General features: G+C 62.6%; 56 protein-coding genes and 1 pseudogene (2 of these 57 only partly in view). 36 read left to right on the top strand and 21 right to left on the bottom strand.

All coding sequences use genetic code 11. From position 1 onward, the window contains the following. Positions 1 to 347, top strand: the end of a protein-coding gene (locus NFJ07_RS05055; protein ID WP_269992944.1) for a polyphosphate kinase 2 family protein. It extends 508 nt beyond the left edge of the window; 347 of the gene's 855 nt are visible here — the last part of the coding sequence; its start codon lies off the left edge, out of view; it ends in the stop codon at positions 345 to 347. Between the two features lie 25 nt (positions 348 to 372). Here NFJ07_RS05055 and NFJ07_RS05050 read toward each other — a convergent pair whose 3' ends face one another. Together NFJ07_RS05050 and xseA are read right to left on the bottom strand one after the other, a co-directional pair. Further along, complete coding sequence (locus NFJ07_RS05050; protein WP_269992943.1) at positions 373 to 630, bottom strand: exodeoxyribonuclease VII small subunit; 258 nt, start codon at positions 628 to 630, stop codon at positions 373 to 375. A 10-nt stretch (positions 631 to 640) separates the two neighbouring features. Further along, positions 641 to 1,954 carry an exodeoxyribonuclease VII large subunit gene (gene xseA / locus NFJ07_RS05045; RefSeq protein WP_269993093.1) on the bottom strand — a complete coding sequence of 438 codons (1,314 nt, stop codon included), beginning with the start codon at positions 1,952 to 1,954 and terminating at the stop codon, positions 641 to 643. A gap of 199 nt (positions 1,955 to 2,153) precedes the next feature. Between xseA and NFJ07_RS05040 the strand changes: the two genes are divergently transcribed. Together NFJ07_RS05040 and NFJ07_RS05035 are read left to right on the top strand one after the other, a co-directional pair. Then, positions 2,154 to 3,032 carry a hypothetical protein gene (locus NFJ07_RS05040; protein ID WP_269992942.1) on the top strand — a complete coding sequence of 293 codons (879 nt, stop codon included), beginning with the start codon at positions 2,154 to 2,156 and terminating at the stop codon, positions 3,030 to 3,032. Beyond that, on the top strand, positions 3,029 to 4,114 hold the full coding sequence (locus tag NFJ07_RS05035; protein ID WP_269992941.1) for a 4-hydroxy-3-methylbut-2-enyl diphosphate reductase: 1,086 nt from the start codon (positions 3,029 to 3,031) through the stop codon (positions 4,112 to 4,114). The genes NFJ07_RS05040 and NFJ07_RS05035 overlap by 4 nt, the downstream gene beginning before the upstream one ends. Before the next feature lie 80 nt (positions 4,115 to 4,194). On the opposite strand, the gene NFJ07_RS05030 is transcribed toward NFJ07_RS05035, so the two are convergent. Further along, complete coding sequence (locus tag NFJ07_RS05030; protein WP_269992940.1) at positions 4,195 to 5,409, bottom strand: DNA recombination protein RmuC; 1,215 nt, start codon at positions 5,407 to 5,409, stop codon at positions 4,195 to 4,197. A 123-nt stretch (positions 5,410 to 5,532) separates the two neighbouring features. Between NFJ07_RS05030 and ychF the strand changes: the two genes are divergently transcribed. Continuing rightward, a complete protein-coding gene (gene ychF / locus NFJ07_RS05025) occupies positions 5,533 to 6,618 on the top strand; it encodes a redox-regulated ATPase YchF (RefSeq protein WP_269992939.1) in 1,086 nt (361 codons plus the stop codon). Between the two features lie 196 nt (positions 6,619 to 6,814). Here the strand turns inward: ychF and NFJ07_RS05020 are convergent, their stop codons facing one another. The 3 genes from NFJ07_RS05020 to NFJ07_RS05010 are packed head-to-tail and all read right to left on the bottom strand — an operon-like array spanning position 6,815 to position 8,850. After that, positions 6,815 to 7,582, bottom strand: a complete 768-nt coding sequence (locus NFJ07_RS05020) for an SCO1664 family protein (protein ID WP_269992937.1) — start codon at positions 7,580 to 7,582, stop codon at positions 6,815 to 6,817. Next, complete coding sequence (locus NFJ07_RS05015) at positions 7,582 to 8,133, bottom strand: DUF3090 domain-containing protein (protein WP_269992935.1); 552 nt, start codon at positions 8,131 to 8,133, stop codon at positions 7,582 to 7,584. Before NFJ07_RS05015 ends, NFJ07_RS05020 begins: the two co-directional genes overlap by 1 nt. A gap of 24 nt (positions 8,134 to 8,157) precedes the next feature. Then, positions 8,158 to 8,850: a histidine phosphatase family protein gene (locus NFJ07_RS05010; protein WP_269992934.1), complete on the bottom strand. Its 693-nt coding sequence runs from the start codon at positions 8,848 to 8,850 to the stop codon at positions 8,158 to 8,160. A 181-nt stretch (positions 8,851 to 9,031) separates the two neighbouring features. Here NFJ07_RS05010 and NFJ07_RS05005 point away from each other — a divergent pair, with 181 nt between their 5' ends. The 5 genes from NFJ07_RS05005 (at position 9,032) to NFJ07_RS04985 (ending at position 11,397) form a co-directional block, all read left to right on the top strand. Then, positions 9,032 to 9,754 (top strand): AAA family ATPase, encoded by a 723-nt coding sequence (locus tag NFJ07_RS05005; protein ID WP_269992933.1) that lies wholly within the window; start codon positions 9,032 to 9,034, stop codon positions 9,752 to 9,754. Positions 9,755 to 9,834: 80 nt separating this feature from the next. Beyond that, positions 9,835 to 10,137, top strand: a complete 303-nt coding sequence (locus NFJ07_RS05000) for a GNAT family N-acetyltransferase (protein ID WP_269992932.1) — start codon at positions 9,835 to 9,837, stop codon at positions 10,135 to 10,137. 66 nt (positions 10,138 to 10,203) lie between these two features. Continuing rightward, positions 10,204 to 10,485, top strand: a complete 282-nt coding sequence (locus tag NFJ07_RS04995; RefSeq protein WP_333482036.1) for a type II toxin-antitoxin system RelE/ParE family toxin — start codon at positions 10,204 to 10,206, stop codon at positions 10,483 to 10,485. Continuing rightward, entirely contained in the window at positions 10,472 to 10,774 is a 303-nt protein-coding gene (locus NFJ07_RS04990) for a HigA family addiction module antitoxin (RefSeq protein WP_269992929.1), read from the top strand. Before NFJ07_RS04995 ends, NFJ07_RS04990 begins: the two co-directional genes overlap by 14 nt. A 110-nt stretch (positions 10,775 to 10,884) precedes the next feature. Beyond that, complete coding sequence (locus NFJ07_RS04985) at positions 10,885 to 11,397, top strand: DUF1877 family protein (RefSeq protein ID WP_269992927.1); 513 nt, start codon at positions 10,885 to 10,887, stop codon at positions 11,395 to 11,397. 6 nt (positions 11,398 to 11,403) lie between these two features. Here NFJ07_RS04985 and NFJ07_RS04980 read toward each other — a convergent pair whose 3' ends face one another. After that, positions 11,404 to 12,183, bottom strand: a complete 780-nt coding sequence (locus NFJ07_RS04980; protein ID WP_269992926.1) for an alpha/beta fold hydrolase — start codon at positions 12,181 to 12,183, stop codon at positions 11,404 to 11,406. Between the two features lie 84 nt (positions 12,184 to 12,267). Here NFJ07_RS04980 and NFJ07_RS04975 point away from each other — a divergent pair, with 84 nt between their 5' ends. From NFJ07_RS04975 to NFJ07_RS04960, 4 genes are all read left to right on the top strand, one after another. Further along, positions 12,268 to 14,034 (top strand): GNAT family N-acetyltransferase, encoded by a 1,767-nt coding sequence (locus NFJ07_RS04975; RefSeq protein WP_269992925.1) that lies wholly within the window; start codon positions 12,268 to 12,270, stop codon positions 14,032 to 14,034. Positions 14,035 to 14,336: 302 nt separating this feature from the next. Further along, positions 14,337 to 16,112, top strand: coding sequence for an ABC transporter family substrate-binding protein (locus NFJ07_RS04970; protein ID WP_269992923.1), 1,776 nt, complete (start codon positions 14,337 to 14,339; stop codon positions 16,110 to 16,112). Between the two features lie 176 nt (positions 16,113 to 16,288). Beyond that, positions 16,289 to 17,830: an ABC transporter permease gene (locus NFJ07_RS04965; RefSeq protein ID WP_269992921.1), complete on the top strand. Its 1,542-nt coding sequence runs from the start codon at positions 16,289 to 16,291 to the stop codon at positions 17,828 to 17,830. Further along, on the top strand, positions 17,827 to 18,921 hold the full coding sequence (locus NFJ07_RS04960; protein WP_269992920.1) for an ABC transporter permease: 1,095 nt from the start codon (positions 17,827 to 17,829) through the stop codon (positions 18,919 to 18,921). The genes NFJ07_RS04965 and NFJ07_RS04960 overlap by 4 nt, the downstream gene beginning before the upstream one ends. Positions 18,922 to 18,945: 24 nt before the next feature. Here the strand turns inward: NFJ07_RS04960 and NFJ07_RS04955 are convergent, their stop codons facing one another. Next, positions 18,946 to 19,572 carry a PH domain-containing protein gene (locus NFJ07_RS04955; protein ID WP_269992919.1) on the bottom strand — a complete coding sequence of 209 codons (627 nt, stop codon included), beginning with the start codon at positions 19,570 to 19,572 and terminating at the stop codon, positions 18,946 to 18,948. Positions 19,573 to 19,651: 79 nt separating this feature from the next. On the opposite strand from NFJ07_RS04955, the gene NFJ07_RS04950 reads away from it, so the two are divergent. The 7 genes from NFJ07_RS04950 to NFJ07_RS04920 all read left to right on the top strand — a co-directional run bounded on the left by NFJ07_RS04950 (position 19,652) and on the right by NFJ07_RS04920 (position 30,003). Then, positions 19,652 to 21,499 (top strand): ABC transporter ATP-binding protein, encoded by a 1,848-nt coding sequence (locus NFJ07_RS04950; protein ID WP_269992918.1) that lies wholly within the window; start codon positions 19,652 to 19,654, stop codon positions 21,497 to 21,499. Positions 21,500 to 21,924: 425 nt separating this feature from the next. Further along, positions 21,925 to 23,607 carry a peptide ABC transporter substrate-binding protein gene (locus NFJ07_RS04945; RefSeq protein ID WP_269992917.1) on the top strand — a complete coding sequence of 561 codons (1,683 nt, stop codon included), beginning with the start codon at positions 21,925 to 21,927 and terminating at the stop codon, positions 23,605 to 23,607. A 133-nt stretch (positions 23,608 to 23,740) separates the two neighbouring features. Next, the gene (locus NFJ07_RS04940) at positions 23,741 to 24,670 is read left to right on the top strand and encodes an ABC transporter permease (protein ID WP_269992915.1); all 930 of its coding nucleotides are present in this window, start codon (positions 23,741 to 23,743) and stop codon (positions 24,668 to 24,670) included. A 7-nt stretch (positions 24,671 to 24,677) separates the two neighbouring features. Continuing rightward, complete coding sequence (locus NFJ07_RS04935) at positions 24,678 to 25,628, top strand: ABC transporter permease (protein WP_269992914.1); 951 nt, start codon at positions 24,678 to 24,680, stop codon at positions 25,626 to 25,628. A gap of 11 nt (positions 25,629 to 25,639) precedes the next feature. Continuing rightward, positions 25,640 to 27,352: a dipeptide ABC transporter ATP-binding protein gene (locus NFJ07_RS04930; protein ID WP_269992913.1), complete on the top strand. Its 1,713-nt coding sequence runs from the start codon at positions 25,640 to 25,642 to the stop codon at positions 27,350 to 27,352. Between the two features lie 298 nt (positions 27,353 to 27,650). After that, positions 27,651 to 29,579, top strand: coding sequence for a translational GTPase TypA (typA, locus tag NFJ07_RS04925; protein ID WP_269992912.1), 1,929 nt, complete (start codon positions 27,651 to 27,653; stop codon positions 29,577 to 29,579). Between the two features lie 43 nt (positions 29,580 to 29,622). After that, positions 29,623 to 30,003, top strand: coding sequence for a hypothetical protein (locus NFJ07_RS04920; RefSeq protein ID WP_269992911.1), 381 nt, complete (start codon positions 29,623 to 29,625; stop codon positions 30,001 to 30,003). Here NFJ07_RS04920 and NFJ07_RS04915 read toward each other — a convergent pair whose 3' ends face one another. After that, positions 30,004 to 30,510: a helix-turn-helix domain-containing protein gene (locus NFJ07_RS04915; protein ID WP_269992910.1), complete on the bottom strand. Its 507-nt coding sequence runs from the start codon at positions 30,508 to 30,510 to the stop codon at positions 30,004 to 30,006. 24 nt (positions 30,511 to 30,534) lie between these two features. On the opposite strand from NFJ07_RS04915, the gene NFJ07_RS04910 reads away from it, so the two are divergent. Next, a complete protein-coding gene (locus tag NFJ07_RS04910) occupies positions 30,535 to 31,890 on the top strand; it encodes an MFS transporter (RefSeq protein WP_269992909.1) in 1,356 nt (451 codons plus the stop codon). A gap of 104 nt (positions 31,891 to 31,994) precedes the next feature. Next, positions 31,995 to 32,228: pseudogene (locus tag NFJ07_RS26020) on the top strand (type IV toxin-antitoxin system AbiEi family antitoxin domain-containing protein); the annotation flags it as partial. 70 nt (positions 32,229 to 32,298) lie between these two features. On the opposite strand, the gene NFJ07_RS04905 reads toward NFJ07_RS26020, so the two are convergent. Next, positions 32,299 to 32,541, bottom strand: coding sequence for a putative acetyltransferase (locus NFJ07_RS04905; RefSeq protein WP_269992908.1), 243 nt, complete (start codon positions 32,539 to 32,541; stop codon positions 32,299 to 32,301). Positions 32,542 to 32,678: 137 nt separating this feature from the next. Here NFJ07_RS04905 and fdxA point away from each other — a divergent pair, with 137 nt between their 5' ends. The 3 genes from fdxA (at position 32,679) to NFJ07_RS04890 (ending at position 35,683) form a co-directional block, all read left to right on the top strand. Continuing rightward, positions 32,679 to 33,005: a ferredoxin gene (gene fdxA, locus NFJ07_RS04900; RefSeq protein ID WP_018776555.1), complete on the top strand. Its 327-nt coding sequence runs from the start codon at positions 32,679 to 32,681 to the stop codon at positions 33,003 to 33,005. 15 nt (positions 33,006 to 33,020) lie between these two features. Then, positions 33,021 to 34,169 carry a succinyldiaminopimelate transaminase gene (gene dapC, locus NFJ07_RS04895; protein WP_269992901.1) on the top strand — a complete coding sequence of 383 codons (1,149 nt, stop codon included), beginning with the start codon at positions 33,021 to 33,023 and terminating at the stop codon, positions 34,167 to 34,169. A 230-nt stretch (positions 34,170 to 34,399) separates the two neighbouring features. Beyond that, positions 34,400 to 35,683, top strand: coding sequence for a citrate synthase (locus NFJ07_RS04890; protein WP_028264945.1), 1,284 nt, complete (start codon positions 34,400 to 34,402; stop codon positions 35,681 to 35,683). Between the two features lie 78 nt (positions 35,684 to 35,761). Here the strand turns inward: NFJ07_RS04890 and galE are convergent, their stop codons facing one another. After that, positions 35,762 to 36,775 (bottom strand): UDP-glucose 4-epimerase GalE, encoded by a 1,014-nt coding sequence (galE, locus tag NFJ07_RS04885; RefSeq protein WP_269992900.1) that lies wholly within the window; start codon positions 36,773 to 36,775, stop codon positions 35,762 to 35,764. A gap of 115 nt (positions 36,776 to 36,890) precedes the next feature. Here galE and NFJ07_RS04880 point away from each other — a divergent pair, with 115 nt between their 5' ends. Both NFJ07_RS04880 and NFJ07_RS04875 read left to right on the top strand, forming a co-directional pair. Further along, positions 36,891 to 37,517 carry a TetR/AcrR family transcriptional regulator gene (locus NFJ07_RS04880; RefSeq protein ID WP_269992898.1) on the top strand — a complete coding sequence of 209 codons (627 nt, stop codon included), beginning with the start codon at positions 36,891 to 36,893 and terminating at the stop codon, positions 37,515 to 37,517. Between the two features lie 63 nt (positions 37,518 to 37,580). Continuing rightward, the gene (locus tag NFJ07_RS04875) at positions 37,581 to 38,192 is read left to right on the top strand and encodes a hypothetical protein (protein WP_234748340.1); all 612 of its coding nucleotides are present in this window, start codon (positions 37,581 to 37,583) and stop codon (positions 38,190 to 38,192) included. 54 nt (positions 38,193 to 38,246) lie between these two features. On the opposite strand, the gene NFJ07_RS04870 is transcribed toward NFJ07_RS04875, so the two are convergent. Both NFJ07_RS04870 and dapD read right to left on the bottom strand, forming a co-directional pair. Continuing rightward, a complete protein-coding gene (locus NFJ07_RS04870) occupies positions 38,247 to 39,089 on the bottom strand; it encodes a hypothetical protein (RefSeq protein ID WP_269992896.1) in 843 nt (280 codons plus the stop codon). An 11-nt stretch (positions 39,090 to 39,100) separates the two neighbouring features. Next, on the bottom strand, positions 39,101 to 40,126 hold the full coding sequence (gene dapD, locus NFJ07_RS04865; protein WP_269992894.1) for a 2,3,4,5-tetrahydropyridine-2,6-dicarboxylate N-succinyltransferase: 1,026 nt from the start codon (positions 40,124 to 40,126) through the stop codon (positions 39,101 to 39,103). Positions 40,127 to 40,212: 86 nt separating this feature from the next. On the opposite strand from dapD, the gene dapE reads away from it, so the two are divergent. The 5 genes from dapE (at position 40,213) to NFJ07_RS04840 (ending at position 44,323) form a co-directional block, all read left to right on the top strand. Next, complete coding sequence (gene dapE / locus NFJ07_RS04860) at positions 40,213 to 41,337, top strand: succinyl-diaminopimelate desuccinylase (RefSeq protein WP_269992893.1); 1,125 nt, start codon at positions 40,213 to 40,215, stop codon at positions 41,335 to 41,337. A gap of 164 nt (positions 41,338 to 41,501) precedes the next feature. Continuing rightward, positions 41,502 to 42,302 (top strand): TIGR00730 family Rossman fold protein, encoded by an 801-nt coding sequence (locus tag NFJ07_RS04855; protein WP_269993092.1) that lies wholly within the window; start codon positions 41,502 to 41,504, stop codon positions 42,300 to 42,302. Between the two features lie 37 nt (positions 42,303 to 42,339). Continuing rightward, positions 42,340 to 42,675, top strand: coding sequence for a DivIVA domain-containing protein (locus NFJ07_RS04850; RefSeq protein WP_269992891.1), 336 nt, complete (start codon positions 42,340 to 42,342; stop codon positions 42,673 to 42,675). Beyond that, complete coding sequence (locus NFJ07_RS04845; RefSeq protein ID WP_442865287.1) at positions 42,672 to 43,925, top strand: hypothetical protein; 1,254 nt, start codon at positions 42,672 to 42,674, stop codon at positions 43,923 to 43,925. Before NFJ07_RS04850 ends, NFJ07_RS04845 begins: the two co-directional genes overlap by 4 nt. 230 nt (positions 43,926 to 44,155) lie before the next feature. Beyond that, complete coding sequence (locus NFJ07_RS04840) at positions 44,156 to 44,323, top strand: DUF3117 domain-containing protein (RefSeq protein ID WP_009357720.1); 168 nt, start codon at positions 44,156 to 44,158, stop codon at positions 44,321 to 44,323. Positions 44,324 to 44,398: 75 nt separating this feature from the next. On the opposite strand, the gene NFJ07_RS04835 is transcribed toward NFJ07_RS04840, so the two are convergent. After that, entirely contained in the window at positions 44,399 to 45,031 is a 633-nt protein-coding gene (locus tag NFJ07_RS04835) for an O-methyltransferase (RefSeq protein ID WP_028264931.1), read from the bottom strand. 259 nt (positions 45,032 to 45,290) lie between these two features. On the opposite strand from NFJ07_RS04835, the gene sigE reads away from it, so the two are divergent. Genes sigE through NFJ07_RS04820 form a run of 3 tightly spaced genes read left to right on the top strand, consistent with a single transcriptional unit; the run spans position 45,291 to position 47,268 of the window. Continuing rightward, the gene (gene sigE / locus NFJ07_RS04830; RefSeq protein ID WP_269992884.1) at positions 45,291 to 45,935 is read left to right on the top strand and encodes an RNA polymerase sigma factor SigE; all 645 of its coding nucleotides are present in this window, start codon (positions 45,291 to 45,293) and stop codon (positions 45,933 to 45,935) included. A gap of 36 nt (positions 45,936 to 45,971) precedes the next feature. After that, the gene (locus NFJ07_RS04825; RefSeq protein WP_269992883.1) at positions 45,972 to 46,853 is read left to right on the top strand and encodes a hypothetical protein; all 882 of its coding nucleotides are present in this window, start codon (positions 45,972 to 45,974) and stop codon (positions 46,851 to 46,853) included. 31 nt (positions 46,854 to 46,884) lie between these two features. Continuing rightward, entirely contained in the window at positions 46,885 to 47,268 is a 384-nt protein-coding gene (locus NFJ07_RS04820) for a twin-arginine translocase TatA/TatE family subunit (RefSeq protein WP_269992882.1), read from the top strand. A 3-nt stretch (positions 47,269 to 47,271) separates the two neighbouring features. On the opposite strand, the gene NFJ07_RS04815 is transcribed toward NFJ07_RS04820, so the two are convergent. Genes NFJ07_RS04815 through NFJ07_RS04805 form a run of 3 tightly spaced genes read right to left on the bottom strand, consistent with a single transcriptional unit; the run spans position 47,272 to position 50,388 of the window. Further along, the gene (locus NFJ07_RS04815) at positions 47,272 to 48,399 is read right to left on the bottom strand and encodes an Mrp/NBP35 family ATP-binding protein (protein WP_269992880.1); all 1,128 of its coding nucleotides are present in this window, start codon (positions 48,397 to 48,399) and stop codon (positions 47,272 to 47,274) included. Between the two features lie 11 nt (positions 48,400 to 48,410). Further along, positions 48,411 to 49,055, bottom strand: coding sequence for a DUF1003 domain-containing protein (locus NFJ07_RS04810; protein ID WP_269992879.1), 645 nt, complete (start codon positions 49,053 to 49,055; stop codon positions 48,411 to 48,413). Between the two features lie 49 nt (positions 49,056 to 49,104). Then, a complete protein-coding gene (locus NFJ07_RS04805; protein ID WP_269992878.1) occupies positions 49,105 to 50,388 on the bottom strand; it encodes a magnesium transporter MgtE N-terminal domain-containing protein in 1,284 nt (427 codons plus the stop codon). 76 nt (positions 50,389 to 50,464) lie between these two features. Between NFJ07_RS04805 and NFJ07_RS04800 the strand changes: the two genes are divergently transcribed. Then, positions 50,465 to 51,286, top strand: coding sequence for a general stress protein (locus tag NFJ07_RS04800; RefSeq protein ID WP_269992877.1), 822 nt, complete (start codon positions 50,465 to 50,467; stop codon positions 51,284 to 51,286). 3 nt (positions 51,287 to 51,289) lie between these two features. Here NFJ07_RS04800 and NFJ07_RS04795 read toward each other — a convergent pair whose 3' ends face one another. From NFJ07_RS04795 to NFJ07_RS04780, 4 genes are all read right to left on the bottom strand, one after another. Beyond that, complete coding sequence (locus NFJ07_RS04795; protein WP_269992876.1) at positions 51,290 to 53,773, bottom strand: FtsX-like permease family protein; 2,484 nt, start codon at positions 53,771 to 53,773, stop codon at positions 51,290 to 51,292. Next, positions 53,730 to 54,509 carry an ABC transporter ATP-binding protein gene (locus tag NFJ07_RS04790; RefSeq protein WP_269992875.1) on the bottom strand — a complete coding sequence of 260 codons (780 nt, stop codon included), beginning with the start codon at positions 54,507 to 54,509 and terminating at the stop codon, positions 53,730 to 53,732. Before NFJ07_RS04790 ends, NFJ07_RS04795 begins: the two co-directional genes overlap by 44 nt. Further along, positions 54,506 to 54,634 (bottom strand): hypothetical protein, encoded by a 129-nt coding sequence (locus tag NFJ07_RS04785; RefSeq protein WP_269992874.1) that lies wholly within the window; start codon positions 54,632 to 54,634, stop codon positions 54,506 to 54,508. The genes NFJ07_RS04790 and NFJ07_RS04785 overlap by 4 nt, the downstream gene beginning before the upstream one ends. Before the next feature lie 302 nt (positions 54,635 to 54,936). Next, on the bottom strand, positions 54,937 to 55,605 hold the final stretch of the coding sequence (locus NFJ07_RS04780) for an aminopeptidase P family protein (RefSeq protein WP_269992873.1). 915 nt of this gene lie beyond the right edge of the window; 669 of the gene's 1,584 nt are visible here — the last part of the coding sequence; its start codon lies beyond the right edge, outside the window; it ends in the stop codon at positions 54,937 to 54,939.

Here is a 55,605-nt window from a genome sequence, read left to right as displayed (position 1 = left end):
CCGAACAAGGCACGGCGATCGTCAAGGTCATGCTCAACATCAGCCGCGATGAACAGAAGGAACGCCTGCTGGCACGTTTGGACGACCCGTCCAAACACTGGAAGTACAGCACGGGCGATCTCAAGGAACGCGCGTTTTGGGATTCCTATATGGAGGCCTATGAGCTCGTCTTCGAGAAAACGTCAACCGAGGTGGCGCCTTGGTATGTGGTTCCGGCGAACAAGAAGTGGTTCGCGAGGATCGCTGTCCAGGAGCTTCTCCTGGAGGCGCTCGAGAAGCTGGATCTGGGCTGGCCTAAAGCCGACTTTGACGTATCTGCACAACGGGCATTGGCCGTCGAGTCCTAAATTCGTCCGTCACGGCCGGGTTTATTCAGCGGGCGGCGGTCGCGTCACCCTCGCCACTGTTCCGGGCTGCGGCCAACCTTCTGCGGGCACCCTCCAGCCACTCTTCGCAGCGCTTGGCCAAAGCCTCGCCGCGTTCCCAGAGGGCGAGCGATTCCTCAAGGCTTGCTCCGCCGGCTTCTAGGCGGCTGACCACGGCCATGAGCTGCTCGCGGGCTTCCTCATAGCTGAGGGCGTCCAGGTTTTCCGCCGCGGCCTTGGCTTCAGGGGAAGTGTTCTCTGTCATCTGTTGGTCCTCATTCTGCAGTGGCTGGTGCTTGCTTGCTTTGCTGGCCGGCAGCTCCGGAAGACACGGCGCCTAGGCGGCCTTCCGCGACCCGCAGAGTCAGCTCGGTGCCGTCCGGGGCCTGGTCCGGGCTCGTGACTACCTCGTGACCGACGCCGTCCGCTCCCACCACTTGGACCACCGCGTAGCCGCGGTCCAGCGTTTTTTGTGGGGATAGTGCCCTTACCTGGGCGCGGAGGTGGTGTACCTGGTCAAGTGCGCGGACGACGGCGGAGCTCACCGCGGTGTGTGCGTGTTTCCGGAGTCGCTCGACGTCCTCTTCCCTCGCTGTGACCATTCCCTCGGGGGACGCCAGGACGGGGCGTGACCTCAACGCGTGGAGTCGATCCGTTTCACGGTCCACCAGGCGGCCCACGCTACGGTGTAGTTGTTCTCGGGCCTGCCGGACCCTCGCCAATTCCTCGGCGACGTCCGGCACGATCCTCTTCGCGGCGTCGGTGGGCGTGGACGCACGAAGGTCGGCGACGTCGTCCAGGATGGGGTGGTCGGCTTCATGGCCAATTGCGCTGACCACGGGAGTGGCCGCTGCGGAAACTGCGCGGACCAGTTCTTCGTTGCTGAACGGAAGCAGATCTTCCAAGGCTCCGCCACCACGGGCAATCACGATCACATCCACGTGCGGATCGGCGTCGAGCTCTTTAAGTGCAGCCAGGATCTGACTCACTGCGGTGACACCCTGGACTGCGACCTCGCGGATGGCGAATTCGACGGCGGGCCAGCGAAGGGCTGCGTTGCGCAGGACGTCTTTCTTGGCGTCGGAATCGCGGCCTGTGATGAGCCCGATTCGGTGGGGGAGCAGGGGTAGCCGTTTCTTCCTCGAGTCTGAAAACAACCCTTCAGCGCCAAGGGCCTGGCGCAAGCGCTCGATTCTCGCGAGGAGATCGCCGAGGCCGACCGGACGGATGTCCTTGATCGACATGTTGAGCCGACCGGTCTTGAGCCAGAATTCAGGTTTCACCAAGGCTACGACGCGTGAGCCACGCTCCAACGGCACCTTCTGGCGGTCCAGGACGTTGGACCACAGTGACGCAGGCAAGGAGATTTCAGCGTCGGTGTCCCGCAGCGTCACGAAAGCGCTGCCGCCGCGACGGTTGAGTTCGATGACTTGGCCTTCGATCCATGCGGCCGGGGCCCGTTCTATGTGGGTCTTGAGCTTGCGGGATAGCAGTTGCAGCGGCCAGGGATTGTCCGGGCTTGTCTCCGACGCCGTAGCGGGCAGGGTTGACTCTGTAGCCGGGGACGCAGCATCGGGAGATTCTGCAATTGGCAACGCCGGGGTGCCGCCGGGTGCGGCATCATAGGACACGCGGGTAGCCTCCTGCTGGTGGCTTGTGCATGGTTCCGTCCTCGCTGGTACTTTGCTAGGGGCTTCCAACTCTATCCATACCTTGTAGCACGCATGACCGACATTTACTTGTCGTCGCCCCGCCTGGAACTGCTGCACTCCAAACTTGAGGAATCCATTGCGCACGTTCGTCTCTGCAATCGCAGTGATCTTTGCCCTTCTGCTCACAGGAATCGCCGTCCCTATGGCATGGACGGACGCCAACATCGTTCGGGAAGACGGGTTTGTGGCCCTCACCTCTTCGATCGGGAAGGACCAGGCGTTCCAGGCCCGCCTGGCGGCCACCGCCGTCGCAAGCCTTGAATCCAAAATCAATCTACCTGCGCCGGTGGAGCAACTTGGTGCCTCTTTCCTCAAGGACGCGGCCACCGCAATGTCCACGTGGCCCGAATACCCGCAAGCGTGGAATGAAACCGTACGCCGGAGCCACCAACTGAATTTTGCAGGCAACGCCGGCTCCGGGAACTCGACCTCGGGGACGTCCTTGGTGCTCGACGTCGGGCCCTTGGCCAAACTCGCCGGAGACCGGCTGCACGCGGCAACCGGCCTCCCCATTGCGACGCCGGACTCTACATTGATCAACATCGGCGGCCCTGCCCAGCGCCAGCAGGTAGATGCCATCGCCGCGTATGCGCCGATGTGGTGGATCCCCGGCCTCGGCGCCGTCCTGCTGTTTGCCCTGGGGCTGCTCGCCGCCAAGCGCAGGGGCGTGGTTCTCTTGTGCACCGGGCTGGGCTTGGCCGCAGTCGCGGCGCTGTGGCAAGTGGCTACAACGGTGCTGAAGGGCGCAGGCGATGCGGGCCTGGGCGGAACCGCCACAGGCGGCCTGTTCGCGCGGGAGTTGTTGGCAGCGTCGGTCGACAACTTCACCGGCTGGATCACCATCGCCTGGATTGCCGCGGGAGTTCTTGCGCTTCTCGGCCTGCTCGGTGTGATCTTCTCACGCAAATCCAGGCCGAGCGTGCGGGCGAATGCTGCCGGTAGCATGGAGGGATGACCAGCTCAGCAGTTTCCATTCCGATGCCCTCTGTCCCGCGTAGGCGTCGGACGCCGGAAGAGGTGCTGGCCGCCGCTCCGGTTTCCGGCCCCAAGCGAGTCTTGCTCGCGGCTCCCCGCGGATATTGCGCAGGTGTCGACCGCGCAGTCATCGCGGTGGAGAAGGCACTGGAACACTATGGGCCGCCGGTATACGTGCGTAAGCAGATCGTGCACAACGTGCACGTGGTCACCTCGCTGGAGGACAAGGGCGCCATCTTCGTCGACGAGACGGACGAGGTACCCGAAGGCGCCCTGGTGATCTTCTCCGCTCATGGAGTGTCCCCGGCCGTCGTGCAGTCGGCAGAAGACCGCGGCCTGCGCACCATCGATGCCACTTGCCCCCTCGTCACGAAGGTGCACCGCGAAGCCGTCCGTTTCGCCAAGGAAGACTACGACATTCTCCTCATCGGCCATGATGGCCACGAGGAAGTGGAAGGAACGGCGGGCGAAGCCCCGGACCACATCCAGATCATCAATGGTCCGCACGAAGTGGACAAGGTCACTGTGCGCAATCCGGAGAAGACCATCTGGCTTTCCCAGACCACGCTGAGCGTTGACGAGACCATGGAGACCGTCCGGATGCTCAAGGAGCGGTTCCCCACCTTGCAGGATCCGCCCAGCGATGACATTTGCTACGCCACCACAAACCGCCAAGTGGCCATCAAAAAGATTGCACCGCAGGCGGACCTGGTGATCGTGGTGGGATCGGCGAATTCGTCCAACTCCGTACGGCTCGTCGAAGTGGCGCTTGAGTATGGCGCCAAGGCCTCCTACCGGGTCGATTTCGCGAACGAGGTCGACGAGAGCTGGTTCGAAGGCGTCGCCACAGTGGGTGTCACCTCCGGCGCTTCCGTTCCCGAGGTCCTGGTCCAGGATGTTCTCCGTTTGCTTGCCGACTACGGCTACGGCGCGGTTGAAGAGGTGGTGACGGCGGAGGAAGACCTGCTGTTCTCGCTGCCGAAGGAACTGCGCGCCACCCTCAAAGAGGCCGGAGACGTCACCCGTGCCTTGGGCGGACGCGGGAACCGGCCAACCTCGTAGTTTTGGGGATCCGAGTTGACGCACCCGGTAAGGACCTGCGCCCCCGTTGTTCCAGGTGCATAGGTCCTTACCGGATGCGATCAGGCCGCCGGGTCTTGCTCAAGCAGTTCGGGTGCGGCGAGTGCGCGCGGCATGGCTTCCACTGCGGATGGTGACACCAGTCCGTCGGTGTCCATGGAGTTGAGTTTCCGTGCCGTCGGCAACACGCGTGCTTCGAGCGTTCCGACGAGTGCGTTGTAGCGATCCACCGAGGTCTTCAACGACGAACCCAACTTGCCCACGTTGTCGCCGAGAGTGCCCATACGTTCGTACAGCTGCCGGGCGAGCTCGAAGAGCTCCCGGGCGTTGTCCGTCAAGACGTCCTGGCGCCAAGTGAAGGCAACGGACTTAAGAACTGCCAACAAGGTGCCGGGGGACGCGAGCACCACGTTCCGGGACAGGGCGTGATCCAAGAGGGCGGGATCCGCTTCGAGTGCGGCGGCCAGGATGGATTCCGCGGGCAAGAAGCAGATCACAAGCTCGGGCGAGTTGCCGGGGATGTCCCAGTACTTCTTGGACCCCAGGGCATCCACGTGGGACTTGAGGGCCTTCGCATGTGCGAGCAGCAAGGCATCCGTGCTGTTGCCCGCCGACACGCCGTTTCCTGCCGGGTGCCTGGTGTTGCCTTGTTCCTGGGCAGCGAGGTAGGACGCCAACGGAACCTTTGCGTCCACCACCAACTGCTTTCCACCCGGCAACTGGACCACCAGGTCCGGCCGGATCGCGTTGTCGGCGGAAGCGGAATGCACCTGCTCGTGAAAATCGACGTGACGCAGCATGCCGGCGGCTTCCACCACCCGGCGCAGCTGGACTTCACCCCACTGGCCCCTGGCGCTGTTGGACCGAAGGGCCGAGGCCAGGGCGTGGGTGGAGCGCAGGAGTTGTTCATCGGACAGCCGGGCTTCCTGGAGTTGCTGGGCAAGCTGGCCGTACTGCTCCAAACGATCCCGTTCCAGAAGCGAGACCTGTTGCTGGACGGCAGTCAGTTTCTCGGCAACGGGGGCAAGAGCGCGCAACACGCTGCCATCCTGGTTCCTGGATTCGTTCAGTTCACGGTTCTGTGACAACAGAAGGCGCCGTTCGGCGTCGGCGGCGGCAAACTGGGCGTTCACCGCGGCAAGCCGGGCCGAGACGCCGTCGAAATCTTCTTCAAGGGCGGCATTGCGGCGCCGAAACAGGAGGAAGCCAGCCACCACCCCGGCGGCCACTCCGAGAAGAAGCATGAACAAAGCGAGTATTACTGCGAAACCATCCATGTCTCCAACCTTGGCATAGGGGCACGACAATATAGCGAAGCCGGGTCACAGCGCCCGGCCGTGCGGGTCCTGGGTTCTCCACGCAAAGCGGACAAGGCCACTCAACGGGTAGAATCAATGCTCGTGGCTCTTACTATTGGCATCGTCGGACTGCCCAACGTCGGCAAATCAACTCTTTTCAACGCACTGACCCGCAACCAGGTGCTGGCCGCGAACTACCCGTTCGCCACCATCGAGCCAAACGTCGGCGTCGTCAACCTGCCAGACCCGCGCCTGCAGAAGTTGGCCGAGGTCTTCGGATCGCAGCGCCTCCTGCCCGCAGTCGTCTCGTTTGTTGACATCGCCGGGATCGTCAAGGGCGCCTCCGAAGGTGAAGGCCTGGGCAACAAGTTCCTTGCGAACATCCGCGAAGCAGAAGCCATCGCCCAAGTCATCCGCGTCTTCGATGACCCGGATGTTGTCCACGTCGACGGCAAAGTCGATCCGCGCTCGGACATTGAGACGATCAACACCGAACTGATCCTGGCCGATCTCCAGACGATCGAGAAGGCCGTTCCCAGGATCGAAAAAGAAGTCAAGATCAAGAAGCGGGAAGCCGCGGAATTGGCAGCAATCCTGGCTGCCCAGGCCGTGTTGGAACGTGGCGACACCATCTTCTCCTCGGTCAAGAGCGACAAGCTTGAGATGGAGCACCTCAAGGAGCTCAGCCTCCTCACCGCCAAGCCCTTCATCTACGTCTTCAACTCGGACGAAGGAATCCTGGGCAGCCCGGAAAAGCAAGAGGAGCTGCGCGCCATGGTGGCGCCGGCAGACTGCATTTTCCTTGACGCCAAGCTGGAATCCGATCTCGTCGAACTCGACGAAGAAGAAGCCCGCGAGATGCTCGAGATGAATGGTCAAGACGAATCCGGCCTCGATCAGCTGGCACGCGTCGGTTTCCACACGCTGGGACTGCAGACCTACCTCACGGCCGGTCCCAAGGAAGCCCGCGCCTGGACCATCCACCAGGGCGACACCGCCCCGCAGGCCGCAGGAGTCATCCACACGGATTTCCAGCGCGGATTCATCAAGGCCGAAGTTGTCTCCTTCGATGACCTTATCGACGCCGGATCCATGGCCGAGGCCAAGTCCCGCGGCAAGGTTCGTATTGAAGGCAAGGAATACGTCATGGCCGACGGCGATGTGGTGGAGTTCCGCTTCAACGTATAGCCCCTGCGGGCCAGGGCAAGAAGTAGACGTAAGTAAGATCGGGACAGTCAGCGACTGGTAGGCCGCTGACTGTCCCGAGGAGTGCAGTCGTGAGTGAACCGTGGCTTTCTGCCGATGCGATCGCTGCACATCTCGGCGTGACCAAGGAGACCGTCTACATCTGGATCGCCGAACGCTCCATGCCGCCCCAATTCCCTTAGAACAGCGGCCACGGCACCGCCGGCATCTCACCGCTCGGAGCCGGAAACCGCCCTGCCAAGCGCAACCGGGCGCAGCGCGCGGCGAGCGATGCGATCTCTTCGGCGCTGAGCAAGTCCGCCAGGTTTCGGCCCAGCCCACCGTGCAGTCCTTCGCTGACACGATCGATGCCCTCGCGTTCCTCGGCGGTCAGAGGGTCTCCCAACCATCCCCACAGCACCGTGCGCAGCTTGTGGTCACGGTGAAAGGTGAGCCCATGGTCCACGCCGTGCCGGTGTCCGTCCGTCATGGCAAGAATGTGGTCGCCTTTGCGGTCGGCGTTGTTGACGACCGTGTCGAACACCGCCATGCGTCTGAGCGCTGGCGAGTCCTCGTGAACGAGGGTGACCATCCGTCCGGTCTCATCTCGTCCCTCGAGAACGTGTTTCCAGCCCGTCTCCGGCACGTGGTCTGTCGCGACCAGGTTCACGGCGTTTTGGGCGGGGTCTTGCTCCTGCCAGAGCTGCACCATTCCTTCGCCCATCGGCCCATCGCGCAGCCAGGTGTACGGCACGATGTCCCAGCCGAAGGCCTGCGAGACCAGGTAGGCGGCCACCTCCCGCTGAGCCAGGGTGCCATGGGGAAAGTCCCACAGCGGAGTTTCGCCTGCTATCGGCTTATAGACGACCACCACGTCGCCGATGCTGCCCAGAAATGTAGCGTTTGAAGCCGTCGTGATGCGGCCGGTGAGCGTCAGCTCGGCGGTCACCAGGTCCGGCGTCGGCATCAGACCTCGGGAAGGGTGCAGATGTGCCCGTCGGCGTCTATGGGGTAACCGCAGAGCGGGCACGTCGGACGGCCGGCGCCCACGATCTCACGAGTGCGCTTGGCGAATGCGCGGGCTGTGCCGACCGGCATTCGCACCAGCAGCATTTCGGGCTCGTTAGCGCCGTCCTCATCAGGTGATGCGTCGTCATCAGCATCGACGTCGGTGATGGGGTAGGCCTCTAGTACGACTTGGGCCGTGGTTGGGTCCCAGCCTAAGCTCATCGCGCCGGAGCGAAACTGCTCCTGAACGGCCTCGAGCTGGTCATTGTCGACAAGTTCAATGGGAGTACTCGTGGGAACGCTGAAGGGGTTGCCCTCGACGGTGATGAGCTGGTCGAGAATTTCGTCGATCTTCTCCGCGAGCAGAGCCGACTGCTCTTTCTCCAGGGCAACACTCACGATCTGCGTCCCTGCGCGCACCTGTAGGTAGAACGTGCGCGCCCCCGGAAGGCCGATGGTGCCGACGACGACCCGATCAGGCCAGGCAAACTCGTGAACACGTGTAGGCATGTCAGTATTCTAGGCACGTGAGGTTCATGGCGCCTCTTGCCCTGCACCGCCGCCCACCGGCGCATCGCCAGAGTGGATGCCGTTCGACAGCCACGACAGGTCACCCGCGTCGGTGTTGGTCGCGCAGACGCTCGGCCGACTACCGCCGTAGCGCACGATCGATACGGAGCCCGGGCCCACGGTAATACGCTGGAACAGGTCAAGGTGCATGCCGAGCGCGTCGGCGAGGATTGACTTGATGATGTCACCGTGACTCACCGCCACCCACACTGCTCCTGGCCCGTACTCGGCTTCGAAGGCTGCATCGTGGCGTCGAATCGCTGCCACCGACCGAGCCTGCATCGCGGCCATGGATTCACCGCCGGGAAAGACGACGGCGGACGGTTGGGACTGCACAACCGGCCACAGATCCTCGGTCGCGAGATCACTGAGCATGCGGCCCTGCCACTGGCCGTAATCGCACTCGGTGAGATCGAGATCGACCGGCGCGTAGGGCGTGCCAGCCTGGCGATCGAGGATGAGCTGGGCGGTCTGCTGACAACGCTCAAGCGGGCTCGACACCACCGCGACCAAGGGCACGGCCGCGAGCCGGTCTCCGGTCAGAGCCGCCTGGTCGCGCCCGATCTGGTCCAGGCTGACGCCGACGGCCCGACCGGCCAGCAGCCCAGTGGCATTGGCTGTGGTGCGGCCGTGCCGCACGAGAATAACTGTCGCCATCCACCCAGCCTAACCACCCGCTCGCTGCGGTGGCGCCGATATTTGCACCGTGATTCGCTGTGCTTCGAGCGGTGGTGGGTGTCCGGAAGGGCACCTTCGATGGCTCGGGCCACTTCTTGGTCCCCGTTCAGACCCCCATGCGTTGGAGCAAGACAGCGAGCGTTGCCTGTAAGAATGGGGCATGCCCCCGCATACCTTTCCCATCAGACGGTTAGCCGAAGACCCGGCCCACGTTCTGGACCGCCGCCGGTGGCCAGGTATCCTGCCCCCTGTCGCCCAGGTTCTAGACCAAGGTCTCGATCTGAGCCCGGCCACTATATTCGTAGGCGAAAATGGGTCGGGAAAATCCACTCTCGTGGAAGCCATCGCAATGGCCTATGGCTTGTCTCCTGAAGGTGGATCTACAGGGGCCTGCCACAGCACCAGATCCACGGAGTCCGTACTTGCCGAGCACCTGCAGGTTGTCCGCAACGCCGGTGCCACAAGACGCGGCTACTTCCTGCGCGCGGAAACCATGCACGGCTTCTTCACCTACCTCGAGAAGAACCCGAGCACCTCGGGTATGGACATCCCGTTCCACGACATGTCACACGGCGAATCGTTCTTGGAACTGGCGGTAGATCGTTTTCGCGGACGCGGATTGTGGGTGCTCGATGAACCAGAATCGGCGCTGTCCTTCGCGGGATGTCTCAGCCTCCTTACGGTCTTGAAAGATCTCCTCGCCGAAGGCTCCTCGCAAGTCATCATGTCCACACACTCCCCGGTTCTTGCTGCACTTCCCGGAGCGCAGATTCTCGAAGTCGGCCCCTGGGGACTTCGGCAGCAGAAATGGTCCGACCTCGATCTGGTTTCCAATTGGCGGTCGTTCCTGGATTCGCCTGAAAGATACCTGCGACACCTTTAGGCGAAGCCCGGTCAGGGATCGATTTACGGGCACGCATCTCGTAGCCACCCCAATGACTATGCTGCGTGTTTGGATGAAGCATGACCACCATCAAAGTCGTGAAGGCCAAAGACCTGCAACTCAGCGAAGTCCTTGAGCTATACCGTGCTGGACATCCTCGTTCGGCCGTCGCATCCAGAAGAGGCATAGGACGAGCCCTCGCTGAACGAGCGCTCGAACAGTACCGGCATGTGCGTCAGAAGGTCCTAATCACCGACGACGAGCCGAGGCAGAAAGCGTTCTATGAAGCGCTCGGCTACACCCAGACCGAGGAGTTCCAAGGAGGATTGGTCAGGGCTTTCATCGCGGGGTCTGTCGTGGGGGAGGCATCGGTTATTCCGTGACGGAACGTGGTGGAGTTCCGGTTTAACGTCTAGCGTTATTAACGCTGTGCGTTATATCCAGATGCCATGATCAGGTCGTTCGGGAGCAAAGACACCGAACGACTGTGGCGTTGTGAGCATGTGGCTTCAATGGATTCACGGATCCTTCGGTCCGCCCTCCGCAAGCTTCGCCAGGTGGGATCCGCGGAGTCGATCGAGGATCTCCGCGTTCCGCCGGGGAACCGGCTCGACGCGCTGAAAGTTGACCGGGCTGGTCAATCCAGCATCAGGATCGACGGCCAGTGGCGGATCTGCTTCAGGTGGACAGACGCTGGACCAGAGGAGGTGGAGATTGTTGACTACCATTGACTACCTTGTGCCGATTCACCCAGGTGAAGTTCTCATGGGGGATTTCATTGAGGGTTTTGGCATCACGCAGAACAAACTGGCCGTGGCCATCCATGTGCCGCCGCGCCGAATCAATGAAATAGTGCACGGCAAGCGTGCGATCACAGCAGACACCGCACTACGTCTCGGCAAGTATTTTGGAACGTCGGCTCAGTTCTGGCTCAACCTGCAGACGCATTATGATCTCGACCTTGCCGAAGATCGTGTGGCCGAGCAGATCGCGGCGATCACGCCTCTCAAGGTCGCGTGAACAAATCGGTGCGGCTGGTCATCGACATGCAGGTCGCTTCATCTCGCGAGTTATCCACATAACGCAACTCGGCCGTCCTGCGCAGCTTGCGCCTTGGCAATACTTGGTGAATGGGAATCAGATATTACGCATATGCATTCGACGGCCACGCCACTGAACAAGTGCTTTCCGACCCGATGAGCGTCGTGTCGGCCGATCCGCTTGCAGATGCTTGGGGCCTTGAACCTGGTGTCGGGACCCGTGTTACCACCTTCGGGCAATTGATATCTGAGCGCGACATGCTCTATCTAGACAAGGCGTGGCGGCATCTGCAGGTTCTCACTGCCCCGTTGCGGGCGGGGATGGCGGCGCGACCCGCTTTTCGTATGTTTGAAGGCAACGTGACCATGCATGACGAAGGTTGGGAGCCGTGGGTACGGGCCCTGACTCCGTCCGAGGTTTTGGCGATTGCTCAGGACTTGGACGATGTCTCTGACGCGGAGGTGAGGCTGCGATTGCCGGATTCGCCATATGTCAACCGGGACCTTGACGTCGAGTATGCCGTTGGCTATCTTCGACGGGCCCGGGTCTTCGCCACCAATCTCGCCGACGAGGGGCGCGGCATGGTCTACCTGATCGGGTAGCGATGATTAGCCCCAACGGGCGATATCTTGGCTCAGAATATTAGGCCAGGTTTCGACATCTCCTGGGGTGCGGGCCACTGTCAGCGTTGCTTGCGGGAGAAGTGCGGCAAGGGATTCCGCGGTTGAGAGCGGGTGGCCCGGATCATCGATCCACGCCAAGATTGTCGTCGGTACGTCGATTCGCGCGACGGCCTCAGGAGCAGGCAGATCGCTGAGTGCCGCGCCTCGAAACAACGACGGCAAGAGGGCATCGGCGACGTCGGGCACCGTCTCCGGCGCACCAATTGTGGCCGGTGGCAGCGTTGCTCCGCGCGTGGTGGCGAGGAATGCCTCGACACCAACAGATTCGATAAGCTCCGCGGCAGCCCGGTAGCTTACAGCCTGTGCAGCGCGGGTTTCCCACGCGGTGGGTGGCACCATAAGCGTTAGCCCAGTAAAGCGGTCTGGCTCGCGGGAAGCGGCGTGCAAGAGTGTGCCGGTACCCATGGAGGGACCAACTCCGTGGACACGTTCGCCCGGGAACCAGTGATCGAGCAGTCGCAGGAGGTCGTCGGCGAGGTTTTGCCATTGATATTCCTCGGGGACCTTCCGCCCCGTCGACCGGCCATGGCCGCGTGCGTCGTACCGCAGCAGTCGAGTTCCACTAAGCCCTCGACCGAGGTCGAGGTTGAGCACCCGATCGCGCGCGCGGCTTGAGGTAAGGCCATGCAGTTGGACAATTGGGTGTCCACCTTCGTCGCTCAAAGCAACCGCAAGCTCGGCTCCGGGAACCTCGAAAGTGGGCATCAGGCTCCTCGTTTCGTGACTGACCGCGTCACGTCGAGCGGCCGCGTTGAACATTCAGGCTATCTGTGGCGATAGGATACTGCCATGCGGCTGACCAACGTCACGCACCTGCGCCTACCGTTCGGACGACTTTGGGGCTATGACGTCAGTGCGTCTGCGCTCCGCCGACGTCTTCCAGTGTCCTTTGACCAGCGCCTCCATGTGGGGGCAGGCCACCGCCCCGGCTCCTGGATGGCACTGTCTTTCCGGCTGCCTACACCAACTCGTCGCGAGTCAATTGCCGATGCCTGGCTGGCTGTCGTCGCCCGTCATGGCACACTGCGAACGGCATTCGTGCCCGGTGCGGATGGTGATCCGGAGCTCCACGAAATTGATATTGGTCCGGGAACCTGGGTGGAGCATCAGGTAGCTCCTGGCCAGGCCGTCAATGACGCGGTGCGGGACATTCTCGATGCCGCATGTTCGCCATACCAACACCCCTCACACCGGCTGTGCGTATTGGAGACTGCTGCTGGACTCACGGTGGTGATTGCGGCCGACCACGCCCACGTCGATATGTGGTCGATGCTGGTGATCGCGCGGGACCTGCTGTCGGCGCTCGATGCTGGGAAGGCGGGCCGTGAACCGTTGCCCGGGCCAGTGCCGGCTTTTGTCGAACACACGCAAGCACTGCTAGATCGGAATACCGCGCCGGACCACGTGCGTCACCGATGGGAAGACATCATCGGGGACAGCGGGGGCGTAATGCCGCAATTCCCACTGCCCTTGGGTGCGCCCGATCCGCAGCGCGAGCGTGTAGAAGTCCGCGATGTGTTCGATCTCGACGACGGTGCCGCCTTTGCTGCACAGGCCCGCAACGACGGTGTCTCGACGCTCGCGCTCGCTGTCGTTGCGATGACAGCGGTGACCCGCGAGCTGGCGGGAACCCCGCTGCGAGCCGTTTTTCCCGTGCATAGCCGCTTCGACGACCGCTGGCATGACTCAGTGGGCTGGTTCATTACTAATTCGGTACTTGAGTCGGCGGTCGCCGAGCCGCGGGCTGCGGCGGCCGCGGTAAAAGAGGCCGTGCAGCTTGGCTCGTGGCCGCTCGCGGACGTGCTGGCTCCATGGGGCGGCATGCCCGTGGCTCCTGGTATGTTCGCGATCTCCTGGCTGGACCTGCGCAGACTGCCGGTGCGAATCGACTCCGTCGGACTCGACGCCCAATATGTGAGCGCGACAATCGACACCGACGGCGTCATGCTTTGGTTCATCCTGGATGAGTCCGGTCTGCACTTGAGATGCCGTTATCCCGACACCGTTGAGGCTCGAGCCAACGTCGGAGGATGGCTTGATCTGCTGGTCGCTCGTTTGCAGGCCTATGCACGATCCTCGGTTCAAGGGCTGCTGCGGGTGGCGGGCCGGACCTTCAGGCTGGAACGGGCGAGCCGCGATGACGTTGCGGCCATCGCCGCGCTGCTGTCTGAGGATCAGTTCGGTCCCGATCGTGAGTGCGTCGAGCTTGAACGATACGAGGCGGCCTACAACCTGGTTGTTCGCGACAGTTCCAACTATCTGGGGGTCGTCCGCAATGATTCCAATTGCATCGTTGCCACGATGCAATTGACCGTCATTCCAGGACTTTCCCGGGGTGGTTCTTCCCGGCTGCAGATCGAGGGACTGCGAGTTGCGGCCGCGGAACGTTCACATGGCTTGGGCACCGCGATGCTTGAGTGGGCACACAATTTTGGGCGTGCGCGTGGGGCGCAACTGGCACAGGTGACCACCGACGAAGCACGGGAACGGGCTCGAGCCTTCTACACCCGACTCGGATATCGGACGGCCCACGTAGGGTTGAAACGGCGCATATAGGCACTTTCTCCGGGTTCCCGCCGGGAAGCTTAGTGATGGAGGATTAACTGATATAAGCCCCGGTTCGCCTTTGAATCGGGGCTTATGTCATGTTGGCGTGGATTATGGAACCACTTGGACGTCCTTCAATGATTGCATCTCGATAACAAACTTTACTGGCGGGAAACTTTGGACCCAAACATCCGTTCCGGACGCTAGGCTACTGCTCATGTGAGACGAGCCACAAGCCTGCTGAGGGGGTTGTGGCAGTCTGCCGGAGTCAACAGCGCCGGCTTTTTCCACTCAAAAAAATAGGAGGCGGAATGCGTTTCGGACGTACTTCCAAAGCAGTGGGTTTTGCGGCAATCGCCGCGATCGCACTGAGCGCCTGTGCCGGCAATTCCGGTGGCAATACCCCATCCACCGGAGCAGCCAAGACGGGTGGCACGGCCACCGTGGTCGAGGTCAACGCTTTCAACACGTTCAACCCCAACACAGCTGACGGCAACACTGACATCAACTCCAAGGTCAGCTACGCCACGCACTCGGGCTTCTACTACATCGACAACAAGCTGAACGTCGTCCACAACGACAAGTTCGGCAAGATGGAAAAGGTCTCGGACAATCCGCTGACCGTCAAGTACACCATCAACAGTGGCGTGAAATGGTCTGACGGCACGCCCGTTACGGCCGCGGACCTCCTCCTGCAGTGGGCGGCCTTCTCCGGGTACTACGACGACGCGGACTCCAAGGCCAAGACGGGTACGTCCTACTTCTCCTACGCTGGTGACAACACGGGCCTCAGCCTGACGGACTTCCCGGAGATCGGCGACAACAACCAGTCCCTGACGCTCAAGTACTCCAAGCCGTTCGCTGACTGGGAGATCGTGCTTGGTGGTCCGGGCATTGACGTTCCTGCCCACGTCCTTGCGCAGAAGGCCGGCCTGAAGGACACCCAGGCCTTGATTGACTTCTTCAAGAGCAAGCCTCGCGGAAATACCAAGGCACCGCTGCCTACGGACCCGAAGCTGAAGGCAATGTCGGACATGTGGAACACCGGCTTCGACACGAAGACGCTTCCCGCAGACCCAACCCTGTTCCTCTCAAACGGTCCTTACATCGTCAAGAGCATGAACCAGGACCAATCCCTCACCATGGTCCGCAACAAGGACTACAACTGGGGACCGACTCCAAACCTTGACGAAATCACCGTCCGGTACATCGGTTCGGCGCCGGCTCAGGTCCAGGCCCTCAAGAACGGCGAGGCGGACATCATTGCCCCGCAGGCTTCCGCGGACACTCTCGACCAGTTGAAGGCACTCTCCAGCCAGGGCGTTACCGTCGATCAGGGCAACCAGCTGGCCTTCGACCACTTGGACCTGAACTTCTCGGGCCCGCTGGCCGACCAGAACGTGCGTACCGCCTTCATGAAGACGGTCCCCCGCAAGGACATCGTCAACAAGATCATCGGCAAGCTTGATCCGAATGCGAAGCCGCTGGACTCCCAGATCTTCGTTCCCCAGCAGGCTGCCTATGCTGATTCCGCCAAGAACAATGGCTCCTCGGCCTACCAGGACGTGGACATCGATGGTGCCAAGAAGCTCCTGAACGGTGCTACTCCGGAAATCCGCATCATGTACAACAAGGACAACCCGAACCGTGTTGACGCTTTCTCGCTGATCCGCGAATCCGCCACCAAGGCGGGCTTCAAGATCGTCGACGGCGGCTTGGGCGCCTCTGACTGGGGCAAGGCCTTGGGCAAGGGCGGCTACGATGCCACCATCTTTGGTTGGATCAACCCGGGCGTCGGAGTCTCAGGCGTTCCGCAGATCTTCAAGACCGCCGGTGGCAACAACTTCAACCAGTTCAGCAACACCGATGCTGACGCGTTGATGGAGCAGCTCGTGGTCACTACCGACCGCAGCAAGCAGGACGATCTCCAGAAGCAGATCGACAAGAAGATCTGGGACAGCTCTTATGGTGTTCCGCTCTTCCAGTCAGTGAACGTGGACGCTTACAGCGACCGCATCACCGGTGTGAAGCTCATGCCGAACCAGACTGGTGTTTGGTGGAACTTCTGGGAGTGGGCTCAGAAGTAAACCTTGCTCGCTGAGCTAAATTACCTGCCAAGGCGCCGGGACCGACGTACCATGGTCCCGGCGCTTTGGTTGGTGCACCGGCATATTGTCCGCTTCCCACAACCTCATCAAGGGAACGGGCACGATTCTGCGATGGGCGCCGGCGAACCCGGGCCTGGATTTCGAGGTTCCTCACCATGTTGACCTATATAGTCCGGCGGTTGGTTACCGCCGCATTCATTCTTCTCGGAGCATCGTTCCTGGTGTATCTCCTGACAGCGTCGTCCGGAGATCCCCTGGCAGAATTCCGAGCCAGCAGCGCGCCGAACCGGCAAGCGCTGATGGATGCCCGCATCGATCTGCTTGACCTGAACACACCGCCCCCATTGCGCTACTTCAAGTGGCTTGGCGGCGCGGCCCAATGTATTGTGCCTTTTGGAAACGCCTGCAACCTTGGCAAGAACATCGCTGGGCAGCCAATTACGGAGGCTCTTGGCTTTGCCCTGGTTCAAACGCTCACGCTCGTCACGGGCGCTACAGTCCTGGCCATCCTGATCGGCATTTCCCTCGGCATTGTCACAGCCCTCCGCCAGTACAGCGCGTTGGACTACGGCGTGACGTTCATGGCGTTCCTCTTCTTCTCCCTGCCGATCTTCTGGGTTGCCGTCCTCCTCAAGGAATTCGGCGCCATCGGCTTCAACGACTTCCTCCGAAATCCGGAAATACCGCCGACCGTGGCTTTGGGGATCGGTGCCGTTCTTGGCGTCATCGCCGCCGTGGTTGTCGGCGGAGCGGCCAAACGCAGGCTGATCGTCGGCGGTTCAGTCTTTGCGGCTGTCTCCCTGATCCTTTTCTACTTCTCCCTGACGCAATGGTTCCGCAATCCCGGTTTGGGCCCCGTCGTCATCGCCATTATTGGAGTGGGAATTGGCGTCGGAGTCACGGTATTGGTTTCAGGACTCAAGAACCGCAAGGCCCTCCAATCGAGCCTGATCGTGGTGGGCATCGGCGTGATCGCCTATTTCGCGGTCCAACCGTTGCTCAACGACGCGACCGGGCTCATGATTTTCCTGCTTGCCATCGCCACCATCCTTGTTGGCCTGGCGGTCGGGTACTTCATGGGCGGCTACGACCGCGGGCAGTCAATGCGTGCCGCCGCCATCACCGCCTTCCTGGTCGGAGCGCTCGTGGTCATGGACCGCTTCATGCAAGCGTGGCCGTCGTACTTCAATAACAGCAGGGTTCGTGGACGTCCCATCGCCACCATCGGAGCGGGAACGCCGAACATTCAGGGTGACTTCTGGATCATGTCCACCGACACGCTGACCCACCTCGTATTGCCCACGATCGCCCTCATCTTGGTCTCTTTGGCCAGCTATACGCGATTCACGCGCTCGTCGATGCTGGAAATCATGAACATGGACTACATCCGGACGGCGCGGGCAAAGGGCCTGAGCGAACGGTCCGTGATCATGGGGCACGCGTTCAGGAACGCGCTGATACCCATCGCGACGATCGTAGCGTTTGACATCGGCGCATTGATCGGTGGCGCAGTCATCACGGAATCGGTGTTTTCCGTCCGTGGCATGGGCTTCCTGTTCATCGACGGACTGCAACGCTCGGACGTGAACCCCGTTATGGGCGTCTTCCTGTGCGTCGCCATCACCGCAATGGTCTTCAACCTCGTAGCGGACCTCGCGTACTCCGCTCTCGACCCACGCGTAAGGATCAAAGCATGAGCCAGCCAACCCAAGAGGAAGAAATTCTGGCACAACAGGCGCTTGCTGAAGCCGCAGGCGCCGAGGCCGGCAGCGAAGCCACCGGTGGCCTCAGCCAAGGCCAGATTGTCCGCAAACGGTTCTTTGGCCACACCGGCGCCTTGATCGGGCTCGCAGTGTTTGCGGCGATCTTCCTGCTTGCTTTCACTTCCGTGGGTGCTTTTGGCATACCGGGGTGGTGGAAGTACAACCACACGGATGTTTCACCCCTCGTCAATGATGGTGTCCCCACATCGTCGTTGTGGCCCCTTGCCTGGGGAGAGCACCCGTTCGGCCAGGACCGGATTGGACGCGACCTGTTTGCCATGACCATGCGCGGCGCCCAACAGTCCATCACAGTCATGGTCCTGATCGGTGCCATCGCGGGCGCGGTTGGCGCAATCGTCGGAGGCCTTGCCGGTTATTTCCGCGGCTGGGTGGAAGCCGTCCTCATGCGCCTCACCGACGTCATCATCATCATCCCGGTGTTGCTCCTCGCGGCTGTGGTTGGCCAGATTGCCAACCGCAGGGATGAAGGCAGCTGGATTGCAAGCTTTGCTTCCAACAACGGCGTCGTCATTCTCGGCGTCTTCCTTGGCTTCGTTCTCTGGGTGGGCCTCGCCCGCCTGGTCCGCGGTGAGTTCCTGACCCTTCGGGAGCGGGAGTTCGTAGACGCCGCCAGGATCTCCGGAGCGTCAAACGCAAGGATCATCTTCAAACACATCCTCCCCAACGCCGTCGGCGTGCTGATCGTCAACGTGACGCTGACGATGTCCGCGGCGATCCTGTTGGAGACCGCCCTCAGCTACCTGGGCCTCGGCGTGAAGGCTCCCGACACCTCGTTGGGCCTGTTGGTTGCCCAGAACCAGGAAGCCTTCGCCACACGGCCGTGGCTGTTCTGGTTCCCCGGCCTGTTCATCATCCTCATCTGCTTGAGCATCAACTTCATCGGCGACGGCCTGCGGGACGCCTTCGATCCGCGGCAGAAGAAGTTCAAAGCCAAGAGCGCCGTCGAAACCTCAAGCCACTCGAGCACGACGGCGCCGGTTGCCGATGCCTCGAAAGGCAGCTGAGTGCTACCCGTCCGGGAAAACCTCCTAAAGGAAGACCGCCCAGTAACTGGCCGCGGCCAGGGCTACCGTGGCCGCTATCCGGAACCAAGCAACGGTCACGGTCACGGAAGCGTCCTCAGCCCGGCCGGGTTCTATGCGTCCGGCCTCCACGAGGTCCTGCCAGCGGGTGCGTACGAGGACTGCAGCGGCACCGGAATCGGTGTTCTTGAGGTCTCCGGGGCGAACCGAGCTGCCGGGGCCGTAGGTGGTGCCCGGGAGTCCTTTGAGGTGCTCGGGGCGGGCATTGCGCCCGCCCCAGATTCCCGGTGCGGGAGCAGCCCACGCCGGGTACTTCTTGCGAGGCGTCACGAGTGTGAGGGCGTAGCGGGTATCAACCTGCACCAGGGCGTCCCACGGAACTTCGATGGTCCGGTAGGGATTCTCCAGCGCGACGCCGGAATCCCGGACCACCACCACCGGGCGCCAGAAGAGCAACCAACCAAGGAACGCAACGAAGAGCAGGGGAGTGGTTCCCGGAAGGGCGCGCGGCCCGGCTGCCACGAGCGTAACAACCACTCCGAAAACCGCAACGGCCCAGCAGATCCAAGCAAACAGCTTGCTGGTGCGGGCCTTGAAGATTTCGACATTTCCGGCATACGGCTCTCTGCTCATGCCCCTAATAATTCAGGATTCCGGGCTACTTCACTAATCACCCCTTGGAGGGTGGCCCGGGTGGAAGGGAAGACCCAACATGACTGACAACGCCAGCCCCGAACCAGAGGCAACCCGGCTTGAGACTGCCTCGGACAAGACTGCGCCAGGGAGCGTGGTACTTGAAGTGCGCGATCTCAGCGTCGACTTTGGTGTGGACAAGAAATGGGTTCCTGCCGCCATCGGGCTGAACTACGAGGTCAGGGCCGGCGAGGTACTCGCGATCGTCGGTGAGTCCGGTTCCGGCAAGAGCGCCAGTTCCATGGCTCTGCTCGGCTTGCTGCCCAGCAACAGCCGCGTCCGGGGGAGTGTCAAGCTCTCGGGCAAGGAATTGCTGGGTGAAAAGTCAGGCAACATCCGGGAGGTCCGTGGCAAGGATGTCGCCGTGATCTTCCAGGAGCCCATGACCGCACTCAACCCTGTGTACACCGTGGGTGCGCAGATCGTGGAGACGCTCCGGCTACACAACTCGATCTCCCCTGATGAAGCCAGGCAGCGGGCCGTGCGCATGCTCGAGCTGGTGGAGCTGCCAGACCCGGAGAAGGCCTTCAAGTCTTATCCGCATCAGCTCTCCGGCGGCCAGCGGCAACGAGCCATGATCGCGCAGTCACTGTCCTGCGATCCCAAACTCCTGATCGCAGACGAACCCACCACTGCCTTGGACGTGACGGTCCAAGCCGAAATCCTGGATCTGATGCGCAACCTGCGCAACAAGCTGGACAGCGCCATCGTCCTGATCACGCACGACATGGGCGTGGTGGCCGACCTCGCCGATCGTATTGCCGTGATGCGCAAGGGCGTCATCGTGGAGAGCGGCACTGCGCAACAGATCTTCAGCAACCCGCAGCACGAATACACGCAGGCTCTTCTGGCCGCTGTTCCCCACCTGGGACAGGGGGCGGACAGCACCGACGTCGACGTCACCGCGGCATTGGCCGCCGCAACCCACACCGAGCTGGAATCGGTCGATCACGATGAGCTGGTCCGCCGTGAACGCGAGAACCAGGCTGCATTGAAGGCAGCGGCGGAAGAAGCAGCCAAGCCCAGGGGTGAACCGGTCCTTGAGCTGGTCGACGTGGCCATCGAGTACCCCAAGCAGGGGCGGGTTCCCGCGTTCCGCGCTGTCGAGGGAGCCAACCTCGTGATCTACCCCGGCCAGGTGGTAGGCCTTGTTGGGGAGTCCGGTTCGGGCAAAACGACCATTGGACGCGCCGCCGTCGGGCTCTTGCCTGTAGCCGCCGGCAGCATGCGCGTGGTGGGGCAGGACATTTCCGCGGCAAAACGGAATGGAAAGCAACTGCACGAAGTGCGGCGCGACATCGGCATGGTATTCCAGGATCCGTCGTCGTCGTTGAACCCGCGGCTGCCCATCGGTGAAAGCATCGGCGAGCCGATGTTCCTTGCCGGGGTCGCGAAGGGCGTCAACCTGCAGAAACGGATTGAGACCCTTCTGGACCAGGTGGAACTGCCGCGCGGCTACCGCAACCGGTATCCGCATGAATTGTCAGGCGGCCAGAAGCAGCGCGTCGGCATTGCCCGGGCGCTGTCCCTGCAGCCCAAGCTCATGGTCGCGGATGAGCCGACGTCGGCGCTGGACGTTTCGGTGCAGGCAAAGGTCCTGGAACTCTTCCAGAACCTGCAGAGGGAGCTGGGATTCGCGTGCTTGTTCGTCACGCACGACCTCGCCGTGGTTGATGTGCTCGCGGACCGGATCTGCGTGATGCAGCGCGGCCGGATCGTGGAGCAGGGCACCCGGGAGCAGATCCTTCGCAATCCGCAGGAGCCCTACACGCAGAGGCTGCTGGCCGCAGTGCCGCTTCCGGATCCTGAGAAGCAGCGCGAGCGTCGGGAACTGCGCGCCCAGCTCATGGCGGCCGGCATCGAGTAGCAACCCGGAGGCATTCCGAGCGGCATGAACTGGCTGTCGCAACCGCAAAAGAGTCTCCGTCGCCATGGGCGGCGGGGGCTCTTTTTCGTGGTCATCTGGGGCACTGTGTCTGCCTGGTGCACCCCTTTGGGGTGCCCTAAAAAGCCCTGGTTTCCGGGGAAAAACAGGGATCAGGCATGTCGAGTGTAGCAAGGGAACGCCCATTACGTGAAGTGACCGCTTCATTTACTTGAAATGACTGCTTCATTACTAAAACTGTCACATGCATACTTGCCCCAAGGGTGCCAATGGGATTCCACATTTCGGACAAGGTGTGGTTAGGATTACACATCCATGTAGGCCGCGTCACAGGATAATTCTGTGCCTGGCCCCGGGGGCAGCCATGAGTTGCCCCGACTCATCCCCCTGAATCCATAGGAGGCGGAATGCGTTTTTCGCGCACTTCCAAAGCTCTTGGCTTGCTGGCAGTCGCCGCACTTGCCCTCACCGGATGCGGCAGCGCTGGCTCCGGAAGCAGTGGCCAGACCGCTGCCGGCGATCCGAACAAAATCATCACCGCATACAGCAATGAACCCCAGCACCCCCTGCTGCCGTCCAACACCAACGAGGTGTACGGTGGCCGCGTTGTCGACCTCCTGTTCGAAGGCCTGACCAGCTACGACGCAAACGGCAAGTCCGTGAACGCCCTCGCCCAGTCCATTGACACGAGCGACGGCCAGAACTACACCATCAAGGTCAAGAGCGGCGCCAAGTTCACCAACGGCGAGGCAGTAACTGCCAAGAGCTTTGTTGACGCTTGGAACTTCGCAGCCCTGAGCACCAACGCCCAGGCCAGCAGCAGCTTCTTCGAGTCCATCGAAGGCTACGATGCTGTCAGCGCCACCAAGAAGGTGACCGGCGCGGACGGCAAGTCCACTTCGACTCCCGCGCCGACCGCCCAGACGATGTCCGGCCTGGTGCTGAAGGACGATTCGACCATCACGGTCAAGCTGGCCCAGCCCGAAGCCGACTGGCCGCAGCGCCTCGGTTACTCAGCCTTCATGCCGCTTCCGTCCGACGCCCTCAAGGACCCGAAGGCGTTCGGCGAAAACCCCATCGGCAACGGCCCGTACAAGATGGCCGCCAAGGGCGCATGGCAGCACGACAGCCAGATCGCCCTCGTCAAGAACGCCGACTACCAGGGTACCCGTACCCCCAAGAACGGTGGCGTGACGTTCAAGTTCTACACCGATCCGGCACCCGCCTATACCGACATCCAGGCCAACAACCTGGACGTTACCGACGTCCTGCCGACGAACGCCCTGAAGACCTACACCACGGACTTCCCGGACCACAACCTGAACAAGGCTTACGCCGGCAACGCAACGCTCAACATCCCGAACTACCTGCCTGAGTTCCAGGGAGACGCCGGCAAGCTTCGCCGCCAAGCCATCTCCATGGCGATCAACCGCGACGAAATCACCAAGGTCGTATTCAACGGCACCCGCATTGCGGCCAAGGACTTCACGTCTCCTTCCGTTGACGGCTACAACGCCAACGTGGCGGGCTCCGATGTCCTGAAGTTCGACGCCGCGAAGGCGAAGGACCTGTGGGCCAAGGCAGATGCCATGAGCCCATGGCCGGCCGGCAAGGTGCTGCAGCTCGCCTACAACACCGACGGCGGAAACAAAGAATGGATCGACGCCGTTGCCAACAACCTGAAGAACAACCTTGGCATCCAGGCAGAAGGCCAGCCGTTCGCCAAGTTCGCCGAGATCCTGAACCTCCGCAAGGCCAAGACCCTGCCAGGCTTCACCCGCGCAGGCTGGCAGGCTGACTACCCGTCGCTGTTCAACTTCCTCGGCCCGGTGCTGCAGACCGGTGCAAGTGCGAACTACGAGGGTTACAGCAACCCGGACTTCGACAAGCTGCTGAAGGAAGGCCTGGCCTCGAAGTCCACGGACGACGCCAACAAGAAGTTCACCCAGGCACAGGAAATCCTCTTCAAGGACCTTCCGAACCTGCCCCTGTGGTACCAGGCACGCCAGGCTGTATGGAGCCAGAACGTTACCAACGTTGACTCCGGCTGGAACGGCGTCTTGCTCTACTACAACATCACCGCAAAGTAGTCCTACTGGACTTGTTCCAAGCTCGTTAGCGTATGGGGGTCCGGCCACAAACCGGGCCCCCATGCCTTGATTCGGCACGAAAGCTGTCCCTTATGAATCCCCATAATTTCAAGAGCGCCCAGGAACCGTTGCTGTGACCCAGTACATCCTCCGGCGTTTGCTGCAGGTCATTCCCGTGTTCCTGGGAACCACCCTGCTCGTGTACTTCATGGTCTTTGCCCTCCCGGGCGACCCCATCCGCGCCTTGTTCGGCGACCGGCCGCCCAGCGAGGCTGTCATTGCCGCACTGCGCCAGCAATACAACCTCGACCAGCCGTTCTGGGTCCAGTACGGACTGTTCCTCAAGAACCTCTTCACGTTCAACCTCGGGGTGGACTTCACCGGCCAGCCAATCGCCGCGACGCTTGGCCGCGTTTTCCCGGTCACCGCCATGCTCGCCGTCGAAGCCCTTGCCATCCAGGCTGTCTTCGGTGTGGCCTTCGGCTTGATTGCCGGCCTGCGCAAGGGAAAGATCTTCGACTCCACAGTGCTGGTTGCCTCCCTCGTGGTCATTGCCGTCCCCACGTTCGTCCTGGGCTTCGTGCTTCAGCTCGTCGTTGGCGTGCAGCTCGGCTGGGCCAAGCCGACCGTTGGATCCAATGCGGATTGGGGCACCCTGATCCTTCCGGCCGCGGTCCTTGGCCTCGTGTCCTTTGCCTACGTGCTGCGCCTGACCCGGGCCTCGGTCATCGAAAACATGAACGCCGACTACGTCCGCACCGCAACCGCAAAAGGCCTCTCCCGCCCCCGCGTGGTCCTGGCACACATCCTGCGAAACTCCATGATTCCCGTGGTCACCTACCTGGGCGCGAACCTGGGTGGCTTGATGGGCGGCGCGATCGTCACCGAAGGCATTTTCAACGTGCCCGGCGTCGGCCAAAAGCTCTACCAAGCAGTGATCCGCAGCGAAGGCCCCACCGTCGTCGCCATTGTGAGCGTGCTGGTACTGGTCTTCGTTGCCGCCAACCTGTTGGTCGACCTCCTCTACGCCTGGCTTGACCCCAGGATTCGCTATGAAAAGTAGATCCGATATGAAAAGTAACCGTCAGATCGAGCACTACGTTGCCCCTATCGACGAGACACCGCTGCTGGCGACCGATACCCTCAAGGTCGACGCAGCACCCCTGAGCCTGTGGGCGGATGCCTGGCGGAAGCTCCGCCGTCGGCCGCTCTTCATTATCTCGGCGCTCATGATTCTGCTGCTCCTCGTCGTCGCGTTCTTCCCGGGCCTGTTCACGCAGACACCCCCGAACGACAACTGCCAGCTGGGAGACTCCCTCGCGGGCCCCTCGGCCGGCCATCCGCTGGGCTTCACCTTCCAGGGCTGCGATATCTACTCGCGCGTCATCCACGGCACGCAGGCATCCTTGACCGTCGGCGTCGTCTCCGTGATCTTCGTCCTGATCATCGGAGTTACGCTCGGCGCGCTGGCAGGCTTCTTCGGCGGCTGGGTGGACACCGTCATTGCCCGCATTGGCGACATCTTCTTCGCCCTTCCTTTGGTGCTTGGCGCGCTGGTAGTTACCCAGCTCCCCTTCTTCCGTGAGAACAAGAGCGTCTTCACGGTGGTCATGGTCATTGTGATGCTCGGTTGGCCTCAAATGGCCCGTATCACCCGCGGTGCCGTGATTGAGGTCCGCAACGCGGATTTCGTCACTGCCGCGCGCTCGCTCGGTGTCTCCAAGATCGGCACGCTGGTCCGGCACGTCGTTCCGAACGCCCTCGCGCCGATCATCGTCCTGGCAACCATGGAGCTTGGCGTCTTCATCGTGACGGAGGCAACGCTGTCCTTCCTCGGCATCGGCCTGCCCGGCAGCATCATGTCCTGGGGTAACGACATTTCCGCGGCGAAGGACACGTTGCGCACCAACCCCGAGGTGCTGATGTTCCCCGCAACCGCACTGTCCATCACGGTCCTGAGCTTCATCATGCTTGGCGACGCGCTGCGTGACGCCCTTGATCCCAAGAGCCGCAAGCGATGAAGGAGGCAATCATGTCAACGTCCAACATCACCATCGACGAAGCCGGAACCGAAGAGCGTCCGCTCCTGGAAATCCGGGACCTCGCTATCTCATTCCAGACGGCGAGCGGCGAATTCCAGGCCGTCAAGAACGCGCACCTGACCATCATGCCCGGCGAGACCGTCGCCATTGTGGGTGAGTCCGGTTCGGGAAAGTCGACGACGGCGCTCGCCGCCATTGGTCTCTTGCCGGAGAACGGCAGGGTTTCCAGCGGGCAGATCCTGCTCGACGGCGAGGACATCTCCCATGCCCCGGAACGGCGCATGATCGAGCTGCGCGGCAACACGATCGGCATGGTTCCGCAGGATCCGATGTCCAACCTCAACCCGGTCTGGAAGATCGGCTACCAGGTCCGCGAGACACTGCGCGCCAACGGCAAGCCCAGCGGTCCCGCCGACGTCGCCCGCGTCCTGGGGGAAGCCGGTTTGCCGGACTCCGCACGCCGTGCCAAGCAGTACCCGCACGAATTCTCCGGCGGCATGCGCCAGCGGGCCCTGATCGCCATCGGCCTGTCTTGCCAGCCGCGGCTCCTGATCGCCGATGAGCCGACGTCGGCCCTGGACGTGACGGTGCAGCGGCAGATCCTGGACCACCTCGAAACCATGACGGCGGAGCTCGGCACGGCCGTCTTGCTCATCACCCACGATCTTGGCCTTGCTGCCGAACGTGCGGACAAAGTGGTGGTCATGTACCGCGGCAACGTGGTGGAGGCCGGTCCTTCCCTCGAATTGCTCCGTAACGCGCAGCACCCCTACACCCAGCGGTTGGTGGCCTCGGCGCCATCCCTGGCCTCCCGGAGGATCCAGGCCGCCAAGGCCGAAGGAATCCAGACGGAAGAACTCCTGGCGCCCACCGAAACTGTGGTCGAAAAGGCGTTGTCCGAGGACGTCCTGAAGGTCGAGAGCCTCAGCAAGGTCTTCAAGCTCCGCTCCGGCGTCGGCAAGGCCACGGACTTCAAAGCGGTGGACAACGTCTCGTTCAACGTCAAACGCGGGACGACGACGGCGATCGTGGGGGAGTCGGGTTCCGGCAAGTCCACGGTGGCCCAGATGGTCCTCAACCTGCTCGCACCGACGTCGGGGCGGATCGTGTTCGACGGAGTGGACACCTCCACCTTGAACAGCCGGGAGATCTTCAAGTTCCGGCGCCGCGTCCAGCCGATCTTCCAGGACCCGTACGGTTCGCTCGACCCGATGTACAACATCTTCAGGACCATCGAGGAACCGCTCCGGACCCACAAGATCGGTGACAAGGTCAGCCGCGAGAAGAAGGTCCGGGAACTCCTGGACCAGGTGGCGCTGCCCCAGTCCACCATGCAGCGGTATCCGAACGAGCTCTCCGGCGGACAAAGGCAGCGCGTCGCGATCGCGCGGGCACTGGCCCTGGACCCCGAAGTGATCATTTGCGACGAGGCGGTCTCCGCCCTGGACGTTTTGGTGCAGGCCCAGGTGCTGAACCTTCTGGCCGAGCTGCAGTCCAATCTTGGACTGACCTACCTGTTCATCACGCACGACCTCGCCGTTGTGCGGCAGATCGCCGACCATGTCTGCGTGATGCAGAAGGGCAAGCTCGTGGAAACGGGCAGCACTGACGAGGTCTTCGACTCGCCGCAGCAGGACTACACCAGGGCGCTGCTCCACGCGATCCCGGGTGCCAGCCTGATGCTGCCGCCCGTAGTGGCCTGACCCGGCGTCGCAAGCGTCCGCTCAATGCCTTTTAGGCGAGCAAAAGAGCCGGTACCACTTCCGTGGGGGGAAGTGGTCCCGGCTCTTTTGCGACTTCCCGCGGATGGTCCGGAACTCGTCGTCGAATGTGATGAAGGGCACAATTCGGCAGCGTTGGGGTGATTTTTAGGCCAATAAATACCACAGCGTTTAGACTCTAGGAAGGTGCCCTGTGTCAAAGGGTCTAATCCGTCGTGCGTTCCGGTTGGAAATGTCGCGATACAACAGCTGACTTCACCACTGAATCGAGCCATTACGCATGTCTGAAACCACCACCAACACCGCCGCGGCCACTGCATCGCGCAGTGATCTGCGCAACGTCGCGATTGTGGCCCACGTTGACCACGGCAAGACCACCCTGGTCGACGCCATGCTCAAGCAGACCAACTCCTTCGCCGAGCACAACCACCTGGAAGACCGCGTCATGGACTCCGGTGACCTGGAGCGCGAAAAGGGCATCACCATCCTCGCCAAGAACACCACGGTTGCCTACAACGGCCCGTCGTCCAATGGCGAGACCATCACCATCAACGTGATCGACACCCCCGGCCACGCCGACTTCGGTGGCGAGGTGGAGCGCGGCCTGTCCATGGTTGACGGCGTTGTCCTCCTCGTTGACGCTTCCGAAGGTCCGCTGCCGCAGACCCGCTTCGTGCTCCGCAAGGCCCTTGCCGCGCACCTGCCCGTCATCCTGCTGGTCAACAAGACCGACCGCCCCGACGCCCGCATCGACGAAGTTGTCCACGAGTCCATGGACCTGCTCCTTGGCCTGGCCTCCGACCTCGCGGACGAAGTTCCGGACCTGGACCTGGACAAGATCCTGGAAGTACCCGTGGTCTACGCCGCAGCCAAGGTTGGCCGCGCCTCCCTGGACCAGCCGGCCGACGGCTCGGCACCGGAGAACGAGGACCTCGAACCCCTCTTCAAGACGATCATCGAGCACATCCCGGCTCCGACCTACAACCCGAACGGTGTCCTGCAGGCGCACGTCACCAACCTGGACGCTTCCCCGTTCCTCGGCCGCCTCGCACTGCTGCGCATCTACAACGGCACCCTCCGCAAGGGCCAGACCGTTGCCTGGGCGCGTGCCAACGGCGAACTGAAGAACGTCAAGATCACCGAGCTCCTGGCCACCAAGGCTCTCGACCGCGTTCCGACCGACTCCGCCGGTCCGGGCGAGATCGTGGCTGTTGCCGGTATCGAGGAAATCACCATTGGTGAGACCCTGACCGACGCCGAGAACCCGCAGCCGCTGCCCCTCATCACGGTGGATGACCCCGCGATCTCCATGACCATCGGTATCAACACCTCGCCGCTGGCCGGCAAGGTCAAGGGCGCCAAGGTCACGGCCCGCCAGGTGAAGGATCGCCTGGACAAGGAACTGATCGGTAACGTCTCCATCAAGGTCCTGCCCACCGAGCGTCCGGATGCTTGGGAAGTCCAGGGCCGTGGCGAGCTTGCGCTGGCCATCCTCGTGGAGCAGATGCGACGTGAAGGCTTCGAGCTGACTGTCGGCAAGCCGCAGGTTGTCACCCGGACCATCGACGGCAAGATCCACGAGCCGATGGAACACATGACTATCGACGTGCCCGAAGAGTACCTCGGTGCGGTCACCCAGCTCATGGCCGCCCGCAAGGGCCGCATGACCAACATGGCCAACCACGGTACGGGCTGGTGCCGCATGGAATTCATCGTTCCGGCACGTGGCCTCATCGGCTTCCGCACCAAGTTCCTCACGGACACCCGTGGCGCCGGCATCGCTTCCTCGATCTCCGAAGGCTACGAGCCGTGGGCCGGCCCCATCGAATACCGCACCAACGGTTCGATGGTTGCCGACCGCGCCGGCGTGGTCACCCCCTTCGCCATGATCAACCTGCAGGAACGCGGCTCCTTCTTCGTGAAGCCCACGTCCGAGGTCTACGAAGGCATGATCGTCGGCGAGAACTCGCGCGCCGACGACATGGACGTAAACATCACAAAGGAAAAGAAGCTCACCAACATGCGTGCTGCTTCCTCCGACACCTTCGAGAACCTGACGCCGCCGCGCGACCTGACCCTCGAAGAGTCCCTCGAATTCGCTCGCGAAGACGAGTGCGTTGAGGTGACCCCGGACTCCATCCGCATCCGTAAGGTGATCCTGGACGCCAACGAGCGTGCCAAGGCTACCCGCGCCCGCGCCAAAGTCTGATCCTGCGCTGATTGCGTACTGACGCACTGAACGGACTGACGCATTGAATAAGGGAGCCACCGGAACAGCACGCGGTATTGCCGCTGCTGTTCCGGTGGCTCTTTTTGCTGCCCTTGCAGGCACCGCTCTGCACCGGCAGACCCTCCTCGTTGCCGGCGTCGACGTCTATTGGGGCACCGCAGCGGCATTGCTCCTGCTCGCGTCCCTCCAGCTCCTGCTGGGCGCGTGGTCGCGGTCTTTGCTCCCGACGGCGGTAGTGGGCATTGTTTGTTACGCAGCTCTCGGTGCGCTTATTTCAGCGGGATCCGGCAAGGCGTTGATCGTCGCCGACGTCCCCGGCAATGTGTGGGTCTACGGGAGCGCGGGTGTGACCCTCGTGATGCTCCTGTGGTGCCTGCGCTACAGGCGCCCGCCCCGCGGCTAGCTAGTCTGCGCTTGGGTCCCGGTGGTGGGCGATCAAAAGCGAGGTGGCCTCGCCGTCGTCGTCTGCCGGAAGACGCATGTATTCCTCGACGACGGCCCGCAGCTTGCCCATCATTTCCTGCTGCCGTGCGGCGTTGAACTTCACGCCAAGCCGCCAGACGTCGATGTCCTCTGGTGCGAGTCCGCGGGTCTCCTGGACGAAGGTTTCGATCAGGACCGGGGAAATATCGTCGACGGGGGTGCTCCACGAGGTGCGGGTGGCGATGTACGGCACTTCCTTGGCGCCCCGCTTTCCCTTCCGGCCTTCCTGCGGCACGAGAAAGCCCGTGCGGACCAAGGTCCGGACATGGTGGAGGCTCGACGCCGGATTGATGTCCAATAGCCCGGCAATCTCTTTGTTGGTGCGCGCGTGGTGCAGGCAGAGCCGGAGAATCCTTAGGCGCAGGGGCGAACTCAAGGCGCGACCCTTGGCCACCAGGTCGCCGTCCTCCCGCTCTTGTTCCGTCATGGTGGCCAGTGTAGCCATCCATGAGTGATTGACATATACCAATCACTGCAGCAGACTGGGCGCGTGAATGCCGGGACCACTGATAACGCTCAGCAAGCTGACACGGTTCATCAGACTGACACAGCCCAGCAACCGGGCTCGCTGTGGCGGGACCGGAACTTCATCACCTTCTGGTCGGGTCAGGCCGTCAGCCAGCTCGGGGCGCAACTGGGGCAATTGGCGTTTCCCGTCCTCGCGGTGACTTTGCTCGGCGCCAGCGAGTTCGAGGTTGGCGCACTCAATGCCGCCAGCCTTGCGGCCTTCCTGCTGATCGGTTTGCCGGCGGGAGCCTGGGTGGACCGCTGGCTCAAGCGTCGCACCATGATTGTGGCGGACCTGGTCCGGACCGCGGCTATGGCGACCGTACCAATCCTCTGGTGGGCCGGCATCCTTCAGATCTGGCACTTGTACGCCGTAGCCGCCGTCGTCGGGGCTGCAACGGTCTTCTTCGACGTTTCCTACCAGAGCTATGTGCCTGTGCTCGTGGATGCGTTGAAAGTGCCGCAGGCCAACTCCAAGCTGGAAGCCACCTCCCAGATCGCGCGGATCGGCGGTCCTGCCGCGGGCGGTGCGTTGCTGGCGATCGTGTCCGCCCCGGTGCTGTTCGTCGGGGAGGCAGTTGGTTATCTGGCGTCGGCCGTCTTCCTGTTCGGAACGCGCGATGCGGAACGGCCCATGGCCGCCAAGGATCGGCAGCCGCTAGCAAGCGAAATCAAGGAAGGCCTGGTCTTCGTGGTCAGGCATCCGTTGATCAGCAGGATTGTGGCCTGCACGGGCAGGGTCAACTTCTTCACCACCCTTGTCTTCACTCTGATGCCGGTACTGGTGCTCCGTGAACTGGAACTCGGTCCGGAGGGCATGGGCCTCATCATGGCGGTTGGGGCCGTCGGCGGACTGATGGGAGCGCTTGCCGCGCCTAGGTTCGCGGCCTGGATCGGCGAGGGGACCGTCATTCCCGTGGCGTCGATGATCAGCTCGCTCTTCCTCCTCCTGGTTCCGTTGTGCGTGCTGGCCCCCGAACGATGGATGTCCCTGGTGATGCTCATCGTCTCCGAGTTTGGGTTCGCTTTCGGAGTCTTGGTGTACAACATCATGCAGCTGAGCATGAGGCAGCGCGTGTGTCCGCCCAGGCTCCTGGGGCGCATGAATGCTTCCATCCGCTTTGTGGTGTGGGGAGTCATGCCGATCGCTGCCCTTGCCTCAGGTCTCCTGGCCGAGAACCTTGGCCTCGTCCCGACACTCTGGATCGGCTTGGGCGGAAGCATTGTTTTTGTTGCGCCTGTGCTGTTCTCCCCGCTTTGGGGAATGCGCAGGCTGCCGGACGAGGTGCATGGCGCCTGACCTCCTTGGGACATGCCCCTCCTTGGCCCGCAGCGCTGGACATAATGGCAACATGCGTACGGATCAGCGACTAGGGAGCGCATGCTCATTGGTCATTGCGGAACATGCGCAGTGCTAAGAGCCAGGGCTGGACAGAAAGTTGTCCACATATGGCAACTCGCAACTTCCGTGCGGTGCTCACGGCGCGGGACGATGGCGGCATGGTGAACATCAGTGAGGTCATTTCAGAGTACGACGGCGTGGCGCGGGCTAAGCATCTCGCTGCGGCTGGGGTGTCCGATTTTCAGCTGAAGGCCGCGATGGCCAGAGGCCTGGTCGCCCGGGTGGCTCGCGGTGTCTACGCCCGACCGGGCGCGAATCCAACGCTGGTCGGTGCAGGCGGTGGGTGGGGGCAGTTGGAGTGCGGGGTTACTCGCGGGCTGTGCGCGCACCCCGGCGTGGCGGCGGAGGGGGGACCTCTTTTGCCGCCACTACAAGGGCCAGCGGGATCTCGACGTCGGACTGTCGGGTACGGATGGTGCAGGCACCGTCGGTGACGGAGAGCAAGTAGCCGAGGGCATCGGTGAAGCCGTTTTCCAGCCGGTATCGGACAACTACACGTGTTCCGGAGATGGTGTTGAGCAGGAAATCCTGGGGCCGGGGCAAGGTCACCTGTTCATACTATGACGCCCTGTAGTTTGGTAAGTTCCGGCTAGGGGATAATAGGGCTACAGAATTCGATGTACCGGCCACAGGGCCGGTGGTACTACCCGGGAATTGTCCGGGACAACTGTGGAGAGGCAAGGGACGTGACCTACGTAATCGCGCAGCCGTGTGTGGACGTCAAGGACAAGGCGTGTATTGAAGAATGCCCTGTTGACTGCATCTACGAAGGCGAACGTTCCCTCTATATCCACCCGGATGAGTGCGTGGACTGCGGAGCTTGCGAACCCGTGTGCCCGGTGGAAGCGATCTACTACGAGGACGACACCCCGGAGGAATGGGCCGACTACTACAAGGCCAATGTCGAGTTCTTCGATGACCTTGGCTCCCCAGGCGGAGCTGCCAAGATCGGCAACACCGGCAAGGACCACCCCTTCATCGCCGCGCTGCCTCCGCAGAACCAAGACCACTAAGAACGGTTGCTTCCTTTGATTTCTGCGGCCCCCGCCTTTGGCCTCAACCTGCCCGACTACCCTTGGGAAGCTATGGCGCCGTACGTGGCCAAGGCTGCGGAACACCCGGGCGGGGTAGTCAATCTCTCCATCGGTACCCCCGTGGATCCTACGCCGGAGCTGGTCCGCGAGGCGCTCGCCGGGGCGGCTGACGCACATGGTTACCCGACGGTCCACGGAACGGAAGCTCTTCGTGAGGCAGTGTCGGGCTGGTTTGCCAGCCGTCGCGGGGTTCCTGGGATCGATCCCCGGGACGTGCTGCCCACGGTCGGCTCCAAGGAACTGGTAGCCTGGCTGCCGTTCCTGCTGGGACTCAGCGCAGGCGACGTCGTGGTTCGCCCCACCGTGGCTTACCCGACCTACGACATCGGCGCCATGCTCGCCGGACCCACTGCTGTCGCCGCAGACAGCTTGGACGAACTGGACTCAGCCACCCGCGCCAGGGTCCGGCTCATTTGGATCAATTCCCCGGGCAACCCCACAGGCAGCGTGCGCGACGTCGAATCCCTCAGGCAGATCGTGGCCCAGGCGCGCGAGATCGGCGCAGTCGTGGCGTCGGATGAATGCTATGCCGAACTCGGCTGGGGCGAATGGGATGCCCAGCGTGGCGGCCAGGCAGTGCCGAGCGTCCTTGATCCGCGTGTCACGGGGGGATCCACGGACGGTCTGTTGTGCGTCTACTCCCTCAGCAAGCAGTCGAACCTCGCCGGCTACCGTGCCGCCTTTGTGGCCGGTGACTCGTCGATCGTGGCGAATCTGGTCAACAGCCGCAAGCACGCAGGCATGATCGTGCCCTTCCCGGTCCAGGAAGCCATGCGCATCGCCCTCGGCGATGCCGGCCACGTGCTCGCCCAAAAGGATCTCTACCGCGGCCGCCGTGAACGGCTCCTGCCAGCACTGCGGAACTTCGGCCTGGAGATCCACGAGTCCAAAGCGGGCCTGTACTTGTGGTCTACTGCGGGGGAGGCAACGTGGGACACAGTTCAGCGTTTCGCTGACCTGGGGATCGTCGTCGGGCCCGGCGTGTTCTACGGAGACGCAGGCAATGGTTTCATCCGAGTGGCGCTCACGGGCACGGACGAACGCATCGATGCGGCCGTGGAACGCTTGAACACTGCACGGTAACAATGATGTGACTTGCCGCACAGGGCGCGTCATTCCGCCAGTAACCGTAGTTTGTGAATTAGTTTGTCCCGCTTACTGGCGGTAGCTTTTAACTGACTATCAATGGTGGCTTTCTTCACGAAGGCAGTCCGGCCGATGGCGCCTGCACCTGCAGGCTCCCGGTTGGAGTCACCAGATTTTGGTTGGATCAAGCTTTCGACCGAGGCCAAGAGCCTCATGAAGGGGACTCCATGACTGAGACCACCAGCGCTACCCTGCGCCATGCCGGCGGAGAGCTCGAGCTCCCGCGGATCAAGGTTGTAGAAGGGAACGAAGGATACGACGTTTCCAAGCTGCTGAAGCAGACGGGCGCCGTCGCCTATGACCCCGGCTTCATGAACACTGCCGCCACCACGTCGGCAATCACCTACATCGATGGCGACGCCGGCATCCTGCGGTACCGCGGCTACCCGATCGAGCAGCTTGCCCAGCACTCAAGCTTCCTGGAAGTTTCCTACCTGCTGATCTACGGCAACCTTCCCACGCCCACCGAGCTGGACGCGTTTGACCAGCGGATCCGCCACCACACGCTGCTCCACGAAGAGCTCAAGGGCTTCTTCGGCGGTTTCCCGCGTGACGCGCACCCGATGCCGGTGCTTTCCTCGGCTGTCTCCGCGCTGTCCACGTTTTACCAGGACTCCCTGGACCCGTTCAACCCGGAACACGTGGAAGTTTCCACCATCCGTCTCATGGCGAAGCTGCCGGTCATCGCGGCCTACGCCCACAAGAAGTCCATCGGCCAGCCCATGCTGTACCCGGACAACTCCATGAACCTCGTGGAGAACTTCCTGCGCCTGAGCTTCGGCCTGCCGGCAGAGCAGTACGAGCTGGACCCCGTCGTCGTCAAGGCGCTGGATCTCCTGCTCATCCTGCACGCCGACCACGAGCAGAACTGCTCGACGTCGACCGTCCGCCTCGTGGGCTCCTCGAACGCAAACCTGTTCGCTTCCGTTTCCGCAGGCATCAACGCCCTCTTCGGTCCTGCCCACGGTGGCGCCAACGAAGCCGTGCTGAAGATGCTGCGCCAGATCCAGGCCGACGGAGTCAAGCCCGAGGACTACATGGAGAAGGTCAAAAACAAGGAGGACGGCGTCCGCCTCATGGGCTTCGGACACCGGGTCTACAAGAACTACGACCCCCGCGCGAAGATCATCAAGGCGACGGCGCACGAGATCCTGGGCAAGCTCGGCGGCAACGACGAGCTCCTGGACATCGCGATGCGCCTCGAAGAGAAGGCCCTGGCTGACGATTACTTCATCCAGCGCAAGCTCTACCCGAACGTCGACTTCTACACCGGCCTGATCTACAAGGCCATGGGCTTCCCCGAGAAGATGTTCACCGTGCTGTTCGCGATTGGCCGACTCCCCGGCTGGATCGCCCAGTGGCGCGAAATGATCAACGATCCCCAGACGAAGATCGGCCGTCCGCGGCAGCTCTACACAGGAGAGCCGGAGCGCGACTACCCGGCGATCTAAGCGATCTAAGCCAACGCGGGGTCACTTACGGCCCGTCCCGAGGGACATTATGGGCCGTAAGTGACCCCGCGTTGCTCTTTAAGAGCTGTAGCCGAGGGGGTTGTTCTTTTGCCAGCGCCAGTGGTCTTCGCACATCTGGTCCACGGTCTTCGTGGTGGACCAGCTCAGGTCCGCCAGGGCTGAGGAAGCATCGGCCCAGAATGCGGGCAGGTCTCCCGCGCGGCGTCCCGCGATCTCGTACGGCAGCGGGTGACCCACGGCTTGTTCGAAGGCGTGGAGCATTTCCAGTACGGACGTGCCCTTCCCGGAGCCAAGGTTCCAGCGGTGCACGCCGGGGCGCTCGGCAACGTAGTCCAGGGCGGCGACGTGGCCATCGGCGAGGTCGACGACGTGGATGTAGTCCCGCAGGCAGGTGCCGTCCGGGGTGTCGTAGTCTCCACCGAAGACCATGAGCTTTTCGCGGCGGCCGACGGCAACCTGGGCGATGTACGGAACCAGGTTGTTGGGGATGCCCTGCGGGTCCTCGCCGATCCTGCCGGAGGGGTGTGCGCCCACCGGGTTGAAGTAGCGCAGCAAGGCGATGTGCCAGCGCTCGTCCGCGGCACCGAGGTCAGTGAGGATGTCCTCGATCTGCTCCTTGGTGCGGCCGTAGGGGTTGTTCGCCCCGATCTCCATTTTCTCGATGTAGGGGATGGGGTTGTGCTCGCCGTAGACCGTTGCGGAGGAACTGAAGACGATCGAGCGGACCCCGTGCTTGTCCATGGCGCGGAGCAGGTTCAACGTGCCAACGATGTTGTTGTAGTAGTAGTTCAGGGGTTCCTGCACGGATTCGCCCACCGCCTTGAGCCCGGCGAAGTGGATGACGGCGTCGATGCTGTGCTGGTCGAACACGGCCTCAACCGCGGCCTCGTCCACCAGATCCACCTGATGGAACGCTGCGGTCTTTCCCGCCAGTTCACCCACGCGGCGCAGGGACTCTTCGCTTGAATTCACGAGGTTGTCCACCACGACCACTTCGTGTCCGGTTTCCAACAGGGACAGGACGGTGTGCGATCCGATGTAGCCGGTGCCACCCGTGACAAGAATTCTCATGCAAGCAACGCTAGCCGAACTTGGTACATGCTCGCTCAGTGTTGCGTAGGCCACAGTCCCGCAGTTCCCGTGCGCCGGACGGCACGGTTCAAGCACGTTTGTGCTAAAAAGATTTGTGCCCAAGATTGTTGATGCCGGAGCCCGGCGCCAGGAAGTAGTCGAAGCCGTCTTCAGGATCATCGCCTCGGATGGCCTGGAGCGTGCCTCCTTGCGGGAGGTGGCCGACGAAGCCGGGCTTGCCGTTGGCTCGGTCCGCCACTACTTTGCCAGCAGCGATGAACTGCTGGTCCATTCCTTTGCCGTGGTCATCGACAGGATCGCCGGGCGGCTTGAAGAAGCGTTCGCCGTCGTCGAATCCTTGGAGTCGGGCTCGGCGGAACACGACGCCGCCGTGTTAACCCTTCTGGGTCAATTCCTGCCGCTCGACGAAGAACTGGCCGTCGATGCCTGCGTGTGGATGGCATTCCGGCACGCGGCCCGGATCCGGCCGGTGCTCGAACAAGAAGCCGCACGCAGCCACCGTGCCGTGGCCGCCGTCGTCGGCCGCTTGGTGATGCGACTGATGCCCGACGGCGGATCCGGCCAGGACCGTCTGGTGACCGAGGCCGAGCGCCTCCTGGCGACCCTCGACGGACTGTGCATGCATGCCCTGCTGCAGCCTGAGTGGATGACAGCCGAAGTCTGCCGCGACGTTCTGACCGCGCATCTGGACACTCTTGTTGCGCTCCCGTCCAACCGTTAACGTCAAGGCTCATCGGGAATAGACTGGAACCCTGAGCGGGCACCTGCCAAGGGAGGCAATCGGATGCATGACACAGGCGGTCAGGGGTGGCGGATCACAATGGACACCTCCGGACCGATGCTCATTGCCTTGTATCTGAGAGACGTTGCTGGATTGGACGGAGCCGGTACGCCGACGTTGTCCCACGCCACACCCAAAGTCAGACACGCTGACCACACGCACCTCACTGCCGAGGTGGGCGGGGTGCCGGCCCTCAAGACAGAGTGGGAGGCTTGGTGGGAGCAGCTGCTGAGGGCGTATCCGGATGCCGCTCCGGAGCTCTCACCCCCGGGATTCAACGCCTTCGGCAACTCGCCTGCCCTCCGCCGGGTACTGCAGGCACACTTCGGGGCCGCCCTCACGTGGGCCCGTGAACGCCTTGAAGAGTACGAAAAACTGGAGGCCGAACGCGAAGCGAGCGGCGCCACGTTGCTTCTGGGGGACATGGTGGAGGACCGGCTGCTGGAAGTCGGACGGAGCTCCCGGGACTTCGAGCTGACAATCATCGAACTGCCGCTCAACGAGCCAAGGGCCTGGTACCTTGAGCCGGACAAAATGATCATGAGCCACCGGCTCTTGTCCGAGCCGGAGATCTTCCGCAGCTACGTCCAGCCAGTGGTTGAGCTACTGGTCTGAGGCACCCGGCCTGAAATCGATGTCCGAAGCCCGCGGCCCGGCCGCAGCCAGGCATTACGTCTTCGGAGCCGAAACCGTAATGGTCACGGGTCCCGATGCGGCCGCTGAATCCTGCCAGCCCTTGTGGTCCTGCCGGTTCCAGGTGGCACCAGCCACGTCAACCTGCGTCACGGAAAGGTCCTTTGCATTCGCAACTGCCCACTGGGCCACAGCCCACGCCTGCGCACCAGTAATGTTCAACTGGACCGTGCGGCCCTGGGCCACCGCGGGCAGGGAGCCGAACGCCGTCGTCAGGGCTGCCACAACGGCGTTCGGATCACCGGCAGCGTCCGCGGCGCGGAGCGTGCAGTCCAGAGCCCTCTCGGAATGTCCCGTCAGCGCCGACGCGTAGGCCCGGCCCATCGCTTCCTGCTGCGCGTACGCCTGGGGGTACGCGGAATGCTGAACCGCTTGCGCCGCATCCGTGATCGCCATGGTTTCGTAGCCGGGCACCTTCACTAGGTGGTCATAGAAGGCGTTTGTCGCGTAGACGGGATCCATGACCTCGGCCTCGGTGCCCCACCCCTGGGACGGGCGCTGCTGGAATAGTCCCCGCGAATCGGGGCCGACCTCGTCACCGTGGCCGATGTTGCGAAGCTTGGATTCCTGCATGGCTGTGGCCACAGCGATCGTGGCCGCGCGCGGAGGCAGCCCTCGCTGCACCGCAATGGCGGTGATGAGGGCGGCATTCGCCGCTTGGTCCGTCGCCAACTCGTATGAATCCGAGCCGACGACGGCGATGCAGCGCTCCGTAACCAGGGTGTCGGAGCGCTGCAGTACAGTCACCACGGCGTAGAAGGCGCCAGCCACCAAGGCAAGTGCCAGCAACAAGATGATGGTGCGTCGGAGACGGCGCATCCAGATATCAGCTAGTTGGCGTGGAGGGCTTCGTTGAGTTCCACCGTCTGGCCCTTGCGGGGGAGGACCTCGACTTCACCAGTGGTGGAGTTGCGCCGGAACAGCAGGTTCGGCACGCCGGAGAGCTCAACAGCCTTGATGATGCTGCTGGTGTCCTCGCCGTTGGCGTCCTTCGGGCCGGGGATGCGCACGCGGGTGCCGGCCGTGACATAGAGGCCTGCTTCAACCACGGAGTCATCGCCGATGCTGATGCCCACACCGGAGTTGGCGCCCAGGAGCACACGCTCACCCAGGGCGATCTTTTCCTTGCCGCCACCGGAGAGGGTGCCCATGATGGAGGCGCCGCCACCGACGTCGGTGCCGTCACCGGCAACAACGCCAGCCGAGATCCGGCCTTCCACCATGGACGTGCCGAGCGTGCCGGCGTTGAAGTTCACGAAGCCCTCGTGCATGACCGTGGTGCCTTCGGAAAGGTAAGCGCCAAGGCGGACGCGGTCGGCGTCGGCGATCCTGACGCCGGTGGGGAGGACGTAGTCCACCATGCGCGGGAACTTGTCCACTCCGTAGACCGTGACGGCGCCGCGCTTGCGCAGGCGGGCACGGGTCAATTCGAAGCCGTCCACTGCGGCGGGGCCGAAGTTCGTCCAGACAACGTTGGGGAGCTTGCCGAAGATGCCATCCAGGTTAATGCTGTTGGGCTTGACCAGCCTGTGCGAGAGCAAGTGCAGGCGCAGGTAGGCGTCAACGGTGTCCGCGGGGGCCTCGTCCAGGTTGATCTGGGCAAAGACCACTTTCTGCTCGGTCCGGCGGTCGGCGTCGTGGCTGTCAGCCGCAAGTGCGGTCAGCGATTCGTCGGCGTGCTCCACGGCACGCAGGGATTCGGCCGCTTCGCCCAGTGCCGGCGCCGGAAACCATACGTCCAGCACTGTCGCTTCTCCGGCGTCGGAGGTGGCGATGGTGGCCAGGCCAAAGCCATAGGCGGAACGATCGTTTGCGGAAGCGCTATCGAGAGCGGCAGAGGCAGCGGTTTCAGTCATGGCGCAAGTCTATCGAGAGCCGCTGGTTCCTTTGAAACCGTGTGTGGACCGAAGGGGTCGCAATTCGCTCGGGATACAGTGGACAGGTGACCGTTGAAACTACTCCGATCCTTCTTGACATCCGGCAAGACGTTGCCGTGCTGACCGCGGCGCTGATGGACATCAACAGCGTGTCCGGCGACGAAGCCGCGCTTGCAGACGCCGTTGAATCCGCCCTCCGCACGATCCCTGGCCTGCAGCTTGTGCGGGACGGTGACGCCATCATCGCCCGGACCGAGCTGGGACGCCCGGAGCGGGTGATCTTGGCCGGCCACCTCGATACCGTGCCGTTGCCCACCGTGGAAGGTTCGCTCGGCACCGTGCCCGCCACGTGGGAGTCCGGCGTCCCCGGGACGGGAAACCTGTACGGACGCGGAGCAACTGACATGAAGGGTGGGGTCGCAGTGCAGCTCGCGCTCGCCGCAACCATGTTCGACGGCGGCGCCGAGCCAGGAAAAGACGTCACCTTCGTCTTCTACGACCATGAGGAAGTTGAAGCGGTCAAGAGCGGTCTCGGCCGATTGGTGCGGAACCACGGCCATCTCCTCGAGGGGGACTTCGCGATCCTGCTCGAACCCACCGACGGCACGGTGGAAGGCGGTTGCAACGGCACGAGCCGCTTCGAAGCCACCACAGTCGGGGAAGCGGCCCACTCCGCCCGGGCGTGGATGGGCAGCAACGCCATCCATGCCGCCGCACCCATCCTGAGCCGCTTGGCAGCCTACGAACCGCGCACAGTCAACGTGGACGGGCTGGACTACCGGGAAAGCCTCAATGCCGTGAAGATCAACGGCGGCACCGCGGGAAACGTGATCCCGGACCGCTGCGTCGTGGAGATCAACTACCGCTTCGCGCCGGACAAGACACCTGACCAGGCCGAAGCCCACGTCCGCGAACTATTGGAGGGCTTCGACGTCGTCCGCACCGATGCTGCCGCTGGAGCGCGGCCCGGCCTCAACCACCCGGCCGCCGCGTCCTTCGTTGCCGCCGTCGGTGCCGAGCCCAAACCCAAATACGGTTGGACCGACGTCGCGCGCTTCAGCGAGCTGGGCGTTCCCGCGGTCAACTTCGGGCCGGGCGATCCGCTTCTGGCGCACAAAGACAACGAACACGTCGACGCCGACGCCATCCGTGAGTGCCTCCGTGCGCTGCGGTCGTGGCTGGCTGACTGAGTTTTCTGCTTCGGATCGTGGGTGTGGCCCGCGGGCTGCGTTCCAGAACCCAGCCCACGGGCCACGCCCACGATTGCGGCACAGTCCGCCACCATCCGCGCTAGCCTAGGTCAATGAGTACCATCCAGCCCCAAGTTCCTAGTCCAGACGCCAATGGCAAGGCGATGAGCAACGGATCGGCGCCGTCAGCTCCGGCCGTTGCCCCGGAGCCGCCAGCCAAGCACAAAGGACCCTTGGAGCTTCGGCGCAAACAGGCCACAATGCCGATGTCGGACCAGCGACTCCTGGACACCCGCGGAGCCGACCACTTCATTCACACCGACCCGTGGCGGGTCCTGCGGATCCAGAGTGAGTTCGTTGAAGGATTCGGTGCGCTCGCTGAGCTCGGCCCCGCTGTCAGCGTCTTTGGTTCCGCCCGCACCAAGCCGGGCACCGGCTATTACGATATGGGCGTGCAGGTGGGCCGCCACCTCGCCGAAGCCGGCGTCGCCGTTATTACCGGCGGTGGCCCGGGATCCATGGAAGCCGCCAACAGGGGCGCTGTCGAAGGCAACGGCGTTTCCGTTGGACTGGGAATCGAGCTGCCCTTTGAACAAGGCCTCAACCGGTGGGTGGACCTTGGCATCAACTTCAGGTACTTCTTCGCCCGCAAGACCATGTTCGTCAAGTACGCACAAGGGTTCATCGTCCTGCCGGGCGGCCTCGGAACCCTGGACGAACTGTTTGAGGCCATGGTTCTGGTGCAGACCCGCAAGGTGACATCATTCCCTATCGTCCTTCTGGGGGTCGACTTCTGGAGCCCGATGATCGAATGGATCAAGGGGACCCTGGTGGCCGAAGGCATGGTCTCCGCAAAGGACCTGGACCTCATCCAGCTTGTGGACGATCCCGCGGACGCCGTTCACCGTGTCCTGCACGGAATCCCGCGGCCACCCTCGACCAACGGCGACCAGCGCCCCGAGTAACGTTGCCAGTCCTGAGCTCTCAGCTGAGTCTGGCACGATGGTTGTTGTGAGCTTTTTTCTGGTCTTTCTCGCGATCGTCATTATCGGTGCCGTGTTGTTCCTCGGCGCCGGAATGGCGAGATCCAGCCGCGACACCGGCGCCGGCCTGGATGAACCCGTCCCGAACCTGCCGCCGGTCCTGCTACCGGCCGGAGCCAAAGCGTCCGACGTCGACCGCGTGCGTTTCGCCCTTGGCCTGCGGGGCTACCGGATGGACCAAGTGGACGAGGTGCTCGATGAGCTGAGGGATCAGCTGACCTCCCAGGAGAGGGAAATCGAACGGCTGAAACTGGCCCTTGAAGCAGCAGGGAACCAGGAAGAACCAAAAGAGTGACCCAGCCAGTCGAAACGCGGACCCCGAGGGGACGCCTGGCCACAAGACTGCGCCGCGTCGTGGCCCATGCCGCGAGCTGGCCGTGGTGGGTCCAGGTCGCCCTCATCTTCATCGCCTCGAGACTCGTCAGTGCTTGTATCTTCATGGCTGCTGCGTTGCAGCAGGGCGTCAATCCGTGGTTTCCGCCCGCACCCGACTACTGGAACTTCATCACGATCTGGGATGGACGCTGGTACGCCGAAGCAGCAAACAACGGTTATCCTTCCGTTTTGCCGGTCAATGCGAACGGCGGTGTCGCGGAAAATTCCTGGGCGTTCTATCCGCTGTTTCCCTACCTTGCCAGGGCCCTCGGTGCCTTCACCGGATTGGCGACGCTGCCGGCCCTGACGCTCATTGCCGTGGTGGCCGGGCTTGGGGCGGCCTTGGTGCTCTACAAACTGTTCAGGGAATTCGCCGGGCGTACCGCGGCGCTGTGGGCAGTGACCTTCTTCTCGATGTTCCCCGTCTCAGCCATCCTGCAGGTTCCCTACGCGGAATCTCTCAATACCCTGCTGCTGGCTGGTTCGCTTCTGCTTGTGGTGCGCCGCAAGTACCTTGCCGCGATGCCCGTGGTCTTGCTCATGTGCCTATCGCGACCCACCGGCGTGCCCTTCGCGGCTATGGCGGGGCTGCTCTTGCTCAACAACCTGTGGAAGAGGTTTGGGCGCCGCCCAGAGCCAGCCGGGTCCATTCCGACGCTCCGGGAACTTGGATCGCTGGCCGCGCTTGTGGTGGTCGGCGTTGCCGGGGCTCTCGCTTGGCCGGCCATTGCCTGGGCGGTCACGGGGGATCCGCTGGCCTACACCAAGACCGAAACAGTTTGGCGCGGGGATGACCTCGTTCCGTTCAAGCCATGGTTCGAGACCGGTCAAATGCTCTTCGGCCCGGTACTCGGTATTCTGGCGCCGTTCGTCTTCGTTGCGCTCTTTACCCTGCTGATGTTGAGCAAACCAGTCCAGGCCTTGGGCACCGAACTGAGGCTGTGGTGCACGTGCTACATGGGCTATCTTCTGGTCTTCCTGCACCCTCAGACGAGTACGTTCCGTATGCTCTTGCCCTTGTTCCCCTTGGCGCTCAGCGCCGCTTGGTTGTCCCGCTCGAAGGCCTACCGCGGCACCGTGGTGGTCATGTTCTTCCTCCTCCAGATCGTATGGATTGTCTGGCTGTGGGCGTGGGCACAGCTGCCGGGCGGCGGCGACTATCCTCCGTGATGCCGCGCGTCCTTTCGCCTGTTCAAGCGCGATCGCGGCCCGCCGGGAAAAGTCCATCAATTAGCTACGGGCGGGTAATTACGAGATAATAGACACAAGCAAGGACAAAGGCACTCTCGGGTGCCCGGCGACGACGACTGAACAGCCATGACTGTCGACGCCGTATATTCCACGCGGAGCCAGCCCGGCCGGGTTGGCGGGATTTGGGACAACTGGAGGGGATTTTCCTAATGGCGGCTATGAAACCACGTACTGGCGACGGCCCTATGGAAGTAACCAAAGAGGGCCGCAGCCTGATCATGCGTGTGCCGCTCGAAGGCGGAGGACGGCTGGTGGTCGAGCTCAACGCAGCAGAGGCGGCGAACCTCAAGGAATGCCTCGTAGGCGTTACCGAATAGATTCACTGGGCAGGGCCCGGCAGAAGAGCCGGCGCCCTGCTTTCATGTTTAACCCTGAAGGCGAACGCCGGACGGTTACTTCTTGACCGCTACCAGCAAGCCGTCGCCGGTGGGAAGCATCGCCGAGGAGAGCCGTTCGTCGTCGCGGATGGCCTTGCCGATCTGGCGCAACACCACGGTGGTGCTGTCCCTGGCGGCAGGATTGGAAACCTTGTCCTTGTCCAGGGCGTCATTGATGACCAGCGTTCCGCCAGACTTAAGCAGCCGGATGGCTTGCTCAACGTAGCCGGGAAAGTTGGGTTTGTCGGCGTCGATGAACACGAGGTCGTAAGCGGAATCGGTGAGGCGCGGCAAGACGTCGGCTGCACGCCCGGAGATGGTCCGGGTCCGGTTCGCCGGACTGCCGGATTCCAGGAAGGCCTCACGGGCGGCCTTGAGGTGCTCGACGTCGACGTCGATAGTGGTCAGGACAGCCTGCGGGCTGAGGCCGCGCAGCAGGCACACGCCGGAGACGCCGGCCCCGGATCCGACCTCTACAACCGTCTGGGCCTTCGACGCCGCGGCAAGGACGGTCAGGACGGCACCAACGCCCGGGCTGACAGGAGTAACGCCCAGCTCGAAGGAGCGTTCACGGGCGCGAAGCAACACGTCGTCCTCGGCAGGCAGGTCTTCTGCATAGGACCAGCTTGTTGACTTGTCGGCACTCATGAGGGGTTCGCTTTCCAGGCAGAGGGGTATTGCTTCCAGACTACTGGCTACGGGCCGCCCAGCCCGGACGCCTGCGGCCCGCAATTCTGTGTCCTCCCGCTGTCCTCCGGACGATGTTCGCTCTGCGGGAAAAGCGTGCCTTCGATCAGCAAAATCTCAGGCAACACTGGGATGATGTATATCCAGCCATCCAAGTGAGGGCCGGCAACGAATTCCTGAGTGACCGGCAGGATGACAAACAGTTTGAGGGGAGCGGACGATGCGGGCATCAAATGCTGCGCCAGTCCAGACAACGGCAGCGGTCCTGAGTTCCACCGACACGGCCCCGCCCGCCGAAGAATGGGTCAGGCCGAGCTGGGAGGAAGTGGTGGAGAACCACTCCGCCAAGGTCTTCCGCCTTGCCTATCGGCTAACGGGAAACAAGTTCGACGCCGAGGACCTCACCCAGGAAGTCTTCGTCAGGGTCTTCCGTTCGCTTGAAAACTTCAAGCCAGGCACACTCGATGGCTGGCTGCACCGCATCACCACCAACCTGTTCCTTGACCAGGCCCGTCGGAAGAGCCGCATACGCTTCGATGCCTTGGCCGAAGACGCCGAATCGCGGCTGCCCGGGCATGAACCCGGTCCGGAGCAGAGCTTCGAGCTGAACAACCTAGATCTCGATGTCCAGCGCGCCCTGGAAGAACTGCCTCCGGACTTTCGTGCCGCCGTCGTGCTTTGCGATCTTGAAGGCCTTTCCTACGACGAAGTTGCCGAAGCGCTTGACGTGAAGCTGGGGACCGTCAGGTCCCGCATCCACCGCGGACGGACAATGCTCCGTGAAAAGCTGGCGCACCGGGATCCGCGTCCCGTCCAGGCCCGCAAACCACGGCTCAAGATGCCGCGCATCGCCGGTCTCCTTTAGCCGCCGATGGGTCTGCTGAAAGGACGACGCGGTGGTTTGCCCCGGGGAAATATCCGGCACAGCCGCGCCCCCGGCCATCTGCAGCAATGCTCTGAATGCCACGCCGCAGTCCTGCGGGAACGCCAGTACCTGGAACGGCTTCGCCGTGCCGCCGTCCCCGAGGCCAGCCAGGATTTCACCAACAGGCTGATCGAACACACCCAGCGCTTGGCGCAATCCGATTTTCCTGAGCGGCCTGCGCCCCAGCGGAGCGTATGGCACGGTATCCGGCTTGTCAGCGCCACGGCCGGCGGACTCGCCGTGAGCGCCGGAATCCTGGCGGTTGCGGCCTACACGCTCGGCGGTGAAGTTGCGCCGCAGGCGTCGAACCGCGGCGAGCAGGAAGTCCGGACCCTGGTCAGTGCAACCGTTCCCGGAAACGCTGGAGAGCAACTTCCCATTACAGGTTCGCAGCTGAGTCTGCCCGTCAGTGTGGCAGGGACGGTGAGCCTGAGCGAGCAGCAGTTGTCGGAACTGCGGAAAGACGGCTGGGCATGTCCCGAAATGACAAGCATGGGATACCATGTGGTTTCCGCCCGGGCCTTGATGCAGGACGGGCACCCCGCCGTTGAGCTGTACCTCAGCGACGGTGACCACCATGCCACCCTGGTGGAGCAGCACCTGGAAGGCAGCAGCACGTCGGGGACCCAACTGTCGATCACCCAGGGGGCCCCGTGGCAGGCCGTCTACTCCTCGCCCGTGGCCGTGCTGCGCTATTCCTCTGACATGCCCGCCAATCAGGCTGCGGGAGCCGTTCCTGAGCTCGTGAAGGCGGGCGATTCGCTGGTGGTTGCCCGGCCCGCCGAAAACAGCGCAGAGACCTGGAATGAACGGCTGCAGCGGGGACTCCATGCCCTGGCCGGCCTGGCAGGTTTCTGAGCGGGCTGACGGACAAGGTAATCTTCGATACGTGTTTGGAATCAATGGCCCGGAGTTTCTGATCCTGCTGATCATCGGCGTAATCGTGATCGGTCCCAGCCGCTTGCCCGAATACACGCGGAAGTTGGCGAATATCGTCAAGGAACTGCGGCGTATGGCGTCCGGTGCCCGCGAACAGATCAAGGAAGAAGTCGGCATCGATATCGATGAAGTCGACTGGAAGAAGTATGACCCGCGCCAGTACGATCCGCGCCGGATCATCAAGGAAGCGCTGCTCGACGACGACACGAAGCCTGTCAGCGCCGGTGCCCCTGTCGCTGTAGCAGCCGTGGACGCCGCGCCGAAAGCTCCCGAGCGGGTTGTTGAACGGCTTTCCGTCGGTGAAAAGGCGCCCTTCGACTCTGAGGCCACCTAAAAGCTATTTTGGCTGGATCCCGAGGGACATTCCGGCCAGGCCGCGCGGCTTGGCGTTGAGCTTGTCCGCGATGCCCTGAAGTGCCTGTGCGGCGGCCGTCTCCGGATCCGTCAACACCACGGGGCGGCCCGCGTCGCCGCCTTCGCGCAGACGGATGTCCAAGGGGATCTGTCCCAGCAGCGGCACGTCGGTTCCGACGGCGGCGCTCAACCGCTCAGCCAGCACCAGCCCGCCGCCGCTTCCGAACAATTCCATCCTGCCGCCGTCGGGCATCTCCAGGAAGGACATGTTCTCCACGACTCCGGCAAGCTTCTGGCCCGTCTGCGTTGCGATGGTTCCGGCCCTCTCGGCAACATCCGCTGCCGCGGCCTGCGGGGTGGTCACCACGAGGATTTCGGCGTTGGGAAGCAACTGCGCCACCGAGATGGCGATGTCGCCCGTGCCGGGCGGAAGATCAAGGAACAGGGCATCCAGATCGCCGAAATAGACGTCCGTGAGGAATTGCTCCAGTGCACGGTGCAGCATCGGCCCACGCCACGCCACTGCCTTGTTCCCGGAAACAAACATGCCAATGGAGATCACCTTCACGCCGAAGGCCACGGGCGGGAGGATCATGTCGTCCACCCGTGTGGGCTGCTGCGTGATTCCCATGAGTGCCGGGACGGAGAAACCGTGGACATCGGCGTCGACGATTCCCACGCGCAGCCCCTGCGCCGCAAGGGCACACGCGAGGTTGACCGTCACCGAGGACTTTCCCACACCGCCCTTGCCGCTGGCCACGGCAAAGACCTTCGTCAGGGAGCCCGGTTCGTTGAAGGGGATTCCGCGTTGCCCGCCAGCGCCGCGCAGCCGTTCCTTGAGGGCATCGCGTTGCGCTTGCGTCATGACCTTGAGCTCGACCTCGACGCCCGTCACGCCCGGAACCCGCGTCAGGGCAGCCGTGGCGTCGGCCGTGATGGTTTCACGCAGGGGGCAGCCCGCGATGGTCAGCAGCACCGCAACCCGGACGGTTCCGTCCGGACTGGCCTCTACCGAATCCAGCATCCCCAATTCGGTGATGGGACGGCGCAGTTCGGGATCGATGACGGTTGCCAAGGCAGCGTTGAGGGCCTCGACAGATGGTGTGCTCATGGGGTGGATGTTCAGCTTTCAGGCTGGGTGGGCGGACCTGAAAGCGGGCCCGACGAGGTGCCGACGGTAGAGAGCCCGGATTCAGGTTGCGTGGCGCTGGAATGCGCAGGGTGGATTTTGGGGATCTGCTGCGTGGGGGGATTGCGCTGTTTGTTGCGCTTGTCCTTGACTTTGTCCTTGGCTTTCTCGCCGTTGTTCGAGCCATCGGAATTGTTCGGACGAAACTCTTCCTGGGCTTCGATAAGGTCCGACAACAAAGAACGGAGCTCGGCACGCACGTAGTCCCTGGTAGCGACCTCGCGCAGGACGATGCGAAGAGCCGCGACCTCACGGGTCAGGTATTCGGTGTCAGCCAGGTTGCGCTCGTCACGGGCGCGGTCCTGCTCGATTGTCACGCGGTCGCGGTCGTCCTGGCGGTTCTGGGCCAACAGGATCAGGGGCGCAGCGTAGGAGGCTTGTGTCGAGAAGAAAAGATTGAGGAGGATGAACGGGTAGGGATCCCATTGGAAGCCGAACAAGCCAACAACATTGAACGCGATCCAGACGATCACAAAGATCGTCATGTAGAACAGGAAGTTCGCCGTGCCCATGTAGCGGGCGAAGCGCTCGGCAAATCGGCCGAACGCATCGGGATCGCTGCCGAAATTCGGCAGCATGCGGGAACGCAGCTCGAGCGGGGTGTCCAGTCCTCCGCTGGTGGGCTTCTCAGCCAATTCGGCCTCCTAGTTTCATGATCGGGGCTCCGTCTTCGTGGGTTCGCCAGTCGTCCGGGAGCAAATGGTCTAAGAGGTCATCAACAGTCACCGCCCCTACTAGGCGACCGGCGCTGTTCACGACCGGGAGGGAATTGAGGTTGTAGGAGGCCATGGTGTGGCTGACCTCGCTGACGCTGGCGTGATCGGAAACGGGCTCCAGGTTCTTGTCAACGATGCTGCCCAGCTGTTCGGGCGGGGCGCTGCGGAGCAATTGCTGGATATGCACGACGCCGAGGAATCGTCCCGTGGGGGTCTCCAACGGCGGGCGGCAGATAAAGATGGCCGAGGCCAGGGCGGGGGAGAGTTCCTCGCTGCGCACATGGGCCAGCGCTTCAGCGACCGTAGCTTCCGGGGGCAGGATAACGGGCACCGGGGTCATGAGGCCGCCGGCCGTGTCTTCGTCATATTGCAAGAGCCGGCGGACGTCGTCAGCCTCGTCCGGCTCCATCAGGAGCAGCAGTTCCTCGGCCTTCGCGGAAGGCAAGTCCGCCAACAGGTCTGCGGCGTCGTCCGGGTCCATTTCTTCCAGCACATCGGCCGCGCGTTCGTTGTCCAAGGCGGACAGGAGCGTCACCTGGTCTTCTTCCGGCAATTCCTGGAGCACATCGGCGAGTCGTTCGTCCTGGAGCTCGCTGGCCACCTCGATCCGTCGCTTGTCCGACATCTCCTGGAGAGCGTCCGCAAAATCGGCCGGTTTGAGGTCCTCGTGGGTGGCAACGAAGTGACTGGCACCCTGGGGATCGTTCTCGGAGCCCTGCAGCGTCTCCGCCCAATCCACCAGCAGCGTGTGCCCGCGGCGCAGCCCCCGAAGCCTGGAGGTAGACGTGCCGCGTCTAACGAAAAGTTTGGAGACCAGCCAGTCACCGTTGCGCTGCTGGTCCATGGCGATGTCTTCGATGATGGCGTCGCCGCTGCCGTCCTTGAGGGTCACCTTGCGGTCAAAGAGCTCGCCGACCACCAGTTGCTCGGCACCGCGTTGCTGGAAGCGCCGCAGATTGACCAAACCGGTGCAGATGATCTGGCTCTGGTCCATGGACGTCAGCCTGGTCATCGGAACGAAGACGCGCTTCTTGCCCGGAACCTCGACGACGATACCCACTGCATGCGGGGCCCCGCGCAAGCCGCGCGAGAGCACCACGACATCGCGCAGCCGGCCCAGGCGATCGCCCAGGGGGTCGAAAACGTCGAGGCCGAGCAAGCGCGCAACAAAGATGCGTGAAGGATTTGTGCTCACCCTTACAGGCTACCGAGTCTGCTCTCTTTTAGCTGAATTTCAGCCGGTTCACATGTGTATGGGACAGAATGGGGGTATGGCGAACATTTTCGGTGCCCCTAAGGCCACGGAGGAATCCCGCAGCGTCCCCAAGGGCGACACCGTGGGCTCTTACACTTCCTATCTCGATGCCCAGAAGGCGGTGGATTATCTTGCCGACCAGCAGTTCCCCGTCCAGCATGTCTCCATTGTCGGAAACGACCTCAAAATGGTGGAGCGGGTAACGGGACGGCTCAGCTACCCCCGGGTAGCTTTGTCCGGCGCCCTGAGCGGTATGTGGTTCGGCCTGTTCGTGGGCGTCATGCTTTCGTTCTTTACCCCGGCCGGCGGCCCCTTCTCGATTGTGACGTCAGTCCTCATGGGTGCGGCATTCTTCATGCTCTTTGGGATCGTCACCTACGCTGCCCAGCGCGGGAAGCGGGACTTCACCTCCACCAGCCAGGTAGTGGCGACGAACTATGACGTCATTGTCGCGCTCGAAGCATCGCAGGAAGCCCGCCGTCTCCTTCACCAATTGCCGATGAATCCCTCCGAGGCAGCCTTCGGCCGGCCGCCGCAGGCATACACGCCGCAGGACTACCGGAACCCGCCGGTCCACCCAAGTGCACCACAGGGCCCGGCCCCGGAACGTCCAGCTTCCTGGCAGGACCCCTACGGCCAGCGTGGACCCGAGGCAGTGCAGGGAACGGCCGGCGAGCCCGCCCAGCCTGTTGCTGATGCCCCGGTCGAGGCCGCGCGGCCAACCACCGGTGTGCGCTACCCGGACCTTCCCGACGGCCGGCCGCAGTACGGCGTCCGGGTGGACGACGCCGGAAACGGCGAGCAGGCTGCCAACGGCGAGGATGCGGCCAAGCAGTAGTTATTACTCGGTGCTCAGGGCAGCTACCGGCTCTATTCGAGCCGCCCTGCGGCTCGGTCCTATCGCCGCCAGGCATAACGCAGTCAAGGTGACAATTGCGATTCCACTGAATGCCACGACGGAAACTGTAGGACTCAGCGTCACGCCAAGTGCCCCGGCGACGAGCTGGGCCAGGACCCACCCAGCCAACTGACCAACGAGAAGACCCCCTGCCAACGCCGCAATTCCGAGCAAGATCGCGTCAACGGCAACGAGTTTCGTTATGTCGCCCCGGGTGGCACCAATCGCGCGCAGCATCCCGAACTCTTTCTCCCGACGAGCGACGCCGACTGAGAGCAGGCCGGCGGCGCCCACCGCGCCGAGACTGAGCGCAAGCACAACGATGCCGAAGGCAGCTCCGGCGTACGAACCGAGCTCTGATTCTGCGCGTTCCTTCATTTTGGCGGCCGTGATCACCGAGACCCCGGGGATGTCGGCAACTGAATCAGCGATGACGTCCCGGAGCGCTGTGACGTCGACACCCGGCTTCGCTTCTACGTTCCAGCCGTTGGATCCAGTAATTCCGAGCTCGGCTGCCGAGTCACGACTCATCACCACTTGGTTCCCGGTTGCCAAGGACGCAAACGTCCCGACAAGGCGAAGCGAGAGGGTCTTCCCCGCCCGATCTAATCTGACGGTGTCGCCCAAGGAAATATCGCGGCTGGCGGCGAGAGCTTCTGGAATGATGACCGCACCTCCCTTCTTCAGGGCTAGGGGCGCAGACCCGTCACTTCCCTGGCGCCATGGAAGCTGAGCCGTGGCGAAGTAGCTGTTTGGATCGACAGCCAGGATTGCAACCTGGCTCGGGGTTCCCTGGAACTGCAATGCTCCGTGGTCCCAAACTGTGTCTGAAACCCTGTTGATCATTTGAATGGACCCCAGGCGTTCGTCCAATTTTTCAGTGATGGGCGTCGTGGACGATATTTGAATGTCGGCCCCGAATTGACGACCAATCTGCTCCATCATTGCGCTCCTTACAGAGCCGACCCCGATCACAAGGGCCGCACCCAGGCAGACGACAACGCCCATGATGGCCGTCGTGGAGTCGAGCGATGCGTGTTTGCGGAGACGTTGAGCCGCAGCCTTGCCTGTCCACCCCTTGAAGATCTGTAGCCTGGTGAAGACCACGAGAATTATCGGAGCAAGGAGACCCGCGGCGGCCAGCGATAGGACGAAACCTACGAGCTTTACGACGACGGAGTCGAGCCAGTAGCTGCCGATTCCGAATGCGAGGAGCATGATGCAGACGGCGGCACGGAGTCTCTGCCCAGACCTGCGCTCCGCGCCTTCAGGCGAGATGGCCGTAAGAGGGGCCTGACGTAGCACTTTCACTATGGCCCGAGCCGCCCCGGCGCAGCCCGCAGCGACCCCGCTCAGGATGGCAAGCAGAACTTGCCAAAGTTCGACCGCCACGGTTGCTGGAGGTATGTTGCCGATCGACGATAGGCCTTGGTTGAGGATCCAGCTGACGCCAAACCCAAGCCCCAACCCGACCAACGAGCACGCGAACGCGAGCAACAGCGCCTCGCACAAGACGGCGGCTGCCAGCCAGGAACCGCGCGCGCCGACAGCTCGCATGACACCATAAGTCAGCCGGCGGGCATTCACGACGGACTGGAAGGCCGTCGCTGATAGGAGGATCGAGATGCCCAGAACGGTGCCGGACGCGATCATCAAGATAAGCGAAACAACCGTGATGAGGGGACCGAGGGTCGAATCAAGGGCAGAAGTGTCCTGTAATTTGAACTGAGGAGGCAGGCTGGACGAATACTCGCTCTGCCAGCGTTCCGCGGAGTGTCCCGCCGCCAACTGGATGTCAACTCTTGATATTTGGCCTTGCTGGTTGAATATCATCTGGGCGTAGGATAAATCGACAAAAATGTTGTCGTACGCCAACGGACCAAGAACCCTGCTCTTGAACACGCCTGCGACGCGAAGTTGCGTGGTACCGTCGCTCGACGCAACCACCAGAGAATCGCCTACGTCCACACCTAAGCGCGAAGCGATGTCAGCCGGAACCAGGGCCTCGGGCTTGTTTACGGCAGGAAGTCCGCCCCGAAGCTCGAGCCTTATGAGTTGAAGCTCTGTGTTGAACGTGGTGGGGTAACCCGTAACCGTCAGGGGGTGGCTCGTGCCAAGGGTTCCCGCTGGCCGGACGCTCGATTTCTGAGCCAGAGTCGGAATCGACGTCGCAACGCCAGGGAGATCCGCTACGGCCCTCCCTGCGCTCTCCGGGACCGTGGTCCCGGGAATAGCAGGCACCACCGCGACGTCGCCTATGCCTGATAGCGAACCAATCCCTTGCGAGAGCTGATCGTTGATGCTTTTCGATGTGAGCAGAGTGCCGAAAATGAGCGCAACGCCGAACACCAGCGCAACCGCTGCCACTCCATATCGGGGAAAATCAAAGCGAAGTTGCCGCAAACCACGAGCGAACGCGTTCATCATGGTGAGAATCTCCCTCCTGATGTGGTGCATTGAGGGTCAGGTGAAGTTGATCAATGATCTTCCCGTCCCGCAGCGCAATGATCCGGTCGGCATAACTCGCAGCATGTGGATCATGGGTGGCCATCAGTCCGCTGGTGCGACTATCGTCTCCAATCGCGTCGCGAATCAGACGGAGAACAATGTCCCTATTCTTTGAGTCGAGGCTTCCTGTCGGTTCATCGGCAAGGACGACGCTGGGAGTCCCGAATAGCGCTCGACCTACGGCGACCCGCTGACGTTGCCCGCCTGACAATTGATCGGGAAATCTATCGGCATATTCAAAGAGTCCGAGCTGATCGAGCAGCACCAGTGCATCTGGGCGCCAACGAAGGCCTCTTTGACCGGAAACAATCGATGACAACGCGACGTTCTCCACCACCGTCATGCTTGGAACAAGATGAAATGCCTGGAAAATGAATCCAACATTCTCCCGTCGGAAGATTGTCTTCTGTTTTTCGTCCATCCCCGAGACGCAGAGGCCTGATACGTCGATACTTCCCGCAGTTGGCGAATCGATTCCACCGACCAATTGGAGCAGGGTTGACTTGCCGGATCCAGATGGGCCAATGACGGCAACCAGTTCACCCGGGCGGATCTCCAGCTCAACAATGTCTAGTGCAGCTTTCTCGTTTCCGGCACCGTCGTCATAGTGGCGACGAACGTTTTTGAGGGAAATGGCGGGAAAGTTGCCGGTCATGGCTCGACGGCCCAGACCTGCGGGAGCACCCGGTCACATTCAATCCACATTTCCCATTCTCCGATGTCTCCGGTGAGAAGCTCCAACTCGATGACGTCCCAAACGGCCAAGGGCGGGCTACTCATGGCAACAGCACCAAAAGGGGGGATCTCAATTGGTGCTGCGCCTAGGAGGAGGGTACAAGTGCCGAGGGGCGTCTCCGTGTGGATTTCGTCAATCTCAGTGGTCAAATCGGCAAATCTCAGTGTAAAAAACCCGAAATTAAGTGGACGGTAGCCGGCGTCTACGTGTTTGACCTCCAGTAGGAGCTGGCACGGGAGCACCTGCTCATCGCGGCCCGCCACCGCTACTAGGACAGCGCTAAGCAAAAGAGGAGGGCTACCGGATCAACGTCCGGCAGCCCTCCTCATGCGTTTTGCCTCAGTGGTTACGCTTCGACGTCCTGGTAGATCCCCGCCATCCAAGACTCGACGTCGTCGGCCTTGCGCGGGAGAGCGGCGCTGAGGTTGACGGGACCGTCTGCGGTCATCAGGATGTCATCCTCGATCCGGACGCCGATTCCACGGTATTCCTCCGGAATGGCGAGGTCCTCGTTCTTGAAGTAGAGCCCGGGTTCGATGGTGAACACCATGCCCTCGGTGAGTACGCCGTCCAGATAGAGATCACGCTTGGCCTGGGCACAGTCGTGGACGTCCAGGCCAAGGTGGTGGCTGGTACCGTGCGGCATCCAGCGGCGGTGCTGCTGGCCTTCGGCACTGATGGCTTCCTCCACGGAGACCGGCAGCAGGCCCCACTCGGCAAGGCGCTCGGCGAGGATCGTGGTGGCGGCGGTGTGGATGTCGCGGAACTTCACGCCCGGCTGGGCTGCGGCGAATCCGGCGTCGGCGGCGTCGAGGACGGCTTCATAGACCTTGCGCTGGACGTCCGAGAATTTTCCGTTGGCCGGAATGGTACGCGTGACGTCTGCCGTGTAGAGCGAATCTGCCTCTACACCGGCGTCCAGCAACAGGAGTTCCCCGGCATTGACCTTGCCCGTGTTCCGGACCCAGTGCAGCACCGTGGCGTTGTTTCCGGCGGCGGCGATGGTGTCGTAGCC

The organism is Arthrobacter sp. B2a2-09 (genome assembly GCF_027587375.1).
Classification (GTDB): Bacteria; Actinomycetota; Actinomycetes; order Actinomycetales; family Micrococcaceae; genus Arthrobacter.
Note: the sequence above shows the minus strand (reverse complement) of the source record. Positions and strands in the feature narration are given on the sequence as shown.

What these genes read in the sequence shown, in the direction of transcription:
- NFJ07_RS05050 (WP_269992943.1), bottom strand. Translation starts at nt 630, where the DNA reads ATGACAGAGAACACTTCCCCTGAAGCCAAGGCCGCGGCGGAAAACCTG.
- NFJ07_RS05035 (WP_269992941.1), top strand. Translation starts at nt 3,029, where the DNA reads ATGACCAGCTCAGCAGTTTCCATTCCGATGCCCTCTGTCCCGCGTAGG.
- NFJ07_RS05030 (WP_269992940.1), bottom strand. Translation starts at nt 5,409, where the DNA reads ATGGATGGTTTCGCAGTAATACTCGCTTTGTTCATGCTTCTTCTCGGA.
- NFJ07_RS05020 (WP_269992937.1), bottom strand. Translation starts at nt 7,582, where the DNA reads ATGCCGACGCCGGACCTGGTGACCGCCGAGCTGACGCTCACCGGCCGC.
- NFJ07_RS05015 (WP_269992935.1), bottom strand. Translation starts at nt 8,133, where the DNA reads ATGCCTACACGTGTTCACGAGTTTGCCTGGCCTGATCGGGTCGTCGTC.
- NFJ07_RS05010 (WP_269992934.1), bottom strand. Translation starts at nt 8,850, where the DNA reads ATGGCGACAGTTATTCTCGTGCGGCACGGCCGCACCACAGCCAATGCC.
- NFJ07_RS05005 (WP_269992933.1), top strand. Translation starts at nt 9,032, where the DNA reads ATGCCCCCGCATACCTTTCCCATCAGACGGTTAGCCGAAGACCCGGCC.
- NFJ07_RS05000 (WP_269992932.1), top strand. Translation starts at nt 9,835, where the DNA reads ATGACCACCATCAAAGTCGTGAAGGCCAAAGACCTGCAACTCAGCGAA.
- NFJ07_RS04995 (WP_333482036.1), top strand. Translation starts at nt 10,204, where the DNA reads ATGATCAGGTCGTTCGGGAGCAAAGACACCGAACGACTGTGGCGTTGT.
- NFJ07_RS04985 (WP_269992927.1), top strand. Translation starts at nt 10,885, where the DNA reads ATGGGAATCAGATATTACGCATATGCATTCGACGGCCACGCCACTGAA.
- NFJ07_RS04980 (WP_269992926.1), bottom strand. Translation starts at nt 12,183, where the DNA reads ATGCCCACTTTCGAGGTTCCCGGAGCCGAGCTTGCGGTTGCTTTGAGC.
- NFJ07_RS04975 (WP_269992925.1), top strand. Translation starts at nt 12,268, where the DNA reads ATGCGGCTGACCAACGTCACGCACCTGCGCCTACCGTTCGGACGACTT.
- NFJ07_RS04970 (WP_269992923.1), top strand. Translation starts at nt 14,337, where the DNA reads ATGCGTTTCGGACGTACTTCCAAAGCAGTGGGTTTTGCGGCAATCGCC.
- NFJ07_RS04965 (WP_269992921.1), top strand. Translation starts at nt 16,289, where the DNA reads ATGTTGACCTATATAGTCCGGCGGTTGGTTACCGCCGCATTCATTCTT.
- NFJ07_RS04960 (WP_269992920.1), top strand. Translation starts at nt 17,827, where the DNA reads ATGAGCCAGCCAACCCAAGAGGAAGAAATTCTGGCACAACAGGCGCTT.
- NFJ07_RS04955 (WP_269992919.1), bottom strand. Translation starts at nt 19,572, where the DNA reads ATGAGCAGAGAGCCGTATGCCGGAAATGTCGAAATCTTCAAGGCCCGC.
- NFJ07_RS04950 (WP_269992918.1), top strand. Translation starts at nt 19,652, where the DNA reads ATGACTGACAACGCCAGCCCCGAACCAGAGGCAACCCGGCTTGAGACT.
- NFJ07_RS04945 (WP_269992917.1), top strand. Translation starts at nt 21,925, where the DNA reads ATGCGTTTTTCGCGCACTTCCAAAGCTCTTGGCTTGCTGGCAGTCGCC.
- NFJ07_RS04935 (WP_269992914.1), top strand. Translation starts at nt 24,678, where the DNA reads ATGAAAAGTAACCGTCAGATCGAGCACTACGTTGCCCCTATCGACGAG.
- NFJ07_RS04930 (WP_269992913.1), top strand. Translation starts at nt 25,640, where the DNA reads ATGTCAACGTCCAACATCACCATCGACGAAGCCGGAACCGAAGAGCGT.
- typA (WP_269992912.1), top strand. Translation starts at nt 27,651, where the DNA reads ATGTCTGAAACCACCACCAACACCGCCGCGGCCACTGCATCGCGCAGT.
- NFJ07_RS04915 (WP_269992910.1), bottom strand. Translation starts at nt 30,510, where the DNA reads ATGACGGAACAAGAGCGGGAGGACGGCGACCTGGTGGCCAAGGGTCGC.
- NFJ07_RS04890 (WP_028264945.1), top strand. Translation starts at nt 34,400, where the DNA reads ATGACTGAGACCACCAGCGCTACCCTGCGCCATGCCGGCGGAGAGCTC.
- galE (WP_269992900.1), bottom strand. Translation starts at nt 36,775, where the DNA reads ATGAGAATTCTTGTCACGGGTGGCACCGGCTACATCGGATCGCACACC.
- NFJ07_RS04875 (WP_234748340.1), top strand. Translation starts at nt 37,581, where the DNA reads ATGCATGACACAGGCGGTCAGGGGTGGCGGATCACAATGGACACCTCC.
- NFJ07_RS04870 (WP_269992896.1), bottom strand. Translation starts at nt 39,089, where the DNA reads ATGCGCCGTCTCCGACGCACCATCATCTTGTTGCTGGCACTTGCCTTG.
- dapD (WP_269992894.1), bottom strand. Translation starts at nt 40,126, where the DNA reads ATGACTGAAACCGCTGCCTCTGCCGCTCTCGATAGCGCTTCCGCAAAC.
- NFJ07_RS04855 (WP_269993092.1), top strand. Translation starts at nt 41,502, where the DNA reads ATGAGCAACGGATCGGCGCCGTCAGCTCCGGCCGTTGCCCCGGAGCCG.
- NFJ07_RS04850 (WP_269992891.1), top strand. Translation starts at nt 42,340, where the DNA reads ATGGTTGTTGTGAGCTTTTTTCTGGTCTTTCTCGCGATCGTCATTATC.
- NFJ07_RS04840 (WP_009357720.1), top strand. Translation starts at nt 44,156, where the DNA reads ATGGCGGCTATGAAACCACGTACTGGCGACGGCCCTATGGAAGTAACC.
- NFJ07_RS04835 (WP_028264931.1), bottom strand. Translation starts at nt 45,031, where the DNA reads ATGAGTGCCGACAAGTCAACAAGCTGGTCCTATGCAGAAGACCTGCCT.
- sigE (WP_269992884.1), top strand. Translation starts at nt 45,291, where the DNA reads ATGCGGGCATCAAATGCTGCGCCAGTCCAGACAACGGCAGCGGTCCTG.
- NFJ07_RS04815 (WP_269992880.1), bottom strand. Translation starts at nt 48,399, where the DNA reads ATGAGCACACCATCTGTCGAGGCCCTCAACGCTGCCTTGGCAACCGTC.
- NFJ07_RS04810 (WP_269992879.1), bottom strand. Translation starts at nt 49,055, where the DNA reads ATGCTGCCGAATTTCGGCAGCGATCCCGATGCGTTCGGCCGATTTGCC.
- NFJ07_RS04800 (WP_269992877.1), top strand. Translation starts at nt 50,465, where the DNA reads ATGGCGAACATTTTCGGTGCCCCTAAGGCCACGGAGGAATCCCGCAGC.
- NFJ07_RS04795 (WP_269992876.1), bottom strand. Translation starts at nt 53,773, where the DNA reads ATGATGAACGCGTTCGCTCGTGGTTTGCGGCAACTTCGCTTTGATTTT.
- NFJ07_RS04790 (WP_269992875.1), bottom strand. Translation starts at nt 54,509, where the DNA reads ATGACCGGCAACTTTCCCGCCATTTCCCTCAAAAACGTTCGTCGCCAC.
- NFJ07_RS04785 (WP_269992874.1), bottom strand. Translation starts at nt 54,634, where the DNA reads ATGAGTAGCCCGCCCTTGGCCGTTTGGGACGTCATCGAGTTGGAGCTT.